47 protein-coding genes (2 of these 47 cut by a window edge) are annotated in these 57,671 nt (G+C 72.9%); 32 read left to right on the top strand and 15 right to left on the bottom strand.

What is annotated here, in order from left to right; all coding sequences use genetic code 11:
* From uraD (P0Y31_RS01050) to guaD, 9 genes are all read left to right on the top strand, one after another.
* Positions 1-215 carry the end of a 2-oxo-4-hydroxy-4-carboxy-5-ureidoimidazoline decarboxylase gene (gene uraD, locus P0Y31_RS01050; protein WP_275866231.1) on the top strand. 1,720 nt of this gene lie to the left of the window's left edge, so the window shows 215 of its 1,935 coding nt (coding positions 1,721-1,935); its start codon lies beyond the left edge, outside the window; it ends in the stop codon at positions 213-215.
* Positions 212-709: a 2-oxo-4-hydroxy-4-carboxy-5-ureidoimidazoline decarboxylase gene (gene uraD / locus P0Y31_RS01045; protein WP_275866230.1), complete on the top strand. Its 498-nt coding sequence runs from the start codon at positions 212-214 to the stop codon at positions 707-709. Before uraD (P0Y31_RS01050) ends, uraD (P0Y31_RS01045) begins: the two co-directional genes overlap by 4 nt.
* A 2-nt stretch (positions 710-711) precedes the next feature.
* On the top strand, positions 712-1,038 hold the full coding sequence (uraH, locus tag P0Y31_RS01040) for a hydroxyisourate hydrolase (protein WP_275866229.1): 327 nt from the start codon (positions 712-714) through the stop codon (positions 1,036-1,038).
* 4 nt (positions 1,039-1,042) lie between these two features.
* The gene (gene allB / locus P0Y31_RS01035; RefSeq protein ID WP_275866228.1) at positions 1,043-2,380 is read left to right on the top strand and encodes an allantoinase AllB; all 1,338 of its coding nucleotides are present in this window, start codon (positions 1,043-1,045) and stop codon (positions 2,378-2,380) included.
* The gene (locus tag P0Y31_RS01030) at positions 2,377-3,207 is read left to right on the top strand and encodes a bifunctional allantoicase/(S)-ureidoglycine aminohydrolase (RefSeq protein ID WP_275866227.1); all 831 of its coding nucleotides are present in this window, start codon (positions 2,377-2,379) and stop codon (positions 3,205-3,207) included. Before allB ends, P0Y31_RS01030 begins: the two co-directional genes overlap by 4 nt.
* A 120-nt stretch (positions 3,208-3,327) precedes the next feature.
* A complete protein-coding gene (locus tag P0Y31_RS01025; protein WP_275866226.1) occupies positions 3,328-4,875 on the top strand; it encodes an FAD binding domain-containing protein in 1,548 nt (515 codons plus the stop codon).
* Positions 4,872-7,262, top strand: a complete 2,391-nt coding sequence (xdhB, locus tag P0Y31_RS01020; RefSeq protein ID WP_275866225.1) for a xanthine dehydrogenase molybdopterin binding subunit — start codon at positions 4,872-4,874, stop codon at positions 7,260-7,262. The genes P0Y31_RS01025 and xdhB overlap by 4 nt, the downstream gene beginning before the upstream one ends.
* Position 7,263: 1 nt before the next feature.
* On the top strand, positions 7,264-8,109 hold the full coding sequence (gene xdhC / locus P0Y31_RS01015; RefSeq protein WP_275866224.1) for a xanthine dehydrogenase accessory protein XdhC: 846 nt from the start codon (positions 7,264-7,266) through the stop codon (positions 8,107-8,109).
* Positions 8,106-9,410 carry a guanine deaminase gene (gene guaD, locus P0Y31_RS01010; RefSeq protein WP_275866223.1) on the top strand — a complete coding sequence of 435 codons (1,305 nt, stop codon included), beginning with the start codon at positions 8,106-8,108 and terminating at the stop codon, positions 9,408-9,410. The genes xdhC and guaD overlap by 4 nt, the downstream gene beginning before the upstream one ends.
* 17 nt (positions 9,411-9,427) lie before the next feature.
* Here guaD and aceB read toward each other — a convergent pair whose 3' ends face one another.
* On the bottom strand, positions 9,428-11,038 hold the full coding sequence (aceB, locus tag P0Y31_RS01005) for a malate synthase A (RefSeq protein WP_275866222.1): 1,611 nt from the start codon (positions 11,036-11,038) through the stop codon (positions 9,428-9,430).
* A 241-nt stretch (positions 11,039-11,279) separates the two neighbouring features.
* Here aceB and P0Y31_RS01000 point away from each other — a divergent pair, with 241 nt between their 5' ends.
* Complete coding sequence (locus P0Y31_RS01000; protein WP_275867053.1) at positions 11,280-12,020, top strand: IclR family transcriptional regulator; 741 nt, start codon at positions 11,280-11,282, stop codon at positions 12,018-12,020.
* 90 nt (positions 12,021-12,110) lie between these two features.
* On the opposite strand, the gene acs is transcribed toward P0Y31_RS01000, so the two are convergent.
* The 7 genes from acs to P0Y31_RS00965 all read right to left on the bottom strand — a co-directional run bounded on the left by acs (position 12,111) and on the right by P0Y31_RS00965 (position 20,542).
* The gene (acs, locus tag P0Y31_RS00995) at positions 12,111-14,096 is read right to left on the bottom strand and encodes an acetate--CoA ligase (protein ID WP_275866221.1); all 1,986 of its coding nucleotides are present in this window, start codon (positions 14,094-14,096) and stop codon (positions 12,111-12,113) included.
* 291 nt (positions 14,097-14,387) lie between these two features.
* Positions 14,388-16,016, bottom strand: coding sequence for a cation acetate symporter (locus P0Y31_RS00990; protein WP_275866220.1), 1,629 nt, complete (start codon positions 16,014-16,016; stop codon positions 14,388-14,390).
* Positions 16,013-16,348 (bottom strand): DUF485 domain-containing protein, encoded by a 336-nt coding sequence (locus P0Y31_RS00985; protein ID WP_275805444.1) that lies wholly within the window; start codon positions 16,346-16,348, stop codon positions 16,013-16,015. The genes P0Y31_RS00990 and P0Y31_RS00985 overlap by 4 nt, the downstream gene beginning before the upstream one ends.
* A 186-nt stretch (positions 16,349-16,534) precedes the next feature.
* Positions 16,535-18,079, bottom strand: coding sequence for a cation acetate symporter (locus P0Y31_RS00980; RefSeq protein ID WP_275866219.1), 1,545 nt, complete (start codon positions 18,077-18,079; stop codon positions 16,535-16,537).
* Positions 18,076-18,492 carry a hypothetical protein gene (locus P0Y31_RS00975; protein ID WP_275866218.1) on the bottom strand — a complete coding sequence of 139 codons (417 nt, stop codon included), beginning with the start codon at positions 18,490-18,492 and terminating at the stop codon, positions 18,076-18,078. Before P0Y31_RS00975 ends, P0Y31_RS00980 begins: the two co-directional genes overlap by 4 nt.
* Positions 18,489-19,232, bottom strand: coding sequence for a LytTR family DNA-binding domain-containing protein (locus P0Y31_RS00970; protein WP_275867051.1), 744 nt, complete (start codon positions 19,230-19,232; stop codon positions 18,489-18,491). The genes P0Y31_RS00975 and P0Y31_RS00970 overlap by 4 nt, the downstream gene beginning before the upstream one ends.
* A 113-nt stretch (positions 19,233-19,345) precedes the next feature.
* Complete coding sequence (locus tag P0Y31_RS00965; RefSeq protein WP_275866217.1) at positions 19,346-20,542, bottom strand: histidine kinase; 1,197 nt, start codon at positions 20,540-20,542, stop codon at positions 19,346-19,348.
* Positions 20,543-20,566: 24 nt separating this feature from the next.
* Between P0Y31_RS00965 and P0Y31_RS00960 the strand changes: the two genes are divergently transcribed.
* The 8 genes from P0Y31_RS00960 (at position 20,567) to P0Y31_RS00925 (ending at position 26,296) form a co-directional block, all read left to right on the top strand.
* Positions 20,567-21,409, top strand: a complete 843-nt coding sequence (locus P0Y31_RS00960) for a Fic family protein (RefSeq protein WP_275866216.1) — start codon at positions 20,567-20,569, stop codon at positions 21,407-21,409.
* Between the two features lie 572 nt (positions 21,410-21,981).
* Entirely contained in the window at positions 21,982-22,755 is a 774-nt protein-coding gene (locus P0Y31_RS00955; protein ID WP_275866215.1) for a pilus assembly protein FlpE, read from the top strand.
* The gene (locus P0Y31_RS00950; protein WP_275866214.1) at positions 22,755-23,891 is read left to right on the top strand and encodes a TadA family conjugal transfer-associated ATPase; all 1,137 of its coding nucleotides are present in this window, start codon (positions 22,755-22,757) and stop codon (positions 23,889-23,891) included. The genes P0Y31_RS00955 and P0Y31_RS00950 overlap by 1 nt, the downstream gene beginning before the upstream one ends.
* Positions 23,888-24,673: a hypothetical protein gene (locus tag P0Y31_RS00945; RefSeq protein WP_275866213.1), complete on the top strand. Its 786-nt coding sequence runs from the start codon at positions 23,888-23,890 to the stop codon at positions 24,671-24,673. Before P0Y31_RS00950 ends, P0Y31_RS00945 begins: the two co-directional genes overlap by 4 nt.
* On the top strand, positions 24,670-25,230 hold the full coding sequence (locus tag P0Y31_RS00940; RefSeq protein ID WP_275866212.1) for a type II secretion system F family protein: 561 nt from the start codon (positions 24,670-24,672) through the stop codon (positions 25,228-25,230). Before P0Y31_RS00945 ends, P0Y31_RS00940 begins: the two co-directional genes overlap by 4 nt.
* Before the next feature lie 45 nt (positions 25,231-25,275).
* Positions 25,276-25,479: a DUF4244 domain-containing protein gene (locus P0Y31_RS00935; protein ID WP_275866211.1), complete on the top strand. Its 204-nt coding sequence runs from the start codon at positions 25,276-25,278 to the stop codon at positions 25,477-25,479.
* A gap of 14 nt (positions 25,480-25,493) precedes the next feature.
* Positions 25,494-25,856 (top strand): TadE family type IV pilus minor pilin, encoded by a 363-nt coding sequence (locus tag P0Y31_RS00930; RefSeq protein ID WP_275866210.1) that lies wholly within the window; start codon positions 25,494-25,496, stop codon positions 25,854-25,856.
* Positions 25,853-26,296, top strand: a complete 444-nt coding sequence (locus tag P0Y31_RS00925) for an Rv3654c family TadE-like protein (protein ID WP_275866209.1) — start codon at positions 25,853-25,855, stop codon at positions 26,294-26,296. The genes P0Y31_RS00930 and P0Y31_RS00925 overlap by 4 nt, the downstream gene beginning before the upstream one ends.
* A 6-nt stretch (positions 26,297-26,302) precedes the next feature.
* Here the strand turns inward: P0Y31_RS00925 and P0Y31_RS00920 are convergent, their stop codons facing one another.
* Together P0Y31_RS00920 and P0Y31_RS00915 are read right to left on the bottom strand one after the other, a co-directional pair.
* Positions 26,303-26,845 carry a hypothetical protein gene (locus P0Y31_RS00920; RefSeq protein ID WP_275866208.1) on the bottom strand — a complete coding sequence of 181 codons (543 nt, stop codon included), beginning with the start codon at positions 26,843-26,845 and terminating at the stop codon, positions 26,303-26,305.
* A 58-nt stretch (positions 26,846-26,903) separates the two neighbouring features.
* On the bottom strand, positions 26,904-29,375 hold the full coding sequence (locus P0Y31_RS00915) for a DEAD/DEAH box helicase (RefSeq protein ID WP_275866207.1): 2,472 nt from the start codon (positions 29,373-29,375) through the stop codon (positions 26,904-26,906).
* Positions 29,376-29,456: 81 nt separating this feature from the next.
* Here P0Y31_RS00915 and P0Y31_RS00910 point away from each other — a divergent pair, with 81 nt between their 5' ends.
* From P0Y31_RS00910 to P0Y31_RS00875, 8 genes are all read left to right on the top strand, one after another.
* Positions 29,457-29,801, top strand: a complete 345-nt coding sequence (locus tag P0Y31_RS00910) for an anti-sigma factor antagonist (protein WP_275866206.1) — start codon at positions 29,457-29,459, stop codon at positions 29,799-29,801.
* Between the two features lie 189 nt (positions 29,802-29,990).
* A complete protein-coding gene (locus P0Y31_RS00905; RefSeq protein WP_275866205.1) occupies positions 29,991-32,423 on the top strand; it encodes a sodium-translocating pyrophosphatase in 2,433 nt (810 codons plus the stop codon).
* 116 nt (positions 32,424-32,539) lie between these two features.
* The gene (locus P0Y31_RS00900) at positions 32,540-33,250 is read left to right on the top strand and encodes an AIM24 family protein (protein WP_275866204.1); all 711 of its coding nucleotides are present in this window, start codon (positions 32,540-32,542) and stop codon (positions 33,248-33,250) included.
* Positions 33,251-33,258: 8 nt separating this feature from the next.
* On the top strand, positions 33,259-34,791 hold the full coding sequence (locus P0Y31_RS00895; protein ID WP_275866203.1) for a methyltransferase: 1,533 nt from the start codon (positions 33,259-33,261) through the stop codon (positions 34,789-34,791).
* A 39-nt stretch (positions 34,792-34,830) separates the two neighbouring features.
* Positions 34,831-36,570, top strand: a complete 1,740-nt coding sequence (locus P0Y31_RS00890) for an ABC transporter ATP-binding protein (protein WP_275866202.1) — start codon at positions 34,831-34,833, stop codon at positions 36,568-36,570.
* A gap of 83 nt (positions 36,571-36,653) precedes the next feature.
* Positions 36,654-38,651, top strand: coding sequence for an ABC transporter ATP-binding protein (locus P0Y31_RS00885; protein ID WP_275867050.1), 1,998 nt, complete (start codon positions 36,654-36,656; stop codon positions 38,649-38,651).
* An 87-nt stretch (positions 38,652-38,738) separates the two neighbouring features.
* Positions 38,739-41,435 carry a hypothetical protein gene (locus P0Y31_RS00880; protein ID WP_275866201.1) on the top strand — a complete coding sequence of 899 codons (2,697 nt, stop codon included), beginning with the start codon at positions 38,739-38,741 and terminating at the stop codon, positions 41,433-41,435.
* Positions 41,432-42,763, top strand: a complete 1,332-nt coding sequence (locus tag P0Y31_RS00875; RefSeq protein WP_275866200.1) for an SWIM zinc finger family protein — start codon at positions 41,432-41,434, stop codon at positions 42,761-42,763. Before P0Y31_RS00880 ends, P0Y31_RS00875 begins: the two co-directional genes overlap by 4 nt.
* A 12-nt stretch (positions 42,764-42,775) precedes the next feature.
* Here the strand turns inward: P0Y31_RS00875 and P0Y31_RS00870 are convergent, their stop codons facing one another.
* On the bottom strand, positions 42,776-43,780 hold the full coding sequence (locus P0Y31_RS00870; protein ID WP_275866199.1) for a hypothetical protein: 1,005 nt from the start codon (positions 43,778-43,780) through the stop codon (positions 42,776-42,778).
* A gap of 16 nt (positions 43,781-43,796) precedes the next feature.
* A complete protein-coding gene (locus P0Y31_RS00865; RefSeq protein ID WP_275866198.1) occupies positions 43,797-44,726 on the bottom strand; it encodes a helix-turn-helix domain-containing protein in 930 nt (309 codons plus the stop codon).
* 27 nt (positions 44,727-44,753) lie between these two features.
* On the opposite strand from P0Y31_RS00865, the gene P0Y31_RS00860 reads away from it, so the two are divergent.
* Together P0Y31_RS00860 and P0Y31_RS00855 are read left to right on the top strand one after the other, a co-directional pair.
* Positions 44,754-45,293 (top strand): VOC family protein, encoded by a 540-nt coding sequence (locus tag P0Y31_RS00860; RefSeq protein ID WP_275866197.1) that lies wholly within the window; start codon positions 44,754-44,756, stop codon positions 45,291-45,293.
* 86 nt (positions 45,294-45,379) lie between these two features.
* On the top strand, positions 45,380-46,237 hold the full coding sequence (locus P0Y31_RS00855) for a shikimate dehydrogenase (RefSeq protein ID WP_275866196.1): 858 nt from the start codon (positions 45,380-45,382) through the stop codon (positions 46,235-46,237).
* A gap of 39 nt (positions 46,238-46,276) precedes the next feature.
* Here P0Y31_RS00855 and P0Y31_RS00850 read toward each other — a convergent pair whose 3' ends face one another.
* From P0Y31_RS00850 to P0Y31_RS00840, 3 genes are all read right to left on the bottom strand, one after another.
* Positions 46,277-46,678 (bottom strand): VOC family protein, encoded by a 402-nt coding sequence (locus P0Y31_RS00850; RefSeq protein ID WP_275866195.1) that lies wholly within the window; start codon positions 46,676-46,678, stop codon positions 46,277-46,279.
* A 102-nt stretch (positions 46,679-46,780) separates the two neighbouring features.
* Positions 46,781-47,200 (bottom strand): MFS transporter, encoded by a 420-nt coding sequence (locus tag P0Y31_RS00845; protein ID WP_275866194.1) that lies wholly within the window; start codon positions 47,198-47,200, stop codon positions 46,781-46,783.
* Between the two features lie 79 nt (positions 47,201-47,279).
* Complete coding sequence (locus P0Y31_RS00840; protein WP_275866193.1) at positions 47,280-48,077, bottom strand: class III extradiol ring-cleavage dioxygenase; 798 nt, start codon at positions 48,075-48,077, stop codon at positions 47,280-47,282.
* Between the two features lie 198 nt (positions 48,078-48,275).
* On the opposite strand from P0Y31_RS00840, the gene topA reads away from it, so the two are divergent.
* From topA to P0Y31_RS00820, 4 genes are all read left to right on the top strand, one after another.
* A complete protein-coding gene (topA, locus tag P0Y31_RS00835) occupies positions 48,276-51,032 on the top strand; it encodes a type I DNA topoisomerase (protein WP_275866192.1) in 2,757 nt (918 codons plus the stop codon).
* Positions 51,033-51,171: 139 nt separating this feature from the next.
* The gene (locus P0Y31_RS00830) at positions 51,172-53,400 is read left to right on the top strand and encodes a fibronectin type III domain-containing protein (RefSeq protein WP_275866191.1); all 2,229 of its coding nucleotides are present in this window, start codon (positions 51,172-51,174) and stop codon (positions 53,398-53,400) included.
* 29 nt (positions 53,401-53,429) lie between these two features.
* A complete protein-coding gene (locus P0Y31_RS00825) occupies positions 53,430-55,679 on the top strand; it encodes a fibronectin type III domain-containing protein (protein ID WP_275866190.1) in 2,250 nt (749 codons plus the stop codon).
* Between the two features lie 29 nt (positions 55,680-55,708).
* Positions 55,709-57,671 carry the 5' portion of an FG-GAP-like repeat-containing protein gene (locus tag P0Y31_RS00820; RefSeq protein WP_275866189.1) on the top strand. The gene runs 254 nt beyond the window's last position, so only the first 1,963 of its 2,217 coding nucleotides appear in the window; it begins with the start codon at positions 55,709-55,711; its stop codon lies off the right edge, out of view.

Below are 57,671 nucleotides of genomic sequence, written 5' to 3'. Positions count from 1 at the left end.
GCTTCGGCTTCCCGCTGATCGCCTGTGTCCGCGACGAGGACTCCTTCGAGCAGGTCGTGCGCCACGGCTGGCACCGCCTCGAGAACTCCCCCACACAGGAGCACGCGGCAGCCCTCATCGAGGTCGCCAAGATCGCCGGGCACCGCTTCGACGACCTCGTCGCCGGCGCCAACCCCATCCACAGCGCCCGCGCCCGCCGCATGGGAATCGAGTGAGCACGTCAGCGGAGGCGTTCAACGCCCTCCCCGACGACGAGGCCCGGGCCCGTCTCGAGACCTGCCTGGCCGTGCCCCGATGGGTCGACGACGTGCTCGCCGGCCGGCCCTACAGCGATGACGCATCGCTGTGGGACCGCGCCGAGCGGGCCGCCGCGCAGCTCGACGACGCCGAGCTCGAGGCCGCACTCAGCCGGCACCCCCGCATCGGGGAGCGGCCGACCGAGCCTGGCCACGAGGCGGCCTTCTCCCGGCGCGAGCAGTCCGGCGTCGACGGGTCCGACCCGGACCTCGCCGGACGGCTGGCCGAGGGCAACCGGGCCTACGAGGCGCGTTTCGACCGGGTCTTCCTCATCAGGGCCGCGGGGCGCTCGGCGCATGAGATCCTCGGTGAGCTCGAGCGACGGATGCGCAACGACGACGCCACCGAGCGCGGCGAGACGGTCACCCAGCTGCGGGAGATCGCGATGCTCCGGCTGAGGCAGGTGGTCTGACGATGGGCACGCTGAGCACCCACGTGCTCGACACCAGCCGCGGCCGCCCGGCGGAGGGGGTGCCGGTCCAGCTCTTGGCACTCACCTCGCAGGCTCCCCTCGGTGAGGGCGTCACCAACGCCGACGGCCGCGTAGCGGCCATCGGCCCCGAGCGGCTCGAGCCGGGCGACTACCGGCTGCGGTTCGACACGGCCGCCTACTTCGCAGCGGCGGGCACGGAGGGGTTCTACCCCGAGGTCGTCGTGGCGTTCACGGTGGCCGAGGGCCAGCACTACCACGTGCCGCTGCTGCTCAACCCCTACGGCTACTCGACCTACCGCGGGAGCTGACGGCATGCGGTGTGACGTCGTCGTCCTCGCCGAGCGGGCGGTCACCGCCGAGGGCGAGGGATCTGCAGCCGTCGGGATCACCGACGGGCGGATCGTCGCCGTGGAACGCGGCGGGTCGGCCCTCACCGGTGAGGAAACGGTCCGCCTCGGCAGCGAGCTCGTCCTGCTGCCAGGCCTGGTCGACACCCACGTGCACGTCAACGAGCCGGGCCGCACCGAGTGGGAGGGCTTCGCCAGCGCCACCCGCGCCGCCGCGGCCGGCGGCGTCACGACGATCGTCGACATGCCGCTCAACAGCATCCCGCCGACCACGACGGTCGAGGCGCTGCGGGCCAAGCAGGCCGTGGCCCGGGACCAGGCCTTCGTCGACGTGGGGTTCTGGGGCGGTGCCGTCCCGGGCAACCTCGCCGACCTGCGCCCGCTGCACGAGGCGGGTGTCTTCGGCTTCAAGTGCTTCCTGCTCCACTCGGGGGTCGACGAGTTCCCGCACCTCGACGCGGCGGGCCTGAAGGCCGCCCTTGCCGAGGCCGCTGGATTCGACGGCCTGGTCATCGTGCACGCGGAGGACCCCGCGACCATCGACGCGTCGCCGGCTCCCGCCGGTCCGAGGTATGCCGGTTTCCTCGGCTCGCGTCCGAAGGAGGCGGAGGAGCGCGCGATCGCCCAGGTGGTCGAGGCCGCCCGGGAGACCGGGGCGCGGGCACACGTCCTGCACCTCTCGGACGCCGATGCGCTCCCGCTGATCGCAGCCGCCCGGGCCGAGGGCGTACGCCTCTCCGTGGAGACGTGTCCTCACTACCTGACGCTGACGGCAGAGGAGATCCCCGACGGCGCAACGCAGTTCAAGTGCTGCCCGCCCATCCGCGAGGCCGGTAACCGCGACCGCCTCTGGCAGGGACTGGCCGAGGGAACCATCGAGGCGGTGGTCTCCGACCACTCGCCGTGCACGCCCGAGCTCAAGCGGCTCGACAGCGGTGACTTCGGGGCGGCCTGGGGCGGCATCGCCTCGCTCCAGCTCGGGCTCCCGGCCGTCTGGACCGAGGCGCGGCGGCGCGGCCACTCGCTCGCCGACGTGGTGCGGTGGATGGCCGCCGGACCCGCCCGACAGGCCGGCCTGGCCGACCGCGGTCGCATCGCGGTGGGCTGCCAGGCCGACCTCGTCGTCTTCGCTCCCGACGACGAGTTCATCGTGGACCCAGGGCGGCTGCTCCATCGGAACCCGGTGAGCGCCTACGCGGGTCGAACCCTCACCGGCACCGTCCGGCACACGTGGCTGCGCGGCAGGCCCATCGACATCGACGGGGAGCCGCGCGGGCGGCTCCTGAGGAGGGGAGAGGCATGACGCCTCGTTACTACGCGCCGACCGGGGGCCTGCCAGGCCAGACGGAGCTCACGACCGACCGCGCGGTCTTCACCGAGGCGTATGCCGTGCTGCCGCGGGGGACCATGCGGGACATCGTCACGAGCGCGCTGCCGTTCTGGGAGAAGACGAGGTTGTGGATCATCGCGCGGCCGCTGTCCGGGTTTGCGGAGACGTTCTCGCAGTATGTCGTCGAGGTGTCCCCGGGAGGTGGCAGCGACCGCCCCGAGCCCGACCCGTCGGCAGAAGCCGTGCTCTTCGTCGTCGACGGCGCCGTGACGCTGGTCCTCGAAGGCGAGGTGCACGAGATGCGACCTGGCGGCTACGCCTTCATCCCGCCGGGAGCTGACTGGACCCTGCACAACGCCGGCGAGGCGGCGGCGAGGTTCCACTGGATCCGCAAGGCCTACGAGCGCGTCGAGGGCATCGAGGTGCCCCGGGCCTTTGTCACCGAGGAGACGGCCGTCGACGCTGCGGAGATGCCGGGCACCGAGGGCCGCTGGACGACACAGCGGTTCGTCGACCCGCTCGACGTCCGGCACGACATGCACGTGAACATCGTCAACTTCGAGCCCGGCGGGGTGATCCCCTTCCCCGAGACGCACGTCATGGAGCACGGGCTCTACGTCCTTGAGGGCAAGGCGGTCTACCTGCTCAACAACGACTGGGTCGAGGTGCAGGAGGGTGACTTCATGTGGCTGCGCGCGTTCTGCCCCCAGGCTTGCTACGCCGGTGGGCCGGGCCGTTTTCGCTACCTGCTCTACAAGGACGTCAACCGACACGCGAAACTCGGCCGCCAGTTCCTGTAGCCGGCGCCGATTCACCCGATCAGACCCTTTTCAACCATGCCCCAGCTGCCCGAGCACGTGATGCGAGGGCAGCCCTGGACGGATGATGAGACGACCGCAATGGTGTGGAGGAGCTCGACCATGGATGCGCTGCACGTGATGATCAACGGGACACCGCGTGCCCTGGATGGCATCGCGCCGTACGAGAACGCTCTCGACTTCCTGCGCGGCTGCGGGCTCACCGGCGCGAAGGAGGGCTGTGCCGAGGGGGAGTGCGGCGCCTGCTCGGTGCTCGTCGCCCGCCCCGCGGGGGGCGCTGACGGCGAGGACGCCGGCATGGAGTGGACTGCCATCAACGCCTGCCTCATCCCGGCCGCCGCGCTCGACGGCCAAGAGGTCGTCACCGCCGAGGGCCTGGGTGCATCGGGCGCCCTGCACCCGGTGCAGCAGGAGATGGCCGTGCGCGGCGGGTCGCAGTGCGGTTACTGCACCCCCGGCTTCGTCTGCAGCATGGCCGCGGAGTTCTACCGCGAGGGCCGCTGTGCCGCGGGCGGTCCGGCCACGTCACCGGTCGACCCCACCGGCAACGGGCACGCCGTGCCCCCGGGCCGCGAGGGCGACGAGCACACGGACGCAGGCCACGAGCGCGGGCCGAACGGCTTCGACCTGCACGCGCTGAGCGGCAACCTGTGCCGGTGCACCGGCTACCGGCCCATCCGCGACGCCGCCTACGCGCTGGGCGAACCCGTCGCCGACGACCCGCTGGCGGCCCGCCGCGCCGAGCCGGCGCCGGCTGCCGCGCACACGAGGCTGTCGGGGCAGAGCGGGGACTTCGTGCGTCCGGCCGACCTGACGGAGGCACTGGACCTCCTCGCCGAGCGCCCGGACGCCCAGCTCGTGGCGGGCTCCACGGACTGGGGCGTCGAGGTCAACCTGCGCGGCGCCCGACCCGCGCTGGTGGTGGCCGTCGACCGGCTGCCCGAGCTCCGTGAGCTCAACTGGTCCGAAGACGCCGTGGAGATCGGCGCCGCCCTCAGCCTCTCGGAGGTCGAGCGCCGGCTGGCCGGACGCGTGCCGCTGCTGGACCAGCTGTTCCCCCAGTTCGCCTCGCGCCTGATCCGCAACGGCGCCACCATCGGCGGAAACCTCGGGACGGGTTCCCCCATCGGCGACACCCCGCCCGCCCTCCTCGCCCTCGAGGCCACCGTCGTGCTGGCGTCACGGGAGGGCCGGCGCGAGGTCGTGCTCGCCGACTACTTCACCGGCTACCGCCGGAGCGTGCGGGCAGGCGACGAGCTCATCGTCGCGGTCCGCATCCCCCTGCCGCTCGCGCCGGTCACCGCCTTCCACAAGGTCTCCAAGCGACGGTTCGACGACATCTCCAGCGTGGCGGTGGCCCATGCGCTGACGATCGAGGACGGTGTGGTCCAGCGTGCCCGGATCGGGCTCGGCGGCGTGGCCGCAACGCCGCTGCGGGCGCTCGCGACCGAGGCTGCCCTCGAGGGCCGGCCCTGGTCGGAGGACGTCGTCCGCGAGGCCGCCGCGACGATGCGCGGGGAGGGGACCCCGATGGACGACCACCGCGCCAGCTCGGCCTACCGCTCAGCCATGCTCGCGACGTCGCTGCTGCGGCTCTTCGCGGAGAACCCGCCGAGCCGTGCCGCCGACCGCCGGGAGGTGGGCGCATGAGCGCGCTGTCCGACCGTCCGGTGAATCCCGTTGTGGGACTGGAGATCCCGCACGAGAGCGCGGACCTCCACGTCACGGGCCGGGCGCTGTACACCGACGACCTCCTCGCCCGGACCCGGGGTGCCCTGCACGCCTGGCCGGTCCAGGCTCCGCACGCCCACGCGCGGGTGACCCGGCAGCACACCGCGCCAGCCCTCGAGGTCCCCGGGGTGGTGCGGGTGCTCACCGCCGACGACGTGCCCGGCGTGAACGACGCGGGCGTCAAGCACGACGAGCCGCTCTTCCCCACCGAGGTGATGTTCCACGGCCACGCCGTCTGCTGGGTGCTCGCCGAGACCATCGAGGCGGCCCGCCTCGGCGCCGAACGCGTCGAGGTCGACTACGAGCCGCTGCCGTCGCTGCTGACCCTCACCGAGGCGATCGCAGCCGAGTCCTTCCAGGGCGGCCGACCGACCCTCCACCGCGGGGACCCCGACGCGGCGCTGGCCGCCGCGACCCGAGTCCTCGAGGGCGAGTTCGAGTTCGGCGGGCAGGAGCACTTCTACCTCGAGACCCACGCCTCGCTGGCGCTCGTCGACGAGAGCGGCCAGGTCTTCGTGCAGTGCAGCACCCAGCACCCCAGCGAGACCCAGGAGATCGTCGCCCACGTCCTCGGGCTGCGCAGCCACGAGGTGACCGTGCAGTGCCTGCGCATGGGCGGCGGCTTCGGGGGCAAGGAGATGCAGCCGCACGGGTATGCCGCCATCGCGGCTCTGGGGGCGACCCTCACCGGCCGTCCGGTGCGGCTTCGCCTCAACCGGAGCCAGGACATCACCATGTCGGGCAAGCGCCACCCGTTCCACGCGTCGTGGACCGCCGGCTTCGACGCCGACGGCCACATCGTCGCCCTGCGCGCGACGCTCACCTCCGACGGCGGCTGGAGCCTCGACCTGTCGGAGCCCGTCCTGGCCCGGGCGCTGTGCCACGTCGACAACGCCTACTGGATCCCCGACATCGAGGTCCAGGGCCGGGTCGCCAAGACCCACAAGACCTCCCAGACCGCCTTCCGCGGGTTCGGCGGCCCGCAGGGAATGCTCGTCATCGAGGACATCCTCGGCCGGAGCGCCCCGCTGCTCGGCCTGACCCCCGAGGAGCTCCGCCGGCGCAACCTCTACAGGCCGGGCCAGAGCACGCCCTACGGGCAGCCGGTGCGCCACGCCGAGCGGCTGCTGCGCATCTGGCAGACCGTGGAGGAGTCCGCGGAGGTGGCAAGGCGCCAGCGCGAGGTCGCGCAGTTCAACGCGACCCACCGGCACACCAAGCGGGCGCTGGCCATCACGCCGGTGAAGTTCGGGATCTCCTTCAACCTCACCGCGTTCAACCAGGCCGGCGCGCTCGTGCACGTCTACAAGGACGGCTCGGTCCTGGTGAACCACGGCGGCACAGAGATGGGGCAGGGTCTGCACACCAAGATGCTCCAGGTGACGGCCACGGCCCTGGGGGTGCCGCTGGCGACTGCGCGCCTGGCCCCGACACGCACCGACAAGGTGCCGAACACCTCTGCCACGGCGGCGAGCTCGGGTGCCGACCTCAACGGCGGCGCCATCAAGGACGCCTGCGAGCAGATCCGGGGCCGGCTGGCCGAGGTGGCCGCCCGTCGGCTCGGCATCCACCCGGCCGACGTGCGCTTCGCCGACGGCAAGGTGACCGGCATCGGTTTCCACGACACCGTCCTCGACTTCGCCGAGGTCGTGCACGACGCCTACTTCCAGCGGGTCCACCTGTCAGCGGCCGGGTTCTACCGCACCGAAGGGCTGCACTGGGACGCCTCGCGCATGCAGGGCGAGCCGTTCAAGTACTTCGCCTACGGCGTCTCGGCGTCCGAGGTGGAGGTCGACGGTTTCACGGGCGCCTACCGGTTGCGCCGCGTCGACATCGTGCACGACGTGGGCGACAGCCTCTCTCCGCTGGTCGACATCGGCCAGATCGAGGGCGGCTTCGTCCAGGGCGCGGGCTGGCTGACCCTGGAGGACCTGCGCTGGGACACCAGCGACGGCCCGAACCGCGGTCGGCTCGCGACCCAGGCGGCAAGCACCTACAAGCTGCCGAGCTTCTCGGAGATGCCCGAGGTCTTCAACGTGACGCTCTTCGAGCAGGCCACCGAGGACGGGGTCGTCTACGGCTCGAAGGCCGTCGGCGAGCCACCGCTCATGCTGGCCTTCAGCGTCCGCGAGGCACTGCGGGCCGCTGCCGGGGCGTTCGGGCCCGAGGGCCACAGCGTGGAGCTCGCGTCGCCGGCGACGCCTGAGGCGGTCTTCTGGGCGGTCGAGGCGGCGCGGGCGGCAGGGGTGGCAGGCCAGGACTCCCCGGCGCGCGAGCCGCGACCGACGCTGGCGGGAGGGGTCTGACATGGCACCAGACCTCGGGTCCGGGCAGGACTGGCTCACCGCCGTCGCGCGCCTCCGCGCACAGCGGCAGGCAGGGGTGGTCGTCACCGTCGTCGAAGTGCGCGGCCACGCCCCGCGCGAGGCCGGCGCCAAGATGGTCGTCTCCGCCGGGCACGTGTGGGGCACGGTGGGCGGTGGAAACCTCGAGGCCACCGCCATCGAGCGGGCGCGGCGGCTGCTCGGCGCGCCCGCCGGCGCGCCCGAGCTGGTGACCGTGCGCCTCACCGACCGGGCGCCGACCGAGCACGGAGTCCAGTGCTGCGGTGGTGAGGTGACGGTGCTCTACGAGCACCTGGCGGTCGCACCGTCGGTGGCGGTCTTCGGCATCGGCCACGTGGGCCTGGAGCTCGCCCGCATCCTGGCCCGTCACGACCTCGACCTCCACCTCGTCGACTCGCGCGCCGACCAGCTCGCCGACGACAGGCTCGCGGTGCTGGCCGACGCCCAGGCGCGCATCCACGTCCACCACGCACCGGTCCCGGAACTCGTTCTCGGACAGGTGCCCCCGGGCACCCACGTCCTCGTGATGACCCACGACCACGCCGAGGACGCCGCCCTGTGCGACGCCGCGCTGCGCTGCCGCCACCTCGGCTCGATCGGCCTCATCGGCTCCGACGCCAAGTGGCGCCGCTTCCAGCAACGGCTCGCCGCCGAGGGCCACAGCCCCGAAGAGCTGGCCCGCATCACGACGCCGATCGGACTGCCCGGCATACAGGGCAAGGAGCCTGCCGCCATCGCGGTCGGGGTTGCAGCCTCCCTCCTCATGGCCTTCGACCGGCAGCACGCCGGCCGGGAGATGACGCGATGACCAGCGACCGCAGCGTCCTCTACCGCGCGACGGTGCTCGACACACCGGTGAGCCCCTTCGAGGGCGGGGTCCTGAGGGCCGAGGCCGACGCCGGGCTGCTGGTGTCGGACGGCGCGATCGTCGCCCGTGGCCCGTTCGACGAGCTCCGCCGCCGGCACGGGGAGGTCGAGGTCGTCGACCTGCGCGGCGGGCTGCTGCTGCCCGGGCTGGTCGACACCCACGTGCACTTCCCGCAGGTGCGCGTCATCGGCGGGCTGGGCATGCCGTTGCTGCAGTGGCTCGAGCAGTGCGCCCTGCCCGAGGAGGCCCGGCTGTCCGACGTCGGCTACGCCAGGGCGGTCGCTGCCGAGTTCACCGCCGGGCTCGTCGAGGCCGGCACGACCTCGGCCATGGTGTTCGGGTCGCACTTCGCCAGTGCTGTGGACGCCATGTTCACCCAGGCGGCCGAGGCGGGGCTGCGGGTCACCACGGGGCTGGTCGTCAGCGACCGGATGCTGCGCGACGACCTGCTCACCACCCCCGAACAGGCCTACGACGACGGCAGGGCACTGGCCGAGCGCTGGCACGGCAAGGGGCGTCTGCGGTATGCCGTGACGCCGCGGTTCTCGCTGTCCTGCGGCGACGCGCTGCTCGCCTCCTGCGCCGCCCTGCTCAAGGACGTGCCGGGGTCCTTCTTCACCTCGCACCTCAACGAGAACGTCGCCGAGGTGATGGCTGTCAGCGAGCTCTTCGACGGCGCCGTCGACTACCTCGACACCTACGACCGGCAGGGACTGGTCGGGCGGCGCAGCATCCTGGCCCACAACGTGCACCCCACTGACCGGCAGCTGGCCCTGCTCGCCGGGCAGGACGCCACCGTGGCGCACTGCCCGTCGAGCAACTCGGCCCTGGGGAGCGGGCTGTTCCCCCTGCGCCGCCACCACGAGCACGGCGTGCGGGTGTCGCTGGGCTCCGACGTCGGCGCCGGCACCGGCTTCTCGCTGCTGAAGGAGGGGCTGCAGGCCTACTTCGTGCAGCACCTGCTCGGCGACGACGGGCTGCCGCTGACCTCCGCGCACCTGCTCCACCTCGCCACCGCAGCGGGGGCCGACGCGCTGGGCCTGGGGGCCGAGGTGGGCGACCTGAGCGTCGGCAAGCAGTTCGACGCCGTGTGGCTGCGCCCCGAGGACGGGAGCACCCTCGACGTGGTGCTGCGGCATGCGCACAGCGAGGAGGACGCGCTGGCCAAGGCGTTCGCGCTCGGCGGCCCGGCCGACCTCGCCGGGGTGTGGGTGGGTGGTCGGCGGGTCAAGGCGCGCTGACCACCCACCCGGCGGACTCAGGAGCGCTCGAGCTCCAGCACGGCCCGGTAGGCCGGCAGGGTCAGGAAGTCCGGGAAGGTCTCGCTCAGGGCCGACTCGACGAACAGGCGTCGCGACAGGTCCCAGTGCCCCGTGCCCCAGACCTGCTCGCCGACCTTCTCGCGCAGCGCGCTGAACTCCTCGTCGACCAGCCGCTCGACGAGCTGCGGCGTCACCGCCTCGCCCGAGTCGAGCGTCACGCCGTTGAAGGTCCACTGCCAGACCTGCGAGCGCGAGATCTCGGCCGTCGCGGCGTCCTCCATGAGGCTGTTGATCGCGGCCGCGCCGTTGCCACCGAGCCACGCCTCGAGGTACTGGATGCCGATGCTGATGTTGTCGCGCAGGCCCTGCTCGGTGCGCTGGCCCGGCGTCTTCGAGACCGAGAGCAGGTCGTCGGCGGTCACCGTCACATCGTCGCGCTGGCGGCTGGTCTGGTTGGGGGCACTGCCGAGCACGCCGTCGAAGATCTCCGCGCACAGAGGCACCAGGTCGGGGTGGGCCACCCACGACCCGTCGAAGCCGGCCTGCGCCTCGCGGTTCTTGTCCTCGCGGACCTTGGCGAAGGCGCGCTCATTGACCTCGGCGTCGCGACGGCTGGGGATGAAAGCAGCCATGCCGCCCATCGCGAAGGCCCCGCGCCGGTGGCAGGTCTTCACCAGCAGGTCGCTGTAGGCCTTCATCATCGGGGCCGTCATGGTCACCGCGTTGCGGTCGGGCAGGGTGAAGTCGGGCCCGGCGTCGCGGAAGTTCTTGATGATGCTGAACAGGTAGTCCCACCGGCCGGCGTTGAGCCCGGCGGCGTGGTCGCGCAGCTCGTAGAGGATCTCGTCCATCTCGAAGGCGGCGGTGATCGTCTCGATGAGCACTGTGGCCCGGATGGTGCCGTGGGCGAGGCCGAGCTGCTGCTGCGCGTGGGTGAACACGTCGTTCCAGAGCCGGGCCTCGAGGTGGGACTCCATCTTGGGCAGGTAGAAGTACGGACCGCTGCCACGCTCGAGCAGCTCGGCGGCGTTGTGGAAGAAGTAGAGGCCGAAGTCGACGAGCGCGCCCACCATCGGCCGCCCGTCCACCTCGATGTGGGCCTCGTCGAAGTGCCAACCGCGCGGCCGCGGAACGATGACCGGTATGCCGTCGGGGTTCTTCAGCGCGTAGTGCCTGCCCTCCGGGGTGGTGAGCTCGATGGTGCGGCGCACGGCGTCGAACAGGTTGACCTGGCCGCCGACGACGTTGTCCCAGTGGGGGGTGTTGGCGTCCTCGAGGTCGGCCAGCCAGACGCGGGCGCCGGAGTTGAGGGCGTTGATGGCCATCTTGCGCTCGGTGGGGCCGGTGATCTCCACGCGGCGGTCGGCGAAGTCGTCCGGGATCGGCGCCACCGTCCAGTCCCCGGCCCGGACCTCGGCCGTCTCCGGGAGGAAGTCGAGGCGCCCCGTCTCGGCGATCGTCGCCCGGCGCTTGACCCGAGCCTGCAGCAGCTCGTCACGGCGCAGGCCGAAGCGGGTCTGCAGGTCGGCGAGGAACTCCAGCGCCTCGGGGGTCAGGATCTCGTCGCTGCGCTCGACCGGGCCCCCGGTCACGGTGATGTCTGCCATCAGGCCTGTCTCCTCGTTGAGTGGCGTGCGAAGGATGGGTGGCTGGATATTCCATCATATGGAATAGTTTTCTCGCCAGTAGGAAAACATGTGTCCCCTTGGCGGCCGAGAGCCGCGGGGCAGGAAGGAGGCCTCGGTGCCTGCAGAGCCCCCGGCAGCAGCCGACCCCCTGGGCGAGCCCGGTGGCGCCGACGCGCAGGCCGACCAAGCGGCGGGCAGCCGCCGGGGTGCTCGGGCGGGGGTGCAGTCGCTCGACCGTGCCTTCGCCGTCCTCGAGACGATGGCCGACGCCGGCGGCGTGATCAGCCTGTCGCAGCTGGCGGCCGACGCCGGGCTGCCGCTGCCCACGATCCACCGCATCGTGCGCACCCTCGTCGACCTCGGCTACATCCGCCAGGAGCCGTCGCGCCAGTACTCCCTCGGCCCCCGGCTGATCCGTCTGGGCGACGTCGCCTCACGCAGCCTCGGCAGCTGGGCTCGGCCCCACATGGCCAGAGTCGCTGCTGCACTGGGCGAGTCGGTCAACCTGGCGGTGCTCGACGGCGACCAGATCGTCTACGTCGGCCAGGTCATGGCGTCACAGCACTCGATGCGCATGTTCACCGAGGTGGGCCGGCGCGTCGACCCGCACACCACGGCCGTCGGCAAGGCCATCCTGGCCTCCTGGGACCCCGCCGAGGTGCGGGCGCTCCTGTCACGCACCGGCATGACTGCTCGCACCGGCCACACCATCACGACCCCCGAGGGCTTCGCCGAGGAGCTCGAGCGCACCCGCCGGCGCGGCTACGCCCTCGACAACGAGGAGCAGGAGATGGGCGTGCGCTGCGTCGCCGTGGCGGTGCCCGGCGCCCCGCAGCGGATCGCGGTGTCGATGTCGGGCCCCCTGTCGCGGATGGGCGACGACGTCGTGGAGCGGGCGGCGCCCCTGCTGGAGGAGGCAGCCACCGCCATCGCCGCCGAGCTCGGGGCGGCGACCGGCTAGCGTCGCCTCTGGCTCTGGACGACGTATGCCGCGCCGGCCCCCGGGTGGGGCGGGCGCGGCATACGTCGCGGCTCGGGTCGATGGGCCGCCTCAGTCGGCGGCCGGCGCCGCCATGCCCTCCTTGATGAGGTTCATGACCGAGGAGTCGGCCAGCGTGGTGACGTCGCCGACCTCGCGGTTCTCGGCCACGTCGCGCAGCAGGCGGCGCATGATCTTGCCGGAGCGGGTCTTGGGCAGCTCGGCCACCACCATGATCGAGCGCGGCTTGGCGATCGGGCCGATCTCGTGGGCCACGTGGTTGCGCAGCTCCTGGACGAGGTCCCTGCCCTCGCCCGGCTCGTCGGCCTCCTCGACCGCCTCCTTGCGCAGGATGACGAAAGCGCAGACCGCCTGTCCGGTGGTCTCGTCGGCCGCGCCGACGACCGCAGCCTCGGCGACCTTGGGGTGCGAGACGAGGGCCGACTCGATCTCGGCGGTGGAGAGGCGGTGGCCCGAGACGTTCATGACGTCGTCGACCCGGCCGAGCAGCCAGATGTTGCCCTTCGCGTCGTACTTGGCGCCGTCGCCGGCGAAGTAGTACTTCGGCCCGAACCGGCTCCAGTAGGTCTCCTTGTAGCGCTCCGGGTCGCCCCAGATGCCGCGCAGCATCGCCGGCCACGGCTTGGTGAGCACGAGGTAGCCGACCTTCTCCGGCTCGGTGAACGGCTTGCCCTCGTCGTCGAGGATCTCGGCACTGATGCCGGGGATCGGCTTCTGGGCCGAGCCGGGCTCGAGGTCGGTGACGCCGGGGAGCGGGCTGATCATGATGCCGCCGGTCTCGGTCTGCCACCAGGTGTCGACGATCGGGCAGCGGTCGCCGCCGATGTGCTTGCGGTACCAGAGCCATGCCTCGGGGTTGATCGGCTCGCCGACCGACCCGAGCAGCCTCAGCGACGACAGGTCGAACTTCGCGGGGATGTCGTCGCCCCACTTCATGAACGTGCGGATCGCCGTGGGCGCGGTGTAGAGGATGGAGACCTTGTACTTCTCGACGATCTCCCACCAGCGGCCCTGGTGCGGGGTGTCGGGGGTGCCCTCGTAGAGCACCTGGGTCGCGCCGTTGGCCAGTGGCCCGTAGACGATGTAGGAGTGGCCGGTCACCCAGCCCACGTCGGCGGTGCACCAGTAGACGTCGGACTCGGGGTGCACGTCGTGCACGATGTGGTTGGTGTAGGCCGCCTGGGTCAGGTAGCCGCCGGTGGTGTGGAAGATGCCCTTCGGCTTCCCCGTCGTGCCCGAGGTGTAGAGGATGAACAGCGGGTGCTCGCTGTCCACCGGCTGGGGCTCGTGGGTGTCGGGCTGGGCGTCGACGAGGTCGTGCCACCAGATGTCGCGGTCGTCGACCCAGGTGACGTCGGTGCCGGTGCGCCGCACCACCAGGACCTTCTCGACCGGGTTCTCCCCGTGCTGAAGCGCCTCGTCGACCGCAGCCTTGAGGGGAGCGGCCTTCCCGCGCCGCCACTGCCCGTCGGTGGTGACGACGACCTTGGCCTGCGCGTCGTCGATGCGGGTGTGCAGCGCCTCGGCCGAGAAGCCACCGAAGATCACCGAGTGCGGTGCGCCGAGCCTGGCGCACGCCAGCATGGTCACGACCGTCTCCGGGATCATCGGCATGTAGATGGCCACCCGGTCGCCCTTGCCGACACCGAGCGAGGCCAGCGCGTTGGCCGCCTTGGCGACCTCCTTCTGGAGGTCGGCGTAGGTGACGGTGCGGGTGTCGCCCTGCTCGCCCTCGAAGTGGATCGCGACGCGCTCGCCGTTGCCGGCCTCGACGTGGCGGTCGACGCAGTTGTAGGCGACGTTCAGCTCGCCGCCGACGAACCACTTGGCGAACGGGGCCCCGCTCCAGTCGAGCGTGGTGTCGAAGTCCTTGCTCCAGGTGACGTACGTGCGGGCCTGGTCGGCCCAGAAGGCCTCGTAGTCGGCGTCGGCCGCGGCATACATCTCGGCCTTGCCGTTGGCGTTGGCCGCGAACTCCTCACTGGGCTCGAATGAGTGGTCCTGCTGCAGCACGGTCGACAGGCTCTCCTCGGACACGGCTTCCCTCCTGGCTGACGGCGCGACGGCCGCGTCGCTGCGGCCGAGAGTGACGTCCCCCAGCCAACCGCCTCTCCCGCCCGGCTTCAAGGGGAACGCCGTCGGGGCTCGCCCGGCGGGCTCTGCGAGCGACGAGCGGCGCCGCCCGGGTCACCAGCGGTGCGCCACGTCGACGACGAGCCGCGCATGACCATGACCGACAGTCGCGCCCCGCGCACGCGGCGCCGCCCACAGCACGGTGCCGTGCCCCCTGCGCGGGGACACGGCACCGTGGTCGGGGGAGGGCCCGCGCTAGTGCGCGACCGCCTTCTCGGCGCCGTGGCCGGTGAGGCTGCGCACCTCCATCTCGGCGAACTTCAGCTCGCTGGAGGGCTCGCGGCTGGTGACCGTGCCCAGCCAGCCCAGGAAGAAGGACAGCGGGATCGAGACGATGCCCGGGTTGTCCAGCGGGAACCAGCTGAAGTCGACGCTCGGGTCGGTGATCATCGACGGGCTCGGACCGCCCTCGGTGAGAGGGGCCTTCCCGGACACCACCGGGCTGAACACGATCAGGGTGATCACCGAGACAAGGCCGCCGTAGAGGCTCCACAGGGCCCCCCGGGTGTTGAACCGCTTCCAGAACAGCGAGTACAGGATCGTCGGCAGGTTGGCGCTCGCCGCGACGGCGAAGGCCAGCGCCACGAGGAACGCGATGTTCTGGTTCTTGGCGAAGATGCCGCCCACGATGGCGATCGCGCCGATCACCAGGGCGGTGATGCGGGCGACCTTCACCTCGGAGTCCGCCGAGACCTCGCCGCGCTTGATGACCTGGGCGTAGATGTCGTGGGCGAAGCTCGCGCTGGCGGTGATCGTCAGACCTGCCACGACCGCGAGGATCGTCGCGAAGGCGATCGCCGAGATCAGGCCGAGCAGGATCTCGCCACCGAGCTCGAAGGCGAGCAGCGGGGCGGCGGAGTTCGCCTTGCCGGGGGCGGCGAGGATCTTGTCCGGGCCGACCAGGGCGGCCGCGCCGTAGCCCATGACCAGGCTCAGCAGGTAGAACAGGCCGATCAGCCAGATGGCCCACTCGACCGACTTGCGGGCCTCCTTGCTCGAGGGGACCGTGTAGAACCGCATGAGCACGTGCGGCAGGCCGGCGGTGCCGAGCACCAGGGCAAGCGACAGCGAGATGAAGTCGACCTGGGTCAGGGTGGACGTGCCGTACTTCAGGCCCGGGTTGAGCAGGGCCTCGCCCGCCTTGGGCGAGTTCTCGACCGCGCCGCCGAGCACCTCCGAGAGGCTGAAGTCGAAGAGGGCCAGCACCCAGACGGTCATGACGATGGAGCCGGCGATGAGCAGCGTCGCCTTGACGATCTGCACGTAGGTCGTGCCCTTCATGCCGCCGATGAGCACGTAGGCGATCATGATGATGCCGACGAGGGCGATGACGAGGTTCTGCGCCGCGTCGCCGTCGAGGCCGAGCAGGAGCGAGACCAGACCACCGGCACCGGCCATCTGGGCGAGCAGGTAGAAGAAGCTCACCGCGAGCGTGGAGATGGCGGCTGCGGTGCGCACCGGGCGCTGCTTGAGCCGGAAGCTCAGCACGTCGGCCATCGTGAAGCGGCCGGTGTTGCGGAGCAGCTCGGCCACGAGCAGCAGCGCCACGAGCCAGGCCACGAGGAAGCCGATGGAGTAGAGGAAGCCGTCGTAGCCGGTGAGGGCGATGGCCCCGGCGATGCCGAGGAACGAGGCGGCCGACAGGTAGTCGCCGGCGATCGCGATGCCGTTCTGCTTGCCGGAGAACGAGCGCCCGCCGGCGTAGTAGTCGGCCGCGGTCGCGTTGCGCCGTGAGGCCTTGATGACGATGAAGAGGGTGACGACCACGAACAGGCCGAACACCGCGATGTTCAGCGTCGAGTTGCCGACATTGGTCTCGGTCACTTCTGGCCTCCCTCGAGACGGTCGTGGAGCGCCTCGGCGCGCGGGTCGAACTCACGGTCGGCCCAGCGCACGTAGAGGACGGTGATGACGAAGGTGGAGACGAACTGGCCGAGGCCGAAGAGGAGGCCGACGTTGATGTTGCCCCACACCTTCTGGGACATGAAGTCCGCCGCGAACGCGGCGAGCAGGACGTAGAGGAAGTACCACGCCAGGAAGAGCGCGGTCATGGGGAAGACGAAGCGGCGGAACCGTCGCCGCAGGTCGACGAACTCGTCGGTCCGCTGCAGGGCGACGTAGGGATCCGTGCTGTGTTCGCGAGCGACGTTGCTCACTGCGCACCTCCAGGACTGGACGCGGGCGGCTCCCGCGGCTGAGGCCCACTGTTGCGACTCGGTATGCCGCGCAGAAGGGCGTGCGCGCGGGTGCGCGCCGGATGGGCGGTCACCGTAGGTGTGTGGCGGGTCACAGTGCGCCGAACGGTCGACGATCTGCGACCAGCGGTCGGGGCTGAGGGGGTCTCAGCGGTGGCGCGGGCTGCGCTCGAGCTGCAGGTCCTCCGGGGTGTGCAGGCGCACCATGGTGCGCGAGGTGTGCCGGGGGATGTGGCCCGGAGTCGCCAGAGAGACGATCACCGCCACGGCGAAGGCGATGGGGATGGTCCACGCAGCGGGCTGGCCGAGCAGGGCGCCGGGCCAGCCCTCGATCGGCCCGCCCAGCATCGTCACGAGCACCGCCCCGGCGGCCAGGCCGCCGCCGGACACCAGCCCCGCGGCGGCCCCCACGGTGCTCAGGCCCCGCCACCACGAGCCCAGCACGAGCAGCGGGCAGAACGTGGAGCCGGCCACGGCGAACGCGAGCCCCACCGTGGTGGCGAGCCCGATGGGCTCGACCAGCCACGCCGCGGCATACGGCACGACCATGGCGAGCACGGTGGCGAGCCGGAAGCCCTGCACGACGGTGGCGTCCTCCCCGGTCAGGCGCCCGAGCCTGCCGCGAAGCACGTCCTGGTCGAGCACGCCGGCGACCGACATCGTCAGCCCCGAGGCGGTCGACAGGAACGCCGCGAAGGCGCCCCCTGCGAGCACCGCCGACAGCACCTCGCCGACGCCGCCCGGTACGACCGCCCCCGGCAGCGCGAGGACGATGGTGTCGGCGCGCAGTCCCCCGGGGAGCTCGGGCAGGTAGACGCGTCCGAGCACGCCGTAGACCGGCGGGAAGAGGTAGAAGAGGCCGAGCAGGGCCACGACGGTCAGCGTCGTGCGGCGGGCCGCCCTCCCGTCGGGATTGGTGTAGAAGCGCACGAGCACGTGCGGCAGCCCCATGGTGCCGAGCGCCAGCGCGAGCAGGGTGCTGTAGGTGGCGTAGACCGGGTGGTCCTGGCCCCCGAACCCGCTGAGCGGCTGCGCCCAGTCTGAGGCCGTGCCCCCGGTGAGCTGCGGCTCCGGCCGGCCGTCCTGGAGCCACACCGCCAGCAGGACGAACGCCGGGATGGCGATGGCGGTCAGCTTCAGCCAGTACTGCATGGCCTGCACGAGGGTGATCGAGCGCATGCCGCCGGCGGCCACGTTGGCGATCACGACCACCACGACTACGAGGCTGCCGACCCAGGTCGGCGCACCCGTCACGACACGGAGGGCGAGGCCCGCACCCTGCAGCTGGGGGAGCAGGTAGAGCCAGCCGATCCCCACGACGAGCAGCGACGAGAGGAAGCGGATCCGCGTGCTCTCGAGCCGGGCCTCGGCGAAGTCCGGCAGCGTGTAGGCGCCCGAACGGCGCAGCGGGGCGGCGACGAGCACGAGCAGCACGATGTAGCCCACCGTGTAGCCGACCGGGAACCAGAGCATGTCGAGCCCACTGGAGTAGACCAGGCCGGCGATGCCGAGAAAGCTTGCGGCAGAGAGGTACTCGCCACCGATCGCGCTGGCGTTCCGGTAGGGGGTGACGGTTCGGCCGGCGACGTAGAAGTCGCTGGTGGTCCGCGACAGGCGCAGCCCGAACGCGCCGACGCCGAGGGTGACCAGGCAGACGAGCACGATGGCGGTCAGCCCGTAGGCGGTGTTCACCGGCGGCCCACCACCTGGCTGAACTCGCGCTCGATCCGTTCGGACTGCCGCACGTAGTAGTGCGCCACCAGCAGGGCGACGGGGTACACGAGCACGCCGAGGACCAGCCAGGGGAAGGGCACCCAGCCGATCTCGAGGGTGCGGGTGTCGGGCACGAGCAGGAAGAGCAGGGGCAGCCCGCCCAGCCCGAGGGCGCCGAAGGCCAGCACCCGCAGGGCGAGCCGCAGCTGGGCCGTCATCAGGCCCGCCATGTAGACCTCGCCGAGGTCGGTCTGCTCGTCGATGTCGCGGGTCAGGGGGCGCAGGTCACGGCGGGTGGCCGCACTTCGCCGCGAGCTGGTCACCCGAACCCGGGGCGGCCGGTCCGGGCGGTCCTGCCGGCCACCGGTCTCCGCGGCCCTGCCGGGGCTCATGGCGTCGAGGGCTTGGGTGCGCGCAGCAGCCGGTCGCGCAGCTCGCGGGTGTGCCGGCGGCTCACCTGGAGCTCGGCCTCGTCGAGCACCACCGTGCACCGGCCGTGCTCCATGCGGACCTCCCGCACGTGGGGGAGCGCGACCAGGGTGCTGCGGTGGATGCGCACGAAACCGGCCGACCCCCAGCGCTCCTCGAGCGTGCTGAGGGGGATGCGCACGAGGTGGGAGCCGGTGTCGGTGTGCAGGCGGGCGTAGTCGCCCTGGGCCTGCGCGTAGCGGATCTGGCTGCGCGAGATGAAGCGGGTGACGCCGCCGAGCTCGACCGGGATGGTCTCGTCCTCGAGCTGCGTCGCCGCCGCTTCCGGGGCCTCGGTCGCCTCGGCGGTCCCCTCGACGACGCGGCGCACCGCCTCGGCGAGGCGGTGCGGCCGCACCGGCTTCATCACGTAGTCGGTGGCGTCGACGGCGAACGCGTCGACCGCGTGGTGGTCGTAGGCGGTGACGAAGACGATGCGTGGCCGCTGCGCGAACCGCGCGATGACGCGGGCGAGGTCCATGCCGTCGAGGCCGGGCATGTTGATGTCGGAGAACACGACGTCGACCGGCCCCTCCTCGAGGGCTCGCAGCGCCTCGGTTCCGCTGCTGGCGGTCCGCACGTCGCCGATGCGCTCGTCCTGCCTCAGCAGCCAGCTGAGCTCCTCCAGGGCCGGGAGCTCGTCGTCCACGACCAGGGCACGCAGGCGGGGGCCGCCCGCCCCGCCGGCGCTGGTGGGGTCGGGGCGGCGCTCACGGGGATGTCCCGGTCCGGCGCTCGCCACAGGGCGAGCCTACGACGAGCTCACGCCGCGGCGGGTCAGGCGTGGACGCCCGGGGCGTACTTCGGCACGCGGAAGGTGACCTTGGTGCCCGCCCCCGGGGCGGTCTCGACCGCGAGCCCGTAGTCGTCGCCGTACACCTGGCGCAGCCTCGCGTCGACGTTGCCGAGCCCGACGCTGTCGGCGTCCCCCTGCCCGTCGAGGGCCCGTCGGACCGCCTCCGGGTCCGCGCCGATCCCGTCGTCCTCGATGCAGATCTCCGCCTCCGACCCGCGGTCGGTCGCCCGGATGCTGACCTCGCCGCCGCCCTCCTTGCGCGCGATGCCGTGGCGCACCGCGTTCTCCACGATCGGCTGGATGGCCAGGTAGGGCACCGTCACCGGGAGCACCTCGGGGGCGATCATCAACGAGATCCGCATCCGGTCACCGAAGCGGGCCTGCTCGAGCGTGAGGTAGCGCTCCACGTTGCGCAGCTCCTCCGCGAGGGTGGTGAACGCGCCACCACGGCGCAGGGCGTAGCGGGTGAAGTCGGCGAACTCCAGCAGCAGCTCGCGGGCCCGTTCCGGGTCGGTGCGCACGAACGAGGCGATGGCCGCCAACGAGTTGTATATGAAGTGGGGGCTGATCTGCGCCCGCAGGGCGCGCAGCTCGGCCTCCATGGTGCGGGTGCGCTCGTGGCCGAGCTCGGCGAGCTCGGCCTGCGTGGCGACCCAGCGCGCCACCTCCTCGGCCGCCCTGGCGAGGCCTGCCGAGGCCTGCGGCCCGTATGCCGCGATGGAGGCCACCACGCGGTCCTCGGTCACCACCGGTGCGATGACGGCCGTCTTGACCGGGCAGTCGGGGTCGGGGCAGCCCACGGCGTCGAACCCGAGCACGATCGTGCGCCCCGTGGCCAGGACCTCCTCGGCGTCGGCGCGGGCGTGCTCGCGGTGGTGGTCGGCGGCGCCCTCCCAGGCCAGCAGGGAGAACGGGTCGCACACCGCGATCGCCGGTGACCCCAGCAGGGCGCGCAGGTGCTTGGCGGCCCGGGCGGTGCCCTCCGGCGTCAGGCCGTCCTGGAGGTGGCGCGAGGCCAGCGACGCCGTGTGCAGTGTCGCGTGCGTGGCGTGGTCGACGTCGGAGACGAAGCCGCGGGACCCGCGACGGCCCTGCCGCAGCAGGCGCAGCAGCCCCAGCGCCAACAGGAAGGCGCCCGCGACCACGATCGCCGTGGGGAGGTGGAAGCTGCCCGACACACGGCGAACTCTAGGCTGCTGTCCGTGCCTGACGTCGTCTCCTCGCTGAACGCGCTCGCCACCCTTCCGGGGGTGCCCGAGCAGACCGACGCCGCGCGCGAGGCGTGCACGAAGCTGCGCTGGCACGAGGCCCTGCGCCGGCGCATCCCCGAGGCCGCGGCCGAGTCGCGGGTGCGCGGCGCCCACGCCAGTGCGGCGCTCGAGGGCGCCAACCTCTCGGTGGAGATCGTCCGCGACCTCATGCGTGGCGCGCAGCAGTGGCCCTCGGACCCGGACCCGGTCGAGCAGGTCGCCCGCGGGGTCGTCCAGGCCACTGCTGAGACGGAGCGGCTGGGCGCCATGCTGCGCACCGCCCCCCTGCAGGCGCTCGCCCGCCTGCACGTGGCCGCGGCCTCCGGCCTGGTCGCCCCCGACCAGCTCGGGCGCCCCCGCCGGCCGGGCGAGGAGTGTGCCGAGTTCGTCGACCTCGGACCTGCTCCGGACGCCGACGGGGTGCAGGAGCGCCTGGCCGCCCTCGTGCAGGTGCTGCTCGCAGGCGACAGGGCGCCGGCGGTGGTGGTGGCCGCCCTCGTGCACGCGGAGATCGCCCACGTGCGCCCCTTCGTCCGCGGCAACGGCGCCGTCGCGCGTGCCATGGAACGGGCCGTCATCCAGGCCACCGGGCTCGACCCCACCGGCGTGGCGGTGCCCGAGGTCGGGCACGGCGCGCAGGGCGGGCCCGCCTACCTCGGCGCCCTCGCGGCATACGGGACGGGGTCCCCGGAAGGGGTGGCGCTGTGGCTCGGGCACTGCTGCGAGGCCATCGTCGCGGGCGCCGCGGAAGGCGTGCGCATCTGCGACGCGGTGCGCGCCGGCCGACTGCTCTGACGGGCCGGCTGCGACCGTCAGCGCGCAAATGTCAAGCCTTACGTTTGGCGCGCGGGTGGGGTACACAGGACGTACACGGACCACCGTGAGCCTGCAGGGCACCCACGTGCGGGAAGTCCACTGATGGACCGGTCGTGGCGGGCTTGTCCCGATGCGACATCGTGACTGCACGCTTGGTAACCCGAGCCGGCTCGCGGCCGATGGCACCCCGTTCACGCGGGGTGCCATCTCATGTGTTTCACGGTCTTTTTGGGTGAAACTCGCCCCAAGAGTTGCTATCCGAGAGGTAAAGGTCCACCATTGCAGTGCTCGCTCCCCCTCGCGGGGTCGAGCGAGCCGGCGCATCAGCTCCTCCCCCCCGGAGCTTGGCGCGTCGACGGCCCCGGTTGTCCCCCCGACCGGGGCCGTCCCCTTTTCCGGCGCAGTTGGCCATGTGGCGCGGGTGAGCCCAGTGGCCCGGGGGCCGGTCGGACCGTCCGGCCGCTGTCCACAGCGGGGCCCCCGTCGTCACACGGTGCACAGGCAGGTGAGCGGGCCTGGTCCGGGCTTGCGGCTGGGCCAACGCTGGCCGCATGCCCACCCTCGCTGCTGGCACCCCGGTCCTCGGCGTCCTCGGTGCGTCCGGGGGCCTCGGCGCCTCGACGCTCGCCGCGGCGCTCGCCGTGGCGGCCACTCGTGAGCTCGCGGCCTCCGGTCTGCCAGCCGCTGTGGCCGTGGACGGGGCACTCGGCGGCGGGGGCCTCGACACGACGGCCTGCGTGGAGCACCTGCCCGGGCTGCGATGGCCCGACCTGGCGGGCGTGCGAGGCGAGGTGTGCGGAGCCGACCTGGTGGCCGAGCTGCCGCGGTGCGCCGGCGGGGCGCGCGTGCTCGCCGCGGCTCCCGGCGCGCCCCCGCCGCAGGAGGTGGTCTCGAGCGTCGTGCAGGCGGTGCGCGCCGTGTCAGGTTTGGTGGTGGTCGACCTTCCGGGCGCGGGAGCGGGCGCGGAGGCCGGCGGCGACGGTGCCACGGAGCTCCTGCTCGAGGCGTGCGATGCGGTCCTGCTGCTCGCGGGGGTGACCCCGCGCCACCTGGCTGACGCGGTCGCGGCGCGGACCCGCCTGGCGGCCCGCCTCCCGGACGGCGCCGTCCTGCTGGTCGTCCGAGGAGGCCCGCGCGGTCGCGGCCTGGCGACCGCGATGGCCGACCATCTCGGCCTTGCGCTGGCGGGCTGCTGGCGCGACGACCGCCGCGTCGTCCTCGACGCCGAGCGGGGGCGGGCGCCGGGCGAGGGGCCCCGCTCCGGGCTGGCGTCGCTGAGCGGGCGCCTGCTCGAGCGCCTGGCACACCACCGGGGGGCCGCCTGATGGGACTGGACACCGGCATCCGGCAGGCCATTCTCCAGGGCAGGCCACCGGCGCCTGCCGAGCTCGACGACCTGGTTGCCGCGGAGGCCCTCCGCCTGGGCCGGGCGGGGGCGGGCGAGGTGAGGGCCGCCCTCGGCGCCGCGCTGCTCGGCGCCGGCCCGCTCGAGCCGCACCTCGAGGACCCGCTCGTGACCGATGTGCTCGTCAACGGCGACGGCGCCGTGTGGCTCGACCGCGGCACCGGCCTGCAGCGCGCCCCTGGCGACCCGCTGGGGGCCGAGTCCGCGCGGATGCTGGCGGTGCGGTTGGCCGGTCAGGCGGGGCGGCGACTGGACGAGAGCCAGCCGTGGGTCGACGGGCTGCTTCCCGGTGGGGTGCGCCTGCACGCCGTGCTCCCGCCGCTGGTCGACGGAGGCGCCCACCTCAGCCTGCGGGTGCCGCGACGGTCGCTGCGGCGGCTCGACGACCTGGAGTCCGCGCGGATGTTCGACGAGCCGACCGGTCGGCTGCTCCGGCGGCTGGTCGAGCGCCGTGTGTCGTTCCTGGTGACCGGTGGCACCGGCAGCGGCAAGACGACGCTCCTCGGAGCCCTGCTGGCCGAGGCCTCCGCCGACGAGCGCCTCGTCCTGGTCGAGGACGTCCGTGAGCTGGCGGTGGAGCACCCGCACGTGGTGCGGCTGCAGTCGCGCTCGGCCAACGTGGAGGGAGCCGGCGAGGTGACGCTGGTCGACCTGGTGCGGCAGGCACTGCGGATGCGGCCGGACCGGCTGGTCGTGGGCGAGGTGCGCGGCGCCGAGGTGCGCGAGCTGCTCGCTGCCCTCAACACCGGCCACGACGGCGGGTGCGGCACGGTGCACGCCAACAGCGCCGCAGACGTGGTGCCCCGGTTCGAGGCGCTCGGGGCGCTGGCCGGGCTCGGCCGCGACGCGGTGCAGGCGCAGCTCTCCAGCGCCGTCCAGGCCGTGGTGCACCTGCGCCGGGACCGTGCCGTCCGGCGGGTCGCCTCGCTCTCGGTGCTCGAGACCGGCAGCGGTCTCGAGGTGGCGCTCGCCCTCTACTGCGCCAGCACGGTCTCCGGGGCCGTGCGAGGTCCCGGCTGGCCCCGTCTGGCCGCCCTGTTGGGACTGCCGTCATGACCCTGCTGGTCCTCGCGGCGTCGGTCGCGGTCCTGCTCTGGCCGAGCCGGCCCGCGGCACTGCTGTCCACCGCCGCCCGCCGCTCCCTCGGGCTCGACGGCGCTCGCGCGGACGGGTGTCCCACCGGGGTGCGGACGTGGCTCGAACGGCTGCGGCTCGGCGCGCCCTTCGGCAGGCGCCGGGCCGGGGCCGGCCTCGACGAGCTCGCCGACCTCCTCGAGGTGCTTGGGCCGCCGTTGCGGGCCGGCACCAGCGTCGGCGCGGCCGTCGAGGTGGCCGGTCGGGCCATGGCCGCGGGCGACCTGTCCGCTGGGGGCAGCCGCCTCGGCAGCCTGGTCGGTGACCTGTCTGCAGCGGCGAGCGCGGGTCGATCGCTGGCGGAGGTCTGGAACGACGCGGCGTCAGCCGCACGCTCGGCGGACCTGCAGTTCGTGGCGCGGTCGTGGACGCTCAGCGAGCAGACCGGCGTGCCGCTCTCGGTGGCGCTGGCGACGGCGGCGCGGAGCGTGCGAGCCCGCCAGGCGGCGGAACAGGCCCTCGCCGCCGCGACCGCGGGTGCTCGGGCATCGATGGGGCTGCTCGCCCTGCTGCCGGCGTCGGGTCCGGTGGTCGGGCTGCTCTTCGGTCTCACCCCGGTCGACCTCTACGGCCGCTCCACCGGGTCGGCCCTCTGCCTGCTGGCGGGTGGGGCGCTGGGCGTGACCGGCTGGCTGTGGAGCCGGACCATCCTGCGGCGAGCGCTGCGCCCGGGTGCGGTCGCGGCGCAACGGGGCATGTCGTGAGCGCCGGCCTGCTCGTGGTGCTGGCCACTCTTGCCGTCCTGGCTTGGCCGTCCCGCTCGGTCTGGTCACCCCGCCGGGGCAGCCAGGAGCCACGGGACGCGGGACCGCCGGCGGGCACAACGGCCACGGTGCACGCCATCGCTGACGCGCTGGTGCTCCTGTCCCTGGCGCTGCGCTCCGGGATGGGTCATCGCGAGGCGCTCGAGCGGGTCGCGCAGACCAGCGAGGGCGAGGTCGCGGCCCACCTCGGCTCGGTGGCGGCCGCGCTCAGGTGGGGGCAGTCGGCACCCGAGGCCTGGGCGTACGTCCCGGCTGCCTGGCGTCCGGCGGCCCTGGCGTGGGAGGTCGCCGAGCGGTCCGGGGCGGCGCCAGCACAGCTCGTCGAAGAGGCTGCCTGGCGGATCCGGGAGCGCGAGGACAGGCGGCTGCAGGCTGCCGCCGGACGCGCGGGGGTGCGGCTCGTGCTGCCGCTGGGACTGGCCTTCCTCCCGGCCTTCGCCTGCACCGCGGTCGTGCCGGTGGTGCTGGCGCTCGCCCACACGGTTCTCGGCCCATGAGGGCCGGGTTGGTGCCGGCAGGGTGCCGGCGGAAAGGAGAAGACCATGACGCGACGGATGGAGGGCCTGCGACGGAGGATGCGCGCGGTGCAGGCGACTGGCGCGGCGGGGATGACCACGGCGGAGTACGCCGTCGGCACCCTGGCGGCGGTGGCGTTCGCGGCGGTGCTGCTCGCGGTGGTGAAGTCGGGGCCGGTGAAGTCTGCGCTCGCCGGCGTCATCACCTCGGCGCTCGGGATCGGGTCGTAGGCCGCGACCGCGGCATGGCGACGGCCGAGCTGGCCGTCGCCATGCCGAGCGTGCTGGTGGTGCTCGGTCTGGGCCTGGCTGCCCTGTCCGCCGGGGTCGACCAGGTGCGCTGCGTCGACGCGGCACGGGCCGTCGCCCGCCTTGCGGCGCGAGGGGAACCACCCCAGCGGGCTGTCGACGCCGGGCGTCAGCTCGCTCCGCGTGGGGCCGGCATCCGGGTCACCACCCGGGGCGGGGAGGTGTCGGTGGAGGTGACCGCCCCGCCCGTGACCGGCCTGCGCCTGCTGGGGCTCGAGGCCCGGCCGTCGGCGGACGCGGTGGCCGCCCGCGAGGACGCGCTCGCCGACGCAGGTCCCTGGCCGGGGGAGACGCCATGAGCGGGGGAGGCGCCGTGGGCAGGGGAGGTGCCGAGGGCACGGGCCCGACCCTGAGGGGCAGGGCCCGCGGTCACCGGGAGCGGGGAGCCGCCACCGTGCTGGCGGTGGCAGCGGTCGGGGCGCTGCTTGCCTGCCTCGTCGGGAGCCTGGCACTCGTGGGTGCGGTGCACGCTGCACACCGGGCGCGTGCCGGGGCTGACCTCGCCGTCCTCGCCGCGGCGTCGGTCCACCAGCGGGCCGCCTTCGCCGACTCCGCCTGCAGCCGCGCCCGCGAGATCGCCCGCGCCAACGGCTGCGAGCTCCGGTGGTGCCGGGCAGACCCCGACGGCACCGTCTCCGTCGCGGTCACTGCTCCGACCCGGACGCCCCTGCCCGCGCTGCGGCTCGGCCCCGCGCACGCTCGCGCCCGGGCGGGGCCGGTGGCTCCGCCCGGGCCGTGAACAGGGTCAGGCGCGGTGCGGCTCGCGGTCGTCGCGGCCCATGACGCGGTCCGCCGTCGTGGGCGCGTCAGGATCCTTGGCCGTCGGCAGCTCCGCGGTGGTGTCCCGCGAGTCTGCGCGGGTCGTGGTCGAGGCGGTGGCGGGCGCGGCGGCGTGCCGGCCGGGAGGGGTGTCGTCGGCCCAGCCGTCGCCGGGGCGCTCACGGGTGTCGGCGAACCGGGCGGGCGCGGGGGTGGCGGTCCGGGCCTCCTCGGCTCGTGCCTCCGCGTTCCGCCGGGCCTCGGCCTCGGCCTGGGCCTGGCGCTCGAGCTCCTTGGTCTCGCGACGACGCCGGGCCTTGCGGCGGACGCTCCCGCGAATCATGACCAGGCCGAGCCAGAGCAGGAGCAGGACGGCGGCGCCGGCGATGAGCAGCGCGAGCGGCAGCACCTCGGCCTTCACGCCGAGCGCCTCGAGCTCCACCGGGTCGGTGAGTGGTGCCGTCGCCATGAACAGCAGGACCCCAGCGGCCACTGCCAGGACGATGAGAATGAGTCCGAGCACGATCACGGTCGGTTACCTCCGTCGTCTGGGGGACGCACCGTGCGTCCTTGCCCATCTCCTGACATTAGCCCGCAGCCGCGGCCTGCGCCTTTCGAGAGTCCGTCGCCTCACCCCATCGCAGCACCATGGAGAGGAGGGACACCGCGCCGGCCTTGTCGAGGGGGTCGTTGCCGTTGCCGCACTTCGGCGACTGCACGCACGCGGGACAGCCCCGCTCGCAGCCGCACGCGGCGATGGCGTCACGGGTCGCCGAGAGCCACGTGTGGAACGCCTCGAAGCCGCGCTCGGCGAACCCTGCGCCGCCCGGGTGCCCGTCGTAGATGAGCACGGTCGGCAGCCCGGTGTCGGGGTGCAGCGCCGTGGAGACGCCGCCGATGTCCCAGCGGTCGGAGGTCGCCACCAGCGGGAGCATGCCGATGGCTGCGTGCTCCGCTGCGTGGGCGGCTCCCGGGATGGCGGTCTCGTCGACACCCCCCTGCGCGAGCGCGTCGACCGGCATGGTCCACCACACCGCCTTGGTGGCCAGCGTGCGCCGGGGCAGCTCCAGGGGGTGGGTGCCGATGACCTCGCCGCTGGGCAGGCGCCGCAGGAAGGAGGTGACCTGGGTGTGCACCTTCACCGGGCCGAACGACACCGTCACCGGGCCCCACGCCACCGACCGCTCGGTGGCCACGATGTCGAAGGCGCTGACGGACTGCGCGAACGTGCTCCAGCCGGGGTCGCCGCGCACCACGCACGCCGTCCTGTCCTCGAGGTCGAGGTCGGTGACGACGTAGGTCTCGCCCTGGTGGACGTGGACCGCCCCCGTGTGCACCTGCGCGTGGGCGGAGGCCTCGTCGATGGTGCCGAGCACCCGGCCGGTGCGGCGCTCGACGATGCCGACGACCTCGCCCGACCCTCGCAGCGACACGTGGTCGCTCGCCCGGTCGGTGCGCGCCCAGTACCAGCCGGTCCGGCGCCGCCGCAGGATGCCCCGCGCGACGAGGGCCTCCACGAGCGCCCGCGCGTCGCGGCCGAACAGCGGCAGGTCCGCCTCGGTGAGCGGCAGCTCGGCAGCGGCCGCGGCCAGGTGCGGCGCCAGCACGTGCGGGTTCTCCGGATCCATCACGGTCGCCTCCACCGACTGCCCGAAGAGCGACCCGGGGTGGTGCACCAGGTAGGTGTCGAGGGGGTCGTCGGCTGCCACGAGCACGGCGAGAGAACGGGTGCCGGCGCGCCCGGCCCGCCCGGCCTGCTGCCACAGGGACGCCCGGGTGCCCGGCCAGCCGGCCAGCAGCACGGCGTCGAGACCGCTGATGTCGATGCCGAGCTCGAGGGCGTTGGTCGCGGCCAGTCCCACCAGCGACCCCTCGCGCAGCGCCCGCTCCAGGGCGCGGCGCTCCTCGGGCAGGTAACCGCCCCGGTATGCCGCCACGGCGCCCTCCAGCCGTGGCGACACCTCCGCCAGCGACCGCCGCGCGCTCGCGGAGAGCGCCTCCACGCCGGCCCGCGACCGGGCGAAGGCGACGGTCTGCACCCCGGCGGCCACCAGGTCCGCGAGGAGGTCGGCGGCCTCACTGGTGGCGCTGCGCCGCACAGGCGTCTCGCCCGAGACGTCCGGGGCGCTGCCCCCCGAGGCATCCGCGTCGTCCCCACCGTCCCGCCCGGAGTCACCTGCGTCCCCCGACCCGCCGGCCGCGGGCGCGCTGGAGCGCCCGGGCAGCTCGGCGGGCTCCCACAGCCCGAACGTCATCGCCGCGCGCGGGGAGCCGTCCTGCTCGACCGGCTGCACCGGCAGCCCGGTCAGGCGCTCGGCGTGCACGGCGGGGTCGCGCACCGTGGCCGAGGCCAGCACGAACGTGGGCGCCGCACCGTAGCGGGCCGCCACCCGCCGCAGCCGCCGGAGCAGTGCGGCCAGGTGCGAGCCGAACACGCCCCGGTAGACGTGGCACTCGTCGATCACGACGTAGCGCAGCGCGCGCAGGAACGGCGCCCAGCGCTGGTGCTGCGGCAGCAGCGAGTGGTGGACGAGGTCGGGGTTGGTCAGCACGAGGTGCGCGTGCTCGCGGATCCACCGGCGCTCCTCCTGCGGGGTGTCGCCGTCATAGGTGGCCGCCCGCAGCCCGGGGATCGCCAGCGACTGCAGCCGGGCCACCTGGTCGGCGGCGAGGGCCTTGGTCGGCGAGAGGTACAGCGCGGTCGCGCCCCGCCCGCTCGGTGCGCTCGCGCCGGCGACCAGCGAGGAGAGGACGGGGGCCAGGTAGCCCAGGCTCTTGCCCGAGGCGGTGCCGGTGGCCATCACCACGTGCTGGCCGCGCCACGCGAGCTCGGCGGCCTCGGCCTGGTGCGACCACAGGGAGGTGATCCCGGAGCTGGCGAACGCGGCATACACAGCGGGGTGCACCCAGTCGGGCCACTCCGCGCGCCTGGCCTGGCGGGCGGGCACCTCGTGGACGTGCAGCAGCCGCCCGGCGCGGCTCCCCGAGGCCAGCCGGGCCAGCGCGGCGGCGGGGTCGAACGGCGCGTCGGATATCCGCTGTTCTTCAGTGCTGGACATTGCCGATACGGTAAACCGGACACACAGGCAGCACGCCATGGCGTTCTGCCCAGGAAACCCGCGAGAAGAAGGGGTGCGCCCGTGGACCTTTCGGTCTCCACCAGCGAGCATGGCGCGCTGACCGTCGTCCATGTCGGCGGCGAGATCGACGTCTACACCGCCCCGCTGCTCCGCGAGGCGCTCGATCGTCAGGTCGCGGCCGGCCGCACCGACCTGATCGTCGACCTCGAAGACGTCACCTTCATGGACTCGACCGGCCTCGGGGTCCTCGTCGGGCGCCTGAAGCTCGTGCGCGGGCAGAACGGCACGCTGCGCATCGTCAGCAGCCAGGACCGCATCCTCAAGGTCTTCAAGATCACCGGCCTCGACAAGGTGTTCCACATCTACGACTCGGTCGACATGGCGCAGGCGGCCGCCAAAGCCTGACGGGCGACCTCGCGGTCACAGCGCGCTTGCAGCGAAAGCCCCGTGAACTCCCGCAAAACGCCGGTGTGAAGGTCCTCACAGCACCTCCACGCGGTTGTGATGTGCATTACTGTCGCCACAACCGTCTCAGTGCCGCTGTTGTGGCGCGCCCATGGGGACGGCGTCATGCCACCCATCAAGGAGGATGGAATGTCGGGCCTCGCGTCCGCCGCAGCGGCTGATCTGTCGCTGACCGGCAACAATCTCACCCTGGTCATCGTGGTCGCCGTCATCGCGGTGATCGCCCTGGCCATGGGCGTCTTCTTCCGGCGGCAGGTGCTCGCCGCCGACCCCGGCACCGAGAAGATGCAGAACATCGGTGCGGCCGTCGAGGAGGGGGCGCAGGCCTACCTGGCGCGGCAGTTCAAGACGCTCGGAATCTTCGTCGTCCTCGTGTTCGGCCTGCTGCTCCTGCTTCCGGCCGACACCGCGGGGGTGCGGTGGGGCCGCTCGGGCTTCTTCATCGTGGGCGCCCTGTTCTCGGCTGCCATCGGCTACCTCGGCATGAGCCTGGCCGTGAAGGCCAACGTCCGCGTCGCCTCCGCCGCCCGGCACGGCGACCGCGACCTCGGCATGCGGATCGCCTTCCGCACCGGTGGTGTGGTCGGCATGGCGACCGTCGGCCTCGGCCTGCTCGGCGCCTCCATCGTGGTGCTGCTCTACGAAGGTGACGCACCCAAGGTGCTCGAGGGCTTCGGCTTCGGCGCCGCGCTGCTCGCCATGTTCATGCGGGTCGGCGGCGGCATCTTCACCAAGGCCGCCGACGTCGGCGCCGACCTCGTCGGCAAGGTCGAGGCGGGCATCCCCGAGGACGACCCGCGCAACGCCGCGACGATCGCCGACAACGTCGGCGACAACGTCGGTGACTGCGCCGGCATGGCCGCCGACCTGTTCGAGTCGTATGCCGTGATGCTGGTGGCCGCCCTCATCCTCGGCTCCGTCGCCTTCGGCGAGTACGGCCTGGTCTTCCCCCTCCTCGTCCCGGCGATCGGTGCCGTCACGGCCCTCATCGGCGTGTTCATCACCCGCGTGAAGCCGGGCGAGAACGCCCTGACGGCCATCAACCGCGGCTTCTACATCTCGGCCCTCATCTCCGCGGTCCTGTCGGCCGTCGCCGCCTTCATCTACCTGCCGTCGTCGTTCGCCGACCTCGGCACCGAGAACCAGGAGGTCCTCGGCCTCGACGGCGACCCGCGCATCATCGCGGTGCTCGCCGTGGTGATCGGCATCGTCCTGGCGGGGATCATCCTCTGGCTGACCGGCCACTTCACCGGCACCGACAAGCGTCCGACCAGGGACGTCGCCCGCACCTCGCTCACCGGGGCCGCCACGGTGGTGCTCTCGGGCATCGGTGTCGGCCTCGAGTCCGCCGTCTACACCGCGGCCATCATCGGTGGCGCGGTCTACCTCGCGTTCCTGCTCGGTGGGGGCTCGGTGGCGCTGTCGCTGTTCCTCATCGCGCTGGCCGGGTGCGGCCTGCTGACGACGGTCGGGGTGATCGTCGCCATGGACACCTTCGGCCCGGTCTCCGACAACGCGCAGGGCATCGCCGAGATGTCGGGCGACGTCGACGAGGAGGGCGCCCAGATCCTCACGGACCTCGACGCGGTGGGCAACACGACCAAGGCGATCACCAAGGGCATCGCGATCGCGACGGCCGTGCTGGCCGCCACCGCCCTGTTCGGCTCCTACACCGAGGCCTGGCAGAGCGCCTTCCGCGCCATCGAGCCCGGCGACGTGACCCAGGAGGAGGCGATCGACTTCGTCAACGACGCCGCCGCGCTGGTCACCTCGCCCGCCACGCTGGTCGGGCTCATCCTCGGTGCCGCCGTGGTGTTCCTCTTCTCGGGCCTGGCGATCAACGCCGTCACCCGCGCGGCCGGCGCCATCGTCTTCGAGGTGCGCCGCCAGTTCCGCGAGATCCCCGGGATCATGGAGGGCACGACCAAGCCGGAGTACGGCAAGGTCGTCGACATCTGCACCAAGGACTCGCTGCGCGAGCTCGCCACCCCGGGCCTGCTGGCCGCGCTCATGCCGGTCGCGGTCGGCTTCGGCCTCGGTATCGGAGCCCTCGCCGGCTTCCTGGCCGGCGCCATCGGCGCCGGTGCGCTCATGGCGGTCTTCCTCGCCAACTCGGGCGGCTCGTGGGACAACGCCAAGAAGATCGTCGAGGACGGCCACCACGGCGGCAAGGGCAGCGAGGCCCACGCCGCGACCGTCATCGGCGACACCGTCGGCGACCCGTTCAAGGACACGGCCGGCCCGGCCATCAACCCGCTCATCAAGGTGATGAACCTGGTGTCGGTGCTCGTGGCTCCCGCCATCATCACGCTGAGCATCGGCGCGGGGGAGAACCCGGTGCTGCGCTACGGCATCGCCGGTGCCGCCCTGGCGGTCGTGATCGGCGCGGTCGCGGTCTCCAAGTCCCGTGACCTCGCGATCGGTGGCGAGTCCCCCGAGGAGCTCGGGGAAGAGGAGGCCGCCGTCGCGCACGCGCACGCGCATGCGCCCGGTCGCGGCAACGTCACCGAGGGCGACGAGACGCGCGGCAGCGAGCTCGAGGAGGAGCACCTGCGCAACTGACCTCCTGCGCACCGAGCCGGCGGCCGGCGTCACCTCGTGGTGACGCCGGCCGCCGCCGTTCGTCCCCAGCGGTATGCCGCCCGGCCGCCTCGGGCACGGCGGCATACCCTGTGCGCATGCACAGTGCCCTCTTCGAGCAGGCCAACCTCGAGGTCCAGGCGGACCAGCGGTTCGCGCTGCAGAACCCCCAGATGCTGCGCGTGCACCTCGGCGGCGACGTCCTCGCCGTCAAGGGTGCGATGGTGGCCTACCAGGGGGCGATCCGCTTCGACCACGAGAAGTCCGGCTCGATGGGCAAGCTGCTGAAGAAGGTCGTCACCGGCGAGGACGTCTCGCTCATGCGCGTGTCCGGCACCGGCGACGTGTTCTTCGCGGCGGCAGCCGGCTACGTCTTCCTCGTCGACCTCACCGGCGACGGGCTGTCGGTCAACGCGCGGAACCTCCTGGCCTTCGACTCCGGCATCGACTGGGACATCAAGCGGGTCCAGGGCGCCGGCATGGCGAGCGGCGGCCTGTTCAACACGACGCTGCAGGGCACCGGTACCGCGGCCATCACGGCCGTGGGACAGCCGGTCGTCCTCGACTGCAGCACGCAGCCCACCTACGTCGACGTCGAGGCCTGCGTCGCCTGGTCGGCCAACCTCGTGCCCCAGCTGGTCTCGAGCATGAACGTCCGGTCGATGCTGCGCGGCGGCTCGGGTGAGGCGTTCCAGTACGCCTTCCAGGGACCGGGTTTCGTCGTCGTGCAGCCCAGCGAGTGGATGGGCTCGCCCGCCTCGGCCCAAGGTGGCGGCGGGTTCAACCTCGGCGGGTTCCTGGACGGTTGAGCAGACGGGTGAGCACCTCCACCACCGCCCCACCGCGCCCCGACGCGGACCTCGTCGGCCGCCTGCGCGCCGACCTGCGCTCCTCGGGCTACACCGTCGACGGCGTGGCCGCCCTGCTCGGCCCGCTGGCCGGCGCCGCGCTCGACCGTGAGCAGACCCTGCCCGCGCAACGGGTCACCGCCGAGGCCGACACGCCCGTGGCCACCCTGGTGCGGCTGTTCACGCTCGGTGACGCCGTCGACGAGGCCGAAGCCGGGGCGGCGCTGCCCACCCTGGGTGTCACCGGCGCCCTCGACCTCGGCCTGGTCACGCTGCAGGGCCCGGGCGTCGTCGCCACCTGCGACCTGCGCCCCTACGGCGACGAGCACCACGAGTGGTGGGTGGCGTCCGACCTCTCCGAGCTCGCGACCCGCCAGCCGCTGCGCGAGGACCACGTCCTCGGCATCGGGGGCGCGTCCACCACGCTGGCCTCGTGGACGCCTCGACCCGAGGTCGAGCGTGCCCTCGACCTCGGCACCGGCTGTGGCGTTCAGGCCCTCCACCTCGGCGCCCACGCCCGGCACATCACCGCGACCGACATCTCCGAGCGGGCCCTGGCCTACGCCCGGTTCAACGCCCTGCTCAACGAGGTCGAGTGGGAGCTGCGGGCCGGTTCGATGCTGGACCCCCTCGCAGGGGAGCGGTTCGGCCTCATCGTCAGCAACCCGCCGTTCGTGATCACGCCGCGCCGCGCGGGCGTGCCCCTCTTCGAGTACCGCGACGGTGGCGCCTCGGGCGACGCCGTCGTCTCGGGCCTGGTCCGCTCGATCGGCGAGCACCTCGAGCCCGGTGGCATCGCGCAGTTCCTCGGCAACTGGGAGATCGTCGGCGACGCCGACTGGCGTGAGCGGGTCCGCGGCTGGGTGTCCGAGACCGGGCTCGACGCCTGGGTGGTGCAGCGCGAGCTGCAGGACCCCGCACAGTATGCCGAGACCTGGGCCCGCGACGGCGGGCACCACAGCGCGACGGCGGAGTTCGCCGCGATGTATGCCGCGTGGCTGGACGACTTCGCCTCCCGTGGCGTCACGGCGATCGGTTTCGGGGTGATCACCCTGCAGCGCCCGGCGACGCAGCGCGAGCCGTTCGTGCACCTGGAGGAGGCGACCGGGCGGGTGGCCACACCCATGGGCCCGGCGGTCCTGGAGGGCCTGCGGGCGCGCACCTGGCTCGCCGAGCACAGCGACGAGGACCTGCTCGCGGTGGCTTGGACGTGCGCGCCCGACGTCACCGAGGAGCGGCACGGGCGTCCGGGGGCCGACGACTCCAGCGTCATCCTGCTCCGGCAGGGCGGCGGGCTGGGGCGGACGGTGCGGCTCGACACGGCGATGGCCGCCTTCGCGAGCGTCTGCGACGGCGACCTGACCGCGGGTCAGGCGCTGGCCGCCATCGCCTCGCTCCTCGAGGTCTCCGACGAGGAGCTGCGGGCCTCCGCCCTCCCCGTCATCCGTGAGCTGGTCGCCGACGGCATGCTCGTCGGGCTCCCGGATTCGCCCACGGCATAACCAGTCGAGTCCCCGTCAGGCCTCGCCTAACCTGACCGGGTGACCCTCGTCCGCCTGGTCCGCGAACACCTGCGCCCCTACGGCAACCTCGTCGCGGTCCTCGTGGTGCTGCAGCTGGTGGGCACGATGGCCTCGCTCTACCTGCCCAGCCTCAACGGCCAGATCATCGACGAGGGCGTGGCCAAGGGCGACACCGGCTACATCGTGACGGCTGGCTCGTGGATGCTGGCCATCTCGCTGGTGCAGATCGCCGCGACGGTCGGGGCGACCTACCTCGGGGCGCGGTCGGCAGCGGGACTGGGGCGCGACCTGCGGGGCTCCGTGTTTGCCCGCGTCACCGAGCTCTCCGCCCAGGAGGTCTCGCGCTTCGGTGCGCCGACCCTGATCTCGCGCAACACCAACGACGTCACGCAGGTGCAGCAGGCCGTCTTCATGGGCCTGGCGTTCATGGTGTCCGCCCCGATCATGATGGTCGGCGGCGTGGTGATGGCCCTGCGCGAGGACGTCGGCCTGTCGTGGCTGGTGGCCGTGGCCGTGCCGCTGCTGGCCCTCTCCGTGGGCCTGGTCATCCGGCGGATGGTGCCGCAGTTCCGGCTGATGCAGGAGTCGGTCGACTGGGTCAACCGCATCCTGCGCGAGCAGATCACCGGCATCCGGGTGGTGCGCGCCTTCGTGCGCGAGGAGCACGAGCGGGAGCGGTTCGGTGCGGCCAACACGCAGTACACCGGGACCGCCCTCGCGGTCGGCCGCCTCATGTCGCTCGCCTTCCCGCTCGTCATGCTCGTCTTCAACGCCTCCACCGTCGCGGTGCTGTGGTTCGGCTCGCGCCGGGTCGCCTCGGGGGAGATGCAGATCGGCGAGCTGACCGCCTTCATGTCCTACCTGATGCAGATCCTCATGTCGGTGATGATGGCGACCTTCATGTCGATGATGCTCCCGCGGGCGACCGTCTCGGCGGGACGCATCGGCGAGGTGCTCGCCACGACCTCCAGCGTCGCCGAGAAGGAGCACCCGGTGGCCCTCCCGAGCGGCCGCACCACGGTCGAGCTGCGCGACGTGGAGTTCACCTACCCCGGCGCCGACGCCCCGGTGCTGCGGGGCGTGTCGCTGACGGCGGAGCCGGGCCACACCACCGCGATCATCGGCAGCACCGGCTCCGGCAAGTCGACGCTGGTCTCGCTCGTTCCCCGGCTCTACGACGTCACCGCCGGGTCGGTGAGGCTCGCGGGCGTCGACGTGCGCGACGCCGGTCTGGAGGACGTCTGGGCGCGCATCGGGCTGGTGCCGCAGCGCCCCTACCTCTTCACCGGCACCGTGGCCAGCAACCTGCGCTACGGAGACGCCGAGGCGACCGACGACCAGCTCTGGGAGGCCCTGCGGGTCGCGCAGGCCGACGACTTCGTGCGGGCGATGCCCGGCGGCCTCGACGCCCCGATCGCGCAGGGCGGCACCAACGTCTCGGGCGGGCAGCGCCAGCGCCTGGCCATCGCGCGAGCCATCGTCGCCAGGCCCGACGTCTACCTCTTCGACGACGCCTTCTCCGCGCTCGACCTGGCCACCGACGCCCGGCTGCGGTCGGCCCTGCGCCCGGTCACCCGTGACGCCGCCGTCATCGTCGTGGCCCAGCGGGTGTCGACCATCGTCGACGCCGACCACATCGTGGTGCTCGACGGCGGCCGGGTGGTCGGGTCGGGGCGCCACGACGACCTGCTCGCGACCTGCCCCACCTACGTCGAGATCGTCGAGTCGCAGCGCGGCGCCGAGGAGGTGGCGGCGTGAGTGAAGGGGTGAAGACCGAGGAGGAGCGGGCCGCCGAGGCGCGGCGCGGACCGGCGGCCGGTGCTGCCAGGCGCGGGCCGCACATGTCGGTGGGGGTGCCGGTCGAGCGGTCGAAGGACTTCGGGCCCTCCGCGAAGCGGCTGCTCGGCCTGCTCCGGCCCGAGCGGACAGCATTGGCCGCGGTCCTGGGCTTCGCGGTCGTCAGCGTCACGCTGTCGGCGATCGGGCCGAAGGTGCTCGGCCGCGCGACCGACCTGGTCTTCACCGGTGTGGTGGGCAGCCAGCTGCCCGAGGGGGCCACCAAGGAGCAGGTCGTGCAGGGCCTGCGCGCCCGCGGCGACGACACGCTCGCCGACATGGTCTCGGCGCTCGACGTGGTGCCGGGCCAGGGCATCGACTTCACCGCCGTCAGCCTGGTGCTCCTGACCGTGCTCGGCATCTACGCCGTCGCCGCCGTGCTCGCGTGGGCGCAGGGCTGGATCCTCACCGGTGCGGTCAACCGCACGATCTTCGCCCTGCGCCGTGACGTCGAGGACAAGCTCGGCCGACTGCCCCTGCCGTACTTCGACGCCCAGCCTCGCGGCGAGCTGCTGAGCCGCGTCACCAACGACATCGACAACGTCGCCCAGAGCCTGCAGCAGACGCTGAGCCAGCTGCTCACCTCGCTGCTCACGGTGGTGGCGATGGTGACGATGATGCTCGTCATCTCGCCCCTGCTGGCGCTCATCGCGCTCGTGACCATCCCGCTGTCGATCGTCGTGACGACGGTGATCGGCAAGCGGTCGCAGCGCCATTTCGTGCAGCAGTGGAAGAGCACCGGCGAGCTGAACTCGGTCGTGGAAGAGACCTTCACCGGGCACGGCCTCGTGAAGGTGTTCGGCCGCCAGCACGAGACCGAGGCGGCGTTCGCCGCCAAGAACGACGACCTGTATGCCGCCGGGTTCGGCGCGCAGTTCGTGAGCGGCATCATCATGCCGACGATGATGTTCATCGGGAACCTCAACTACGTCGCCATCGCCGTCGTGGGCGGGCTGCGGGTGGCGAACGGCTCGATGAGCCTCGGCGACGTCCAGGCCTTCATCCAGTACTCGCGACAGTTCACCCAGCCGCTCACCCAGGTCGCCTCGATGGCGAACCTCATGCAGTCCGGAGTCGCCTCCGCCGAGCGGGTGTTCGAGGTCCTCGATGCGCAGGAGCAGCGGCCCGAGCCGGCCTCGGCGCGCGCGCTCGAGGCGCCCCACGGGCGGGTGGAGTTCCACGACGTCTCGTTCTCCTACCGGCCGGACACCCCGCTCATCGAGCACCTCGACCTCGTGGTCGAGCCTGGCCAGACCGTCGCCATCGTGGGCCCGACCGGGGCCGGCAAGACGACCCTGGTCAACCTCGTCATGCGGTTCTACGAGCTCGACGGCGGGCGCATCACCATCGACGGCGTCGACATCACCGAGCTGACCCGGCACAGCCTGCGCTCGCAGATCGGGATGGTGCTGCAGGACGCGTGGCTCTTCGGCGGCACCATCCGCGAGAACATCGCCTACGGCAGGCCCGGCGCGTCCGACGAGGAGGTGCTCCCCGCGGCGCGCGCGACCTACGTCGACCGGTTCGTGCACGCGCTGCCCGACGGCTACGACACCATGCTCGACGCGGAGGGCGGCAACATCAGCGCGGGGGAGAAGCAGCTCGTGACCATCGCACGGGCCTTCCTCTCCGACCCCGCGCTGCTGATCCTCGACGAGGCCACGAGCTCGGTCGACACCCGCACCGAGCTGCTGGTGCAGCACGCGATGGCGGCCCTGCGCAGCGACCGCACCAGCTTCGTCATCGCCCACCGGCTGTCCACCATCCGCGACGCCGACCTGATCCTCGTGATGGAGGACGGGCGCATCGTCGAGCAGGGTTCGCACGCGGAGCTGCTCGCCCGGGAGGGCGCCTACGCCCGCCTGTACGCCGCGCAGTTCAGCGGTGCCGCGGTCGACGTCGACACCGGCGAGGCCCCGGCTCCGGACGCGCCGGAAGAGCCGGACGAGCCGGACGAGCCGGCCGTCCCGGCGGCGACCGGTGCCGGCGGGAGCGGGCCCTAGCCGCACGGCATACGCCCCATCGTCCGCACGGCCGGGTTGGGCCGGAAACCGGCGCGCGCACAGCACTGCGCCTCTACCGTGGCGGGCGTGACTCTGGGGGAAGAGCTCGACCTGATCACCGCATCGGGCCAGTGGCGTGCGCTCGACGACCTGCTCGGTCGCCTCGACGCCGACGGTGTGCAGGAAGCCGAGCGCTGGTACCGCGCGAACCGCGCACCGCTGCACGCCGCCGCTCGGGACTGGAGCAGCCCGGTCGACCATGACGGGGTCAGGTCGTGCTGCGACCTGCTCGCGGTGTCCCTCGCGCCCAGCCCGGAGAAGGCCGCCGCCTGGTTCGGGTGGCACCACTACTGGCGCAGCGATGGTGGTGAGCCGCTCGCTGCGGTGGTCCAGCGCATGGGTGACCGGGGGCGGGAGTGGTGCGCGGCGTTCCTCGAGGCCGCCAGCACGAGGGTGTTCCGCGGTGACTTCGAGTCCGACGCGATCCGGCTGGCCCGGATCGGGCTCCCGCTGGCGGAGCACTTCGACCTGCCCCTGCCGATGGGTGGCTCGTTCGCGCAGGGGTGGACGGAGCACTACGGGCAGCTGATGTCGCAGGCTGCCTGGGAGGCTCGGCGGGGCACTGATGGGGTGCCGCGGCGGGCCGACCACCTGCCCCCTTCCGGGACCACGCGCCTGCGGTTCGACGAGCACGGCCGGCTGCGAGCGCACCGGCAGCTGGTGGCAGAGCAGACGCTCGCCGGGCAATGGCGCGTCGACCCCCTGCTGCGGGACGTCCTGCCGGCCGCCGTCGAGCGGCCCGGCACGCTGGGCACGCTCGTGAGCACCTCGGTGCAGGGGTGGGAGTTGGGCCCCGCAGTGGCGGCCATGGTGGACGAGGGGCGCCTCGAGCGCGAGCGCCTGCTGGAGGTCTGCCTGCAGGCGCTCACGCGTGACGAGCCGGCCGCGACCCAGAAGGCGCTGGCCACGGTGCTCACCGCGCTCGGGTTCTCGGCCGGGGACGCCAAGGGCCGGGTGCCGCTCCTGCTCGGTGCGATGGCCACGGCGCGCGGACCGGTCACGGCGGTGCTGCTGCCGGTGCTGCTCGACACCGTCTCGGGTCCGGAGGAGATGGCCGAGCTCGCGGTGACGGTGTTCTCCCGCAAGGAGAAGCGCCAGCGGACCGAGCTGCTCCGGGCGCTGGTGCACCGGGAGGCGGTGGACCGCTTGGGTCGCGAGGCAGTCGTGGCGGGCCTGGCCGCGGCAGCCGAGAGCGACGACGAGTCGCTGGCCGGGCGGGCCCGCCGCGCCCTGGCCGGCCTCGGGGTGGAGGCAGAACGCCCCGCGCCGCAGCCCGTCGCCGACCTGTGGTGCGACCCGGCGCCGGCCCCGCCGCCCCAGCCCTTCCGGCAGGTCGAGCCCACCCCGGAGGGGCTGACGGCCGCGCTGTCGGCCTTCAGCACGGGAGGGCTCGGCCACGTCACCGCCCGCTTCCTCGACGCCTTCGTCCGCTGGGCCTGGGACGACCGCGCGGGCTTCGCCGCCTTCCTCCGCAGCGCCTGGCCGCGCCACGACTGGCAGCGGCCCGAGGTCGTCAACCGGGCCGCCGACTGGGCCCACGGCGGCCTCGACCGGGCCCAGCACGAGAAGGAGGTCGCCAAGATCCGCTTCTACCACGGCGGGGTCTGGCGGCCCTACGTCTCGCACGACTGGCACCTGTCGTCGATGCCGGTCACGTGGGCCCTGGTGCGTCTGCACGTCTCCGAGACGCTGCTCGCCGCGGGGTCGGTGCCCTGCCTCCTCAGCACCCCGTCCGACGAGGGCGGCAGCGTCTCGTTCGACGACCTGCACAGCCGGCTGCGCTCCTACCGAGATGCACCCTGCGGCGAGCTCGACCTCTTCCAGGCCCTGCTGCGGCTCGAGCCGGTGGACCCGACGCGGGCCGACGAGCTCGACGGCGTCGTCGTCACGCTGCGGGGAAGGGAGGCCACCGGGCTGCGCCGGCTCCTGCGGGGCACGCGGTCTCCGGGCGCCGACGCCGCCGGGGTGGTGCGCCAGTGGGTGGCGGGCGGGGGCCTTCCCGCCCTCGAGGTCAGGGCCGCCGAGAGGGGCCTGCACGTGGGGCCGGCCGAGCTCCCAGTGCCGCTCGACGTCTTCCCGTCCGTGCCGCCCGACCTCGTGGCAGGGCATCAGCCGGGGCGTGACAAGGACTTCTCCGAGTACCAGGTGGCGGCCGACACCACGATCGACGTCGTGCCCCACTGGCCCGAGCTCGTCGTGGCGAAGACGCAGTCGTCGTTCGACCAGTCGTCCACGTCGTCGTCACGGTGGCTGGAGTGGCTCGTCGAGGCGCCGGGCATCGCCGGGCCGGCGGTGCACCACGCGCTGGCGGCCACCCTGGGCCACGCCGACGAGGCCGCTCGCCTGCGCGGCGTCGACGCCACGCTGGCCCTCATGGCGCGAGGCCGCTTCGACAGCGGGGACTTCGAGCGGGCCTGTCTCGCGCTCCTCGGCCGCGGCAAGCTCCGCCTGGCGCGCACCACCTCGGCGTGGGAGCAGGTCGTGCTCGGTGGCGGGATGAAGCCGCTCTGGCCCGCGGTCACGGCCGTCGTCGAGGCAGCCTGCCGGTTGGAGCGACGCCCGGCCGGCCTGGCCGAGCTGCTCTCGTTGGCCCGCCGGTATGCCGCGGCGGCGCCCGGTGCGGTGGTGCCGCCTGCCGTCGTGGAGATCGCCCGGACCAGGGGTGCGTCCAAGGTGCACGTGGAGGCCCGGGCCTGGGTGCGCGACGTGGAGGTCCCCGCATGACGTCCGCCGGCTACCGCGGGGCGTCGTTGATGTCGCCCACGGCGGACGGCTCACTGCTCGCCCTGGAGACCGCGCTCGGCCTGACGCCCACCGGGCCGGTCGAGCAGCCGCACTTCTTCACCGGCCTGCTGGTCCGGCCCGACGTGGCCGCGGCCGGCCTCCTGGCGGTCGCGGACGTGGCCGCCTCCCGGTACTTCGACGCGGGGCTCATGCAGCGCCTCGCCAGCCTCGACCCCGTGGTGACCGCCAGCGGCGACCGGCTGCGCTTCGAGTCGTTCTCGGCCTGCAACGGCGTCCACGCCCGGCTCGACCTGCTCGGCAACGGCATCGCCAGCGGCGAGGTCGGCTTCGGCACCACGAACGTCGACGTCAACCAGCCCCTGCGCACCGCCCTGGCCTCGGTCGGCCGTGAGGCACTGGTCCACCTCAGCGTGGGCGCCGACGAGCTGCGGGTCTCCACCCCGGAGGCCACCCACGAGGAGCGGAAGGTGGCGATGCCCGACCGGTGGGTGCGCGGCTTCGCCGAGGTGCCCGCGCTCGCGTCCGGTCTCGCGCACGCGGCCTCGCTCACCGGCTCGGCGGTGGTGCGGTTCCTGGCGGGGCTGCCCAAGCGGCAGCCCGGCCCGAGCCTCTACCTCGTGCCGGGGCCGGCAGGACTGCGCCAGAGCGCCCGACCGGTGCCGGGGGCGGTGCACCTGGCCGGCGCGGGGCGCTTGGCGGCAGCCGCGCGAATCGCGCGCTTCGCCACCTCGCTCGACGCCTTCAGCAGCGACAGCGGCGCGAGTGGCTGGGTGCTCCACCTGCCCGGAGCGCGGCTGACGCTGCTGCTCTCGCCCGAGCCCCACCGCGGCTTCTCGGGCGAGGGTGGGCTGCTGCGGGCGCTGAGCGCCGACACGGCGGAGGGGGCAGCCGCCCAGCTGCTCGAGTTCCTCGCCTGGGAGCCGGTGGTCGACCCGATCGCCCTGGCCGAGCTCACCGGGCTGTCGCTGGAAGGCGTGCACGGCGGCCTGGCCGTGCTGGCGACCTCCGGCAAGGTCGGCTTCGACGTCGTCGAGCAGAGCTGGTTCCACCGCGAGCTGCCGCTGGCCGAGCGGGTGGAACGCGACAACCCGCGGCTCGTCGCCGCCCGGAAGCTGGTGTCCGCCGGGGCGGTCGGCCGCGACGGTGACCGGTGGGTGGTCACCGTCGACGACCACCAGCACTGGGTCCGCGGGGTGGGCGAGGCCGCCTCGTGCACCTGCCTGTGGCACGCGAAGCACCGTGGGGGGCGCGGTCCGTGCAAGCACGTGCTCGCCGTCGCCATCACCACCGCGGACCCGGTGGGCTGACGACCCGTCGCGTCAGTGGTGCGCGGTGGGGAGCCGGGTGATCCAGTACCTGGCCGTCTCCGGCGAGGCGACGCCGAAGCGGGCGTTGACCGCCCAGAGCGAGCCCGCGGCCAGCGTTGCGGTGGACGGCACGTCGAGCGTGGAGTCCCGGAGCGCGGTGACCCAGCGGGCCCGCCACTCGCCGTCGTCGTGTGTCAGGCGCAGCACCGACACCTCGGCGTCTCCGCTGCCCCGCACGTCGTAGAGCACGTCGTCGTGCAGCTCCAGGCCGTCGCCTCCGGTCAGGCCCGGGCCACCCGAGACGGGGATCTCGGTGGCCTCGCCGGTCCGCGGGTGCACCTGCCAGAGCCCGCCGGCGCTGCTGTTGTTGAGAACGAGGCTGCCGTCCGGGAGCTGCCGGATCCCGTTGGCGTTGATGTTGGTCCCGTCGAAGGCGGGCCAGTCGCCGCCGAGCTCGAGGAACTCCGGCTCGTCGCTGGAGGGGTGGCCGTCGCGGTCGAGGTCTATGCGCGTGAGCCGGTCCCTGCGGGAGTCGGTGACCCACACTGCGCGGCGTGTGACGACTAGGTCGTTGAGGAAGACGGCGTCCGGCACGACGATGTCGTGGGCGACCGTTCCGCTCCAGGCCCGGACGGCCCACACGTGCGCGTCCGCCTCGACGTTACCGGCGGCCCACACGAGCCCGCTTCGCCTGTCGAACCACAGACCGCGCAGCTGGCGTCCCGTGGCGCCGGGCAGCAGCACCTTCGAGGTGCCGCGCCGCAGGTCGCCGGTCACGATGCGGCCGTCGGCGAGGGAGCCCACGTAGTAGCGGTCACCCGGACCCGACGTGATGCCCTCGGGTCGGATGCCGTCGGGGAGCCGCACGGTGTGGGGGAGGGAGCGGGAGGCGGAGCTCGACGCCGTGGCCGCGTGCGCACCCGGGAGCGGCACAGCGGCGGCAGCGGCAGTCAGGGTGGCAGCGGCCGAGGCCGAGCGGAGGAAAGCGCGACGTCCGAGAGTGGTTGAAACGGCCATTACCCATGGTGTGCACCTACCCCCGCGTAGCGCCACCCCCACCAGATGCGGCGTACCTGGACGGGGGTCTGCCGACCACCTCGGTGAAGTCGCGGGTGAAGTGGGCTTGGTCGTACCAGCCGAGCCGCGTCGCCAGGGCGGCGAGGTCGTGGCCCTCGCCGGCGTCGATCAGGGCCACCGCGTCGTGCAGCCGGTACCGGCGCAGCACCCACTTCGGACCCACCCCGACGTAGCGCCGGAACAGCCGCTGCAGGGTGCGCACCGATACGCCATAGCGATGGCAGACCGCCTCGACCGAGACGAGGGCCGGGTCGGCGAGCATCCCCGCGACGACGTCGAGGAGCCGCTCGTAGGCAGCATCGGCTCCCGGCCGCCGCGCCATCAGGAAGGCGTCCATGACGAGAACGCGCTCCTCGTCGGTGTCCGCCTCCAGCACTGCCTCGCGCAAGGCGTCCGCGGCGTCGCCGAAGGCCGCACGCAGGTCGAGCACCCGCCCGGTCCAGGCGCCGACGTCCTCCCCGGTGAACCCCCCGAACCCCCCCGGGCGGAACTTCACCCCGAACACCCGCCCCTCGCCGGCGAGGTCCACCGTGAAGCGTGTCGTCACCACGCCGTGCACCAGCGCGGCGGGCATCGGGATGCCATGGTGGGGCGTGGTGCCGGACTCCACCGACAGGTGCACGGCCGGGTGGGGCACGACCTCGGACCGGTACGCCGCGTCGCCGAGGTCCCAGCGCACGGTCCAGTAGTGCTCGACCCAGGTCTCCAGCTCGGGGCTGGCCGCCGGGCGGTCGAGCTCGACGACCGTGGCGTGCTCGCGGGGGCGGAGGATCCCAGCGGTGGTGGCCGTCGCGGGGCGGCGCGCATCGGGCGGGAGGCGGCGCGGGGCCGGCCGCGCGGCATACCTACTCGGCACCGCGGGTGTCGCGTTCGTCCAAGACCCCACGGGGGCAGCCTAGGCAGGCTGGCCGACATGAGCACCCACGAGATGACAGACCAGAACACCCGTACCCACGAGGCCCCGGCCGTGGGCCCCGTCCCCGACGGCTACACCTCGATCACCCCCTACCTGTGCGTGGACGGCGCCGCGGCCGCCATCGACTTCTACACGGCGGTGTTCGGGGCCCGGCTCGTCAGCCGCAACGACGGGCCCGGAGGGACGGTTGCCCACGCCGAGCTCGACTTCGGCAACGGCCGGATCCAGCTGAGTGACCCCGCGCCGGACCACAACCTGCGGGCGCCGGACGGCTCGGACGCCGTGACCCACTCCTGCGTGCACTACTGCGCGGACGTCGACAGGGTCTACGCCGCGGCGGCCTCGGCCGGGGCGAAGGGGTACGGCGAGCCCGAGACGTTCGTGACGGGCGACCGGTATGCGGCGTTGCTCGACCCGTTCGGCCACCGCTGGACCCTCATGACCCGGGTGGAGGACGTCGACCCCGCCGAGGCCGAGCGGCGGGTCGACGAGTGGCTCGCGTCGCAGTCCGAGGAGCAGGGCGAGTCGCAGGCCTAGCCGGGCCAGCGGGGATGATGACGACATCGGCCGCGCGGTGTGCATGATGCCTGTCCAGTCGTTGCGACCCCACGAGCGAGGACTCCATGGCCCCGAACCGCAGTTTCGTCAGCACGCTCACCGGCTCCTTCTCGACACCCGCCGCCGACAACCCGACCGTGGCGATGGTCGAGGCGGCCTACCGCGCGCTGGGCCTCGACGCCCGGTACCTCAACTGTGACGTCCAGCCCGAGGGCCTCGGGGACGCCGTGCGGGGCGCCCGGGCCATGGGGTGGGCCGGCTTCAACTGCTCGCTGCCGCACAAGGTCGCGGTGGTCGGGCACCTCGACCGGCTGGCCGGGTCGGCGCGGATCATCGGCGCGGTGAACTGCGTGGTGAGGCAAGGTCAGGACCTGGTTGGCGAGAACACCGACGGGCAGGGGTTCGTCAGCTCGCTGCGGACCGTGGTGGACCCGGCCGGTGCGTCGATGGTGCTCTTCGGTGCGGGCGGGGCGGCCCGGGCGATCGCTGTGGAGTCGGCGCTGGCAGGCGTGACGGAGCTGACCGTCGTCAACCGCGACCCCGGGCGGGGCGCCTCTCTCGCCGACCTGGTCAACCGGGCGACCCCGGCACGGGCCCGGCATGCCGTGTGGGACCAGACGTATGCCGTGCCCGCCGGGACGTCGATCGTCGTCAACTCCACGTCGGTGGGCCTTGCGCCGCACGGCGAGGACCGCATCGACGTCGACCTCGACAGCATCGGGCCGGGCATGCTCGTGGCCGACGTCATCCCGAACCCGCCGGAGACCCGGCTGCTGCGCGAGGCCGCCGACCGTGGCGCGGAGACCCTGGACGGCCTCGGGATGCTCGTCGAGCAGGGCGCCATCGCCATCGAGCTCTGGACCGGTGCCGAGCCCGACCGCGCGGTGATGCGACGCGCCCTGGAGGAGGTCTTCGACGGGTAGGGCGGCAGGAGGACAGGCGACCCGTCTCGCCCCGTCAGGTCACCACATGGCCTCGAGGTCGTCGCGGGCCAGGGCCGGTGGGTCGTACTTCGGCTGGTAGACCGTGACCGGCCGGGCACCGGGGACGTGGACCCGGATGGTCGAGCCCCAGGGCTGCTCCTCGACCTCGCCCTCGAAGCGGGCGCCGCGGGCTGCAAGCTCCTCCATGGTCGCCTGGAGGTCGTCGCACATGAAGGAGAGGTCGAAGTGCTGGTCCGTGCCGCCGGTCCGGCCCGCGTGCTCCCATGACGCGGGGTGCACGCCCATCTCGCTCGAGCCCGTCCTGAAGATCAGCCAGCCGCCGCCGGTGTCTACGCCGGGGAGCTGCAGGACGTCGCGGAAGAAGGCACGGGCGGCCTCGGGGTCATCGGCGTAGACGACCGTGTGCAGAGCGGTGATCATGCTCCACGGTAGGGGCCGCCGGCACCTCTCGTCACCGGGTGCTGGCCGCGGGCGAGCCAGCAGTCTCGGGGGCCGCGGCCTGGGGGCGCAGGCGCGGGCCGGTCAGCAGCAGGGGCGCGGCAGCGGCCAGGGCGAGGAGCCCCCCCGGCGAGCCACATCGCCCTCGCATCGAAGCCGAACAGGGCGCCGGCGAGCGGGGGCGCCAGCACCGTGCCGCCGATCGAGGCCGCGCCGTAGAGGCTCAGTGGGTGTGGCGGGAACGACGAGGCACCCGACGGCGGAGGCGAGAGAGGCCCCGGCCAGCGTCGGACGTAGTCCCCAGCGGTCGCCCACCGAGCCGCCGGCGAGGTTGCCGACGATCATGCCCACGCCCCAGACGGCCGCGATGGAGCCGGCGGCCGCCTCGCCCAGCCCGCGGTCGGACGCGAGGTAGAGGGGGACGAACACCCAGGCCATCGACCCGAGCGCGCCCACGAACCGGCCGACCAGCAGCCAGCGCACCCACCCCGGTAGCTCACGCACGCCGGGCATCCTGTCAGGCGCCGCCGACGTCGACGCCAGAGTGTCGGGGACGTGGCGTCCGCGGGGGCTCAGACGATGGTCAGGCGAACTGCCAGGACCGCTTGCTCAGGCCGAACCAGAACCCGTCGATGACGCTCTCGTTCTCCAGCGAGCCCGACTCGTGGGCCGCGCCGAGCGCGACGTAGAGCGGGGCCCAGTGCTCGGTGCGCGGGTGGGCGGCGTGGGCCGCCGGCGCCTTGTGCATGAAGTCGAGGACGGCGTCGACGTCCTGCCGCTCGAGGGCCTCGGCGGCCCAGTGGTCGAACTCCGAGGAGGCCGCCGGCACGGGTCCGTTCGGACCTGCGGCGGGGTTGAACCAGCGCAGGTTGTGGGTGGTGAACCCCGACCCGACGATCAGGGTGCCCTCGTCACGCAGCGGCGCGAGCTTGCGGCCGAGCTGGAAGAGGTGCTGCGGGTCGAGGGTCGGCATCGACATCTGGAGCACCGGGACGTCGGCCTCGGGGTACATCTCGACCAGCGGCACGTAGGCGCCGTGGTCGAGGCCGCGGCTCTCGTCGCGGTGCACCGGGGTGTCGTGGTCGTGCACGAGGCGGGTGACGCTGTCGGCGAGCTCCGGCGCGCCCGGGGCGGCATACGTCACCTCGTAGTACTTCTTGGGGAAGCCCCAGAAGTCGTAGACCAGCGGCGTACGGCCAGAGGTGGAGCTGAGCGCCAGAGGCGCCTCCTCCCAGTGGGCGGAGACCATGAGGATGTTCTTCGGCTTGCCGAACCTGGCCGACCAGTCGGCGAGCTGGCGGGTCCACACGGGGTCGTCGGCCAGGGGCGGCGCTCCGTGGCTGAGGTAGAGCACGGGCTGGCGGGTGGCGGTGTCGGTCACGGGATCAGTGTACGCCGAATCAAGTTTAAGTTTCAACCAACTTGGTATGCCGCCCGGTCGCCCGGACCGGCCGGCGTCCCACCCGTTGACGACCGGGTGGACGTGGGGCCGGGCCGACCGGCTACCGTGCCTTCCGTCGAGCACGTCCGAGCAGCGACGAATCCGCTGCACGTGCCTGGCAGGACTGAGGTGTAACACGTGAGCACGGGGCGCAAGCTCGTCATCGTCGAGTCGCCGGCCAAGGCCAAGACCATCGGCGGCTACCTGGGCAAGGACTACGACGTCGAGGCGTCCGTGGGCCACATCCGCGACATCCCGACGCCCTCGGAGATGCCGGCCGAGGTCAAGAAGGGCCCGTTCGGCCGGTTCGGCGTCGACGTCGACAGCGGCTTCGAGGCCTACTACGTGGTCGACGCGGACAAGAAGAAGAAGGTCTCCGAGCTCAAGCGCCTGCTCAAGGACGCCGACGAGCTCTACCTCGCCACCGATGAGGACCGCGAGGGCGAGGCCATCGCCTGGCACCTGCTCGAGGTGCTCAAGCCCAAGGTGCCGGTCAAGCGGATGGTGTTCCACGAGATCACCCGCGAGGCGATCCAGCGGGCTGTCAACAGCACCCGCGACCTCGACACCCGCCTCGTCGACGCGCAGGAGACCCGGCGCATCCTCGACCGTCTCTACGGCTACGAGGTCTCCCCGGTGCTGTGGCGCAAGGTCAAGGCCGGCCTGTCCGCGGGACGTGTGCAGTCCGTGGCGACCCGCCTCGTGGTCGAGCGCGAGCGCGAGCGGATGGCCTTCGTCCGGTCCTCCTACTGGGACGTCGAGGGCGACTTCACCCCCGGTGACGAGAAGAGCCAGTTCACCGCCCGCCTGACCATGGTCGACGGTGCCCGCGTGGCCACCGGACGCGACTTCGCCGACGACGGCACCCTCAGGACCAAGGGCGTCGCCCACCTCGACGAGGCGGCCGCCCGCACCATCGCCGAGGCCGTCCAGGCCGCCAGCGTCGCGGTCACGTCGGTGCAGGAGAAGCCCTACACCCGCCGTCCCTCTGCCCCGTTCACCACCTCGACGCTCCAGCAGGAGGCGTCGCGGAAGCTGCGGCTGTCGAGCAAGAACGCGATGCGGGTCGCGCAGCGGCTCTACGAGAACGGCTACATCACCTACATGCGTACGGACAGCACGACGCTGTCCGAGGCGGCCCTGACCGCGGCCCGCCAGCAGGCCCGCGACCTCTACGGCGCCGAGTACGTGCCGCAGGCCCCGCGGCTCTACGAGAAGAAGGTCAAGAACGCCCAGGAGGCGCACGAGGCGATCCGCCCCGCGGGTGACCGGTTCCGCACCCCCGCTCAGGTGGCCGGCGAGCTGCGGGGCGACGAGTTCGCCCTCTACGAGCTGATCTGGAAGCGCACCGTCGCCTCCCAGATGGCCGACGCCCGCGGGTCCACCGCCACCGTCAAGCTCGGCGCCACCCTCGAGGACGGCCGCGCGGTTGAGTTCTCCGCCAGCGGCACCGTCATCACCTTCCGTGGCTTCCTCGCGGCATACGAGGAGGGGCGTGACGACGACGGCGGCCGCGGCGGACAGGCGGCCGACGAGGAGCGCCGCCTGCCCAAGCTCAGCGAGGGTGTCGCGATCACCGTGATCCGGGCCGAGGCCGACGGCCACGAGACGAGCCCGCCCCCGCGCTACACCGAGGCAACCCTCGTGAAGGCCATGGAGGAGAAGGGGATCGGTCGCCCATCGACCTATGCCTCGATCATGGGCACGATCCAGGACCGCGGCTACGTCAACACCCGCGGCTCGGCGCTGATCCCGACCTGGCTGGCGTTCGCGGTGATCCGCCTGCTCGAGGAGCACTTCAGCTCGCTCGTCGACTACGACTTCACCGCCTCCATGGAGGAGGACCTCGACCGCATCGCGGGCGGTGAGGAGGAGCGCGCGCGCTGGCTGGCCCGCTTCTACTTCGGCGACGAGGGCCGCACCCAGGAGGGGCTGCGCCGTCTCGTCGAGGACCTCGGCGAGATCGACGCCCGCGAGATCTCCACCATCCCGATCGGCGACGGCATCGTCGTGCGGGTCGGCCGCTACGGGCCCTACGTCGAGGAGGTCTCGCCCGAGGGCGTCGACCTGACCACCGGCGAGGTGGCCGAGGGGGCGACCGGCCAGCCCCGCCGGGCCACCATCACCGACGACGTCGCGCCCGACGAGATGACGCCCGAGAAGGCGCGCGAGCTGCTCGAGCAGTCGTCCGAGGACGGCCGGGTGCTGGGCCAGGACCCCGAGACCGGCCGCGACATCGTGGCCAAGGCCGGGCGCTACGGGCCGTACGTCACCGAGGTCCTCGACGAGGAGACCGCGGCGCTGAAGGGCAAGGCCAAGGTCAAGCCGCGCACCGCGTCGCTGTTCAAGGACATGGACCTCGCGAGCCTCGACCTCGACACCGCCCTGAAGCTGCTGTCGCTGCCCCGCGTCGTCGGCACCACGACCGAGGAGGACGGCACCGAGGTCGAGATCACCGCGCAGAACGGTCGCTACGGGCCCTACCTGAAGAAGGGCTCCGACTCGCGGTCGCTGACGAGCGAGCAGCAGCTCTTCGACATCACGCTCGAGGAGGCCCTGGCGATCTACGCCCAGCCGAAGACCCGTGGGCGTGGTGCGAGCACCGCCCCGCTCAAGGAGCTCGGCAACGACCCGGTGTCCGGAAAGCCGATGGTGGTCAAGGACGGCCGCTTCGGCCCGTACGTGACCGACGGCGAGACCAACGCGACGCTGCGCAAGGGCGACGAGCCCGAGTCGATCACCCCGGAGCGCGGCGCCGAGCTACTCGCCGAGAAGCGCGCCAAGGGCCCGACCACCCGCAAGCGCGCGACCAAGAAGGCAGCCACGAAGAAGACGGCGGCGAAGAAGTCCACCGCCAAGAAGGCCACGGCCAAGCGAGCCGCGAAGAAGGCGTGACCGTGGCCGGGTGACGTGCTCCCCGATGGGTCGCGCCCATGGCCCGACTCGACACCTTCGGGCAGGATGTTCCCGTTTGGCCCGGATCTCCCCCTCCAGGCTCTACGCTCGGCGGGCACCATCCAGCAGGGGGAGATTCATGGGGCGTCGCACGTGTGCGGCGATGGCGCTCGTCGCCACGCTCGCAACCACCACCGTCGTGGCCACGGCCGGTCCGGCGAACGCCGCCGGGCCGCCAGTGCTCGACACCGTGTCGGTGAGCACGGTGGCGGTGCAGGCTCCCGGCAACGTCGTGCTGTCCTACACCGCCACGGTGGACTCGCCGGTCTCCCAGGCGCTGGCCGGCTACACCGACGAGGCGGGCCGCCTGTACTCGGTCCACCTCACGCCCGGGTCGACCGGCTCCGGCACGCTCAACCTGCCTGACGGCGTGCGCAACGGGCTCTGGACGCTCCAGTACGTCTACCTCGCCACCAGCGGTGACGGCAACACCTATGTGTGCCGCGAGGGCCGCGCCAACACGGGCTGCACGGAGTTCCGCGACTTCAGCGCCTACGACGTCACCGTCTCCGGTTCGACCCACGACATCACGGCTCCGGTGGTGACCGAGGTACGTCCGCCCGCCACCGCTGTGCGACCCGGCGAGGACCTGACCGTCGCCTGGGAGGCGGTCGATGCCCATGCACTGGCGCAGGCCGTGTTCCGGTTCCGCAACCCGGCCCCGGAGGCCCGTGGGCACTCCATCACGGTCGCCTCGACCTCGTCGTCGGCTCTTGCGAGCGGCAGCCTCACCATCGCCGTTCCCGCCAGTGCCTATGACGGCACCTACGTGCTGGACCAGATCACCATCAAGGACACCGTCGGCAACGCGGCCACCTACCTGCCGAGCGGCACCGTGGTGGTCAGCGGCGGGGCAACCGAGCCCACGTCGCACGGCATGGACTTCGCTGCCGTGGCCTTCACGGCCACCGGATCGACCCAGGACGTGGCGCCGCCGGTGCTGAAGAGCTTCACCCCCAGCCTGACGGCCCTGAACCTGGGTGACTCCGTGCGCCTTGGCTACACGGCAGAGGACGCCACCGGGCCGCTCACCCTCATCTCCGTGGCCTACCTCGCCCCTGAGGGCGGCGAGGTGGTGCCCTACGCCAGCACCCCGGCCTCACTGACCGGGGCAGTGGACTTCCTGCCCTGGCAGGCAGGTCTGCACCAGCTGTCGCGGGTGGTGCTCGAGGACTCCCGCCGCAACCGGGTCGAGTACCGCCGTGACGGCTCCACCTACAACCCCCTCACGCGCGCGACCGGGGCCCATTCCCTCGACTTCGCGGCGGCGGACCTCCGCGTGGTGCCGGCGCCGGTGGACGACCTCTCGGTCCGGCCCCGTCCCCAGTCGGTCGACCTGGGGTGGTCGGTGCCGGAGCACCAGGTCAGAGGCACGAGCGGCTACAAGGTGGTGGTCAACCCCGGAAACCGGGTCATCACCGTCACGCCGGACGCGTCCGGTCACCACACCCTTCGCGTGACCGGCCTGAGGAACGCCGTCACCTACTCCTTCACCGTCACCGCGGTGGGCTCTGTGGGGACCGGCCCCGCGCGCGCGGTCAAGGCCACGCCACTGATGTCCTCCAACGTCTGGGCGGTCGGCGACGTCAACCGTGACCGCAGGAACGACCTGCTGGCCAACTACTTCCACGACGGCAGGGTCCGGCTCTACCGCGGGACCGGGGCGCCCGGCTTCAGGAGTGCCAGCACCGTCGAGTGGCTCTCCGGCGGCTACCGGACCTTCCCGGGAGGCGAGGTCGAGGGCAACCCGAGCTACATCCTCGTGGGACCGGAGCAGCACCTCGAGGTCCACAGCATCGGCGCCGACGGGCGCCCCGCCTACGAGGTCGTGCACGGTCCCGGCTGGGGCATGCGGTTCATCGACGGCAGTGCGGACTTCACCGGCGACCGGGTGGCCGACATCGTGGCGGTGACCCCGGGCGGCTCGGCCTACCTGTACCGGGGCTACGGCTCCGGCCGGTACGGCAAGGGCACCCGGATCGCGACGGGGTGGGGCACGACCCAGACGGTGTTCGCGGCCAGCGACGTCACCGGTGACCGGCGGGCGGACCTGCTGGTGGTGGACTCGGCCGGCGTGCTGTGGATCCACCCCGGCAACGGCGCGGGCCGGTTCTGGACCAGGCGGAAGGTCGGCTCGGGCTGGGGCGGGCTGGGGGCGCTGTTCTCGGCCCGGGACGTCACCGGCGACGGCCGGGTCGACCTGGGGGCGGTGACCATGGGCGGCACGCTGCGGGTCTACAAGGGCCGGGGCAACGGCACCTTCACCGGGGCCGTCTCGGTCAGCTCGGGCTGGGCCCCCTACCTCTGATCACCGCACCCAGGACCACAGGAGCCCGTATGCCGCGCGCCGCCCGCCTGCGCAGGACCGTCACCACGGTCGTCGCCGTCGTCGCCGCCCTCGTGGCGCCGCTCGGCACCTCGACGACGGCCCACGCCGCCGAGGCGCCGGTGCTCACGGCTCTGACCGTCGATGCGCACCCCATCACCGTCGACGACCACCTCACCGTCTCGTACTCGGTGGAGTCGAGCCCTCCGCTGGACTCCATCAACGTCGCCTACACGAGCCCGTCGGGCCGGCTGCTGGGTGGGAGCCTGACCGAGGACCCGCCACTGAGCGGTGAGGTCCGGGTCGACTTCCGCGACGGCATCGAGAACGGGCTCTACGAGCTCACCTTCGTCGAGGTCCGCAGCACGTGGGGCGCGCTCGCGAGCTACCACCGCCAGGACGGACCCTCCGGCAGCGGCAGGCACCCGTTCGACTTCTCGGCGTTCGACGTCACGGTCTCCGGGTCGGTGCACGACGTCGGCGCGCCAGCGGTCTCGTCGGTCGAGGTCTCACCGGGTCCCCTGAAGCCCGGCGCACCCCTCGAGGTGAGCTGGTCCGCGACCGAGGCCCACGCTGCGACCGAGATGGTCTTCGAGTTCCGCAACGACACCCCCGGGCAGCCCGTCGGCAGCGAGGTGGTCGCAGTGACCGACCCCGCCGCCCTTGCCGCAGGCCGGGCGAGCAAGCCGCTGCTCGCCACCGCCCTGAACGGCACCTACACGCTCACGCGCATCCTGGCCGAGGACTCCCTGGGCAACCGCGCGGCATACCTGCCCGACGGTCGCATCGTGCCCATGGGCGGGCAGCAGCAGTGGGGCGAGCACGACCTCGACTTCCCCGCGGTGGCGTTCGACGTGACCGGCTCGACCGTGGACGTCTCGCCTCCCCAGCTGTCACGCGTGTCGGTGTCCCCACGGCCGGTCCCGTACGCCGAGCCGGTGCACCTCGACTACGCCGTGACCGATGCCTCGTCGACGCTGTCCACGGTCGCCTTCCACTACACCTCGCCCAGCGGCCGTTATGCGCCGGTCGTCCAGGGCGCGCCGGCCGGCTCGGCCTTCGCCAAGGCGGGGCAGGTTCCCATGCCGAACGCGGAGCTCGGAACATGGCGCCTCACGAGGATCGACCTCGCCGACGCGGCCGGCAACGACATCTGGCTCCTGCGCGACGGCACCACGCACTCCGCCTCGGCCCGCACCGACGGCCGGCACGCCATCAGCTTCAGCGCCCTCGACGTCCTGGTGGAGTCGACGATGACGCTGGACTCGGTGCGCGCGCGACCGCAGTCCGTCGAGGTCAGCTGGTCGCACCCCACCTGGGAGGCCCACGAGCTGCTGTCCTTCCGCGTCACCACCTCGCCCGGAGGCACGTCGCTGACGGTGCCGGTCTCCGACGACGCCAGCTACAAGGTCGTGGTGCCGGGGCTCGTCAACGGCGTTCGCTACACGGTCTCCGTCCAGCCGGAGTACGCCTCGGGCCTGGGCGCGGCGCGCAGGGCGTCGGCGACGCCGGCCATGTCGGTGGGCAGTGTCTGGGCTGCCGGCGACGTCGACGCTGACGGGCGCAACGACCTGCTCGCCAAGCTTCCGGACGGCCTCGTGCGGCTCTACCGCGGCTCTGGCCAGGCCACCTTCGGCAGCCGGAAGGACCTCGTCACCGTCGACGACCGCACCTTCCCGGCCGACCGCATCGACGGGCACGCGAGCTTCCTGCACCTCAGTGGTGGCACGGCGCTCAATGCGGCCCACCTGGGCCGCTCGCGTGACTACCTGGGGGTGACCCCCGTCGGCACCGGCTGGGGCATGCGGTTCATCGACGGCAGTGCGGACTTCACCGGCGACCGGGTGGCCGACATCGTGGCGGTGACCCCGGGCGGCACGGCCTACCTCTACCGGGGCTACGGCTCCGGCCGGTACGGCAAGGGCACCCGGATCGCGACGGGGTGGGGCACCACCCAGACGGTGTTCGCGGCCAGCGACGTCACCGGTGACCGGCGGGCCGACCTGCTCGTGGTGGACTCGGCCGGCGTGCTGTGGATCCACCCCGGCAACGGCGCGGGCCGGTTCTGGACCAGGCGGAAGGTCGGCTCCGGCTGGGGCGGGCTGGGGGCGCTGTTCTCGGCCCGGGACGTCACCGGCGACGGCCGGGTCGATCTGGGGGCGGTGACCATGGGCGGCACGCTGCGGGTCTACAAGGGCCGGGGCAACGGCACCTTCACCGGGGCCGTGTCGGTCAGCTCGGGCTGGGCCCCCTACCTCTGAGCGCCTCACTCATGACCACAGGAGCCCGTATGCCGCGCGCTGCCCGCCTGCGCAGGACCGTCACCACCCTCGTCGCCGCCCTCGCGGTGTCGGCGGGCACCGTCACGGCGTCCGACGCAGCCGTGACCCTGCCGCCCCAGCTGAGGACGCTGTCCGTCTCGACCACGCAGGTCGCGCCGCCGGGCACGGTCGAGCTGCGCTACGAGGCGTCCGCCGAGGTGGCGACGCTGGGCTACATCAACGCGCTGTACACCTCGCCGGTGGGCGTGCGCGGCAACGTCGTCCTGCGGGTGGACCAGGCACCGCTGGCGGGAACCCTCAGCTGGTCGATCCCCGACGGGTTGCGCAACGGCACCTACACCCTCTCGTCGGTGACCGTCATGTCGTCCGACGGCACCGCCGCGACGCGGTACGAGCGCGACGGGACGACGAGCCGCGGTGGCACCCACGGGTTCGACCTGCCCGGGAAGGACGTCACGGTCTCCGGTGGCAACGAGGACCTGACCGGCCCCACGCTGACCGGGGTCAGCGTGCCCACCCCCACCGTCCGGCCCGGGCAGCCCGTCACCGTGGGCTGGACGGTCGACGAGCCGCACGGCCTCGCCTCCGCGTCCTTCGTCTTCAGGGGGAGCCGCAGCGCCATGGAGCTCTCCTCCTCGTCGGCGGGCGAGTTGGCGACCGGTCGGCTGACGAGGACGCTGTGGGAGGCGGTCTACAACGAACCGCACCTGCTGAGCCAGGTGATCCTGAGCGACAGCCTCGGGAACCGGACGGTCTACTACGCGGACGGCCGGAGGACCAACCTGCCCTACGACAGCACCCTCCAGACGGCGACCCACGAGCTCGACCTCGCCTCGGCCCGCTTCACCGTGACCGGGTCGGCGTACGACGCGGACCCGCCGAGGCTGACCTCGATCGCGCTCAACCGCCGCACCGGCCGAGCGGGTGACCCCGTCACGGTCACCTACGCGACCCAGGACGACACCGCCCCCCTCGAGCAGGTGGTGCTCCGGTACTCCCGTCCGGGAGGCGCCGAGACCGTGAGCGACCTCGGGGCTTCCAACCTGCCGCTGTCCGGGTCGTTCACCGGCCACCTGCGCTACGACGTGCTCGGCGATCTGGCCCTGCAGTCCGTGGAGGTCATGGACCGCAAGGGCAACCTGGCCCGCTACCTGCGCGACGGCACCGTCACCGGCTCGACCTCGACCAGCCGGCACACCCTCGACCTGACGGCCCTCGACCTGCGGGTCACCCCGTCGGCGCTGAGCTTCGTCGCCCGGTCCCGGCCGCAGTCCGCCGAGCTGGCCTGGTCGCTCCCCGACGGGCAGGGCGCCCAGGTGACCGGCTACCGCATCACCGTCAGCCCCGGCGGCAAGGTGGTCGACCTCGCCGGCACGGGGAAGGACTACCAGCGGTACGTGGTCACCGGGCTGGTCAACGCGACCACCTACACCATCACGCTGACCCCGCAGAGCAAGGTGGGTCCCGGCCCCACGACCAGGCAGAGCGTGACACCGCTGATCTCCGGCAACGTGTGGTCGGCCGGCGACATCAACCTCGACGGGCGCAACGACCTGTTCGCCCAGATGCCGAGCGGACTCGACCGGCTCTACCGGGGCAAGGGTGGCGCGACGTTCGGACCCGGGACGACGGTGGCCGACTACGCGGGCTACCGGCCCTTCCCCGGCGACCGGGCGTCCGGCCTGGCCGCCTTCTACGTCGTCTCCACCTGGGACAACCGCCTCGAGGGCGTCGGCGTGGACCGGGACGGCAAGTCCTGGGGCGGTGTCGACATCGGCTCGGGCTGGGGCATGCGCTTCCTCGACGGCAGCGCCGACTTCACCAGTGACGGCCGGGCCGACCTCGTGGGTGTGACGCCGGGCGGCAACGCCTACCTCTACCGGGCGACGACCACGGGTGGCGCGTTCACCAAGGGAACCCAGATCGCGAGTGGCTGGGGGTCGATGCAGCGCGTCTTCGCGGCCAGCGACG

It is taken from the genome of Knoellia sp. 3-2P3, from assembly GCF_029223115.1.
In the GTDB taxonomy this organism is placed as follows: Bacteria; Actinomycetota; Actinomycetes; order Actinomycetales; family Dermatophilaceae; genus Pedococcus_A.
The sequence above is the reverse complement of the archived record's forward strand: the minus strand, read 5'-3'. Positions and strand labels throughout refer to the sequence as shown.

Coding starts and splice junctions, on each gene's coding strand:
- uraH (WP_275866229.1), top strand. CDS start 712: ATGGGCACGCTGAGCACCCACGTGCTCGACACCAGCCGCGGCCGCCCG.
- allB (WP_275866228.1), top strand. CDS start 1,043: ATGCGGTGTGACGTCGTCGTCCTCGCCGAGCGGGCGGTCACCGCCGAG.
- P0Y31_RS01030 (WP_275866227.1), top strand. CDS start 2,377: ATGACGCCTCGTTACTACGCGCCGACCGGGGGCCTGCCAGGCCAGACG.
- P0Y31_RS01025 (WP_275866226.1), top strand. CDS start 3,328: ATGGATGCGCTGCACGTGATGATCAACGGGACACCGCGTGCCCTGGAT.
- xdhB (WP_275866225.1), top strand. CDS start 4,872: ATGAGCGCGCTGTCCGACCGTCCGGTGAATCCCGTTGTGGGACTGGAG.
- xdhC (WP_275866224.1), top strand. CDS start 7,264: ATGGCACCAGACCTCGGGTCCGGGCAGGACTGGCTCACCGCCGTCGCG.
- guaD (WP_275866223.1), top strand. CDS start 8,106: ATGACCAGCGACCGCAGCGTCCTCTACCGCGCGACGGTGCTCGACACA.
- aceB (WP_275866222.1), bottom strand. CDS start 11,038: ATGGCAGACATCACCGTGACCGGGGGCCCGGTCGAGCGCAGCGACGAG.
- P0Y31_RS00975 (WP_275866218.1), bottom strand. CDS start 18,492: ATGAGCCCCGGCAGGGCCGCGGAGACCGGTGGCCGGCAGGACCGCCCG.
- P0Y31_RS00955 (WP_275866215.1), top strand. CDS start 21,982: ATGCCCACCCTCGCTGCTGGCACCCCGGTCCTCGGCGTCCTCGGTGCG.
- P0Y31_RS00950 (WP_275866214.1), top strand. CDS start 22,755: ATGGGACTGGACACCGGCATCCGGCAGGCCATTCTCCAGGGCAGGCCA.
- P0Y31_RS00945 (WP_275866213.1), top strand. CDS start 23,888: ATGACCCTGCTGGTCCTCGCGGCGTCGGTCGCGGTCCTGCTCTGGCCG.
- P0Y31_RS00935 (WP_275866211.1), top strand. CDS start 25,276: ATGACGCGACGGATGGAGGGCCTGCGACGGAGGATGCGCGCGGTGCAG.
- P0Y31_RS00930 (WP_275866210.1), top strand. CDS start 25,494: ATGGCGACGGCCGAGCTGGCCGTCGCCATGCCGAGCGTGCTGGTGGTG.
- P0Y31_RS00925 (WP_275866209.1), top strand. CDS start 25,853: ATGAGCGGGGGAGGCGCCGTGGGCAGGGGAGGTGCCGAGGGCACGGGC.
- P0Y31_RS00915 (WP_275866207.1), bottom strand. CDS start 29,375: ATGTCCAGCACTGAAGAACAGCGGATATCCGACGCGCCGTTCGACCCC.
- P0Y31_RS00905 (WP_275866205.1), top strand. CDS start 29,991: ATGTCGGGCCTCGCGTCCGCCGCAGCGGCTGATCTGTCGCTGACCGGC.
- P0Y31_RS00900 (WP_275866204.1), top strand. CDS start 32,540: ATGCACAGTGCCCTCTTCGAGCAGGCCAACCTCGAGGTCCAGGCGGAC.
- P0Y31_RS00885 (WP_275867050.1), top strand. CDS start 36,654: ATGTCGGTGGGGGTGCCGGTCGAGCGGTCGAAGGACTTCGGGCCCTCC.
- P0Y31_RS00875 (WP_275866200.1), top strand. CDS start 41,432: ATGACGTCCGCCGGCTACCGCGGGGCGTCGTTGATGTCGCCCACGGCG.
- P0Y31_RS00870 (WP_275866199.1), bottom strand. CDS start 43,780: ATGGCCGTTTCAACCACTCTCGGACGTCGCGCTTTCCTCCGCTCGGCC.
- P0Y31_RS00860 (WP_275866197.1), top strand. CDS start 44,754: ATGAGCACCCACGAGATGACAGACCAGAACACCCGTACCCACGAGGCC.
- P0Y31_RS00855 (WP_275866196.1), top strand. CDS start 45,380: ATGGCCCCGAACCGCAGTTTCGTCAGCACGCTCACCGGCTCCTTCTCG.
- P0Y31_RS00850 (WP_275866195.1), bottom strand. CDS start 46,678: ATGATCACCGCTCTGCACACGGTCGTCTACGCCGATGACCCCGAGGCC.
- P0Y31_RS00830 (WP_275866191.1), top strand. CDS start 51,172: ATGGGGCGTCGCACGTGTGCGGCGATGGCGCTCGTCGCCACGCTCGCA.
- P0Y31_RS00825 (WP_275866190.1), top strand. CDS start 53,430: ATGCCGCGCGCCGCCCGCCTGCGCAGGACCGTCACCACGGTCGTCGCC.